The organism is uncultured Algibacter sp. (assembly GCF_947495925.1).
Lineage (GTDB): Bacteria > Bacteroidota > Bacteroidia > Flavobacteriales > Flavobacteriaceae > Algibacter_E.
In genome coordinates this window covers 1-57671 of record NZ_CANMAU010000004.1, presented here as the reverse complement: position 1 = coordinate 57671, position 57671 = coordinate 1, and the positions used below count along the sequence as shown (strand labels likewise).

The following is a 57671-nucleotide window of genomic DNA, read 5'->3' as shown; positions in this document are numbered from 1 at the left end:
GTATTGTTCGATAGAAGTTGGTATAATCGTGCTGGAGTTGAGAAGGTCATGGGTTTCTGTACTGATGACGAATATAGAGAATTCCTGAGATCCTGTCCCGAATTTGAACGTATGCTCGTGCGCTCCGGTATTATTGTTCTAAAATATTGGTTTTCTGTTAGTGATGAGGAACAAGAACGTCGTTTTAAAAACCGCATTTCCAACCCATTAAAGCGATGGAAATTTAGCCCTATGGATTTAGAATCAAGATCTAGGTGGTTAGAATATTCAAAAGCGAAAGACAATATGTTTGCACATACCGATACCAAGCAAGTCCCATGGTACGTTGTTAACTCAGATAATAAAAAAAAGGCTCGACTAAATTGCATTAGTCATGTATTAAGTCAAATTCCTTATGAAAGAATGAACATTAAACCGATTAAACTTCCTGAACTACCAGACTACGAGGGTTATGTGCGCCCACCTATGAATTACCAAACGTTTGTCCCCGAAAAGTATTAAATCAATTGAAAACAATAGGATTTTAACAAAACTCAGCTTCAAAAAGTTTTGAAAAATGATTTAAAAGTTTTGATTTAACCTCGGCTTCGTCAACAGTTTGTTTACCTAGCTCAACATTCAAAGAGGTTACTGCTTTACCTCGAATACCACAAGGTATCATTAAATCGAAATACCCCAAATTAGCATTCACGTTTAGTGCAAAACCATGCATTGTTACCCAACGACTTGCCCGTACACCCATGGCACAAATTTTTCGAGCGAATGGTGTACCAACATCTAGCCAAACACCAGTTTCTCCCGGGCTACGCTCAGCTTTTAAACCATACTCAGCTAGCGTTAAGATTATCATCTCTTCCAGAAAACGAAGGTATTTATGAATGTCGGTAAAAAAATTATCCAAATCTAGAATAGGGTAACCTACTATTTGACCGGGGCCATGATAAGTAATATCCCCTCCTCTATTTACTTTATAAAATCTTGCGTTTTTAGCTTTTAATTCATCCTCATCAACCAGTAAATTAGCCAAATCTCCACTCTTACCTAAAGTATATACGTGCGGGTGCTCAACAAACAAAAAATAATTACTAGTTACTATATCGGTATCTTCTCGCCTATTCTTTATTTTAGTATCTACAATGCCTTTAAACAATTCTTCTTGATAATCCCAAGTTTGTTTATAGTCTTTGCTTCCTAAGTCTTCTATTTTAATGGTTTTATTCAAAGCTAATCCTCTAATACAATTTCCAAGTTCATAATTTCGGGGTCTGCCATATAGTCCATTAAGCCATATTCTAGTATCACCGTTTTTCCGTCGGCACTAAACATTGCTTTGTCGTTTGAAACCGACTTTACTTTTCGAGGAAAATGATAATTTAATTTATATTTTGAATTTGCAAACATCATAGCGCCCTGACCAAGACTGTCCATAATTTGTTTCTGCACTTCTTTATCAAGTACTTCAACCGAGCGTTTAAAAACGCCATTTTCAAAAGAATAATTAAGTTCAGAATTACCTCCTGCCATCATCGATGAAAATGGATTTGAAGGATCGCTAGTTTTTGCAACGTCTTTTCCCTGTAAATTACTTACTGTATTTAATGCTGTAAACATATCTTGCAATTCTGAAGCATTCTTAAAATCAGTAAACAAATCAAAATTCATTTTCTTTTCTTTTTCACTCATCACCATATGTACAGAAAAAGGTTCTAACGCTTTTAATTTTACCTGTTCCTCCTCTGGTAATTGTGAAATACTATCTCGCTTTTGGTCAAAAATCTCTTTAAAAGTAAAGGTAGAATCTATGTCTTTTTCACCACTACTCTCACTAAACTGCTCTCCAGCCATTTGCATAAGCTCGGAGGCATCAAAACTAAACTCCATCTTTCCAGAACCATCTTCATTTAAATAAATATTTTCAGAAAATTGACAGCTTGTTAAAAACATAGCCGCTAAAAGTGTAGTAAGAAAAGTAAGTTTGTTCATTTGTATGAATTTATAGTTTCTATCTGCCAAAGCAGTAACAAAATTTACACAAATATAGATTAATTCTTAGGATTATTAAGTATAACCAAAGCGGCAATTACGCCTGGCACCCAGCCACAAAGCCACAGTAAAAAAACAATAATAATTGAGCCACAACCTTTGTCTATAACAGCTAAAGGTGGACAAATAATAGATAATAAAACTCTCCAAAAACTCATGTGATGATTTAATTTTAATACTGAAACAAATTCAGCATATACTGATTGATAACTTATTTGACGTTTCGATGACGAGATTGTTACAGTTATTTACAATTGAAACTTAGCCCTTTTTTAAAATATTTTATAGTAGATTCGTAGTATGCGATTTATCTTGTCAGCCATAGTTTTATTTTCAATATCTTTTTCTGCGGAAGCGCAGTATCAGTTTACAGGCCATGTAAATAAAGACCAATGGAATAGCAGCGTTTACCTTTCTATTATTGATGATTACAGAAAGATATCTGGTATTCATTCAGAACAGATAATAACAAAGGTTGAAGCCGATAGCACTGGCAAGTTTATTATTACGGGTGATCAACTTGAAATGCATAACAAAATTTACAGGATACATGTTGATAATTGCTTTGAACATGAACAAAACCTCAAGCACTTTAGCGGAGAATGCAACAATAGTAAAACCATTGTTTTTATAGCCAAAAATAATGATAGCATTGATTTTCCTTTTTCTTTTGATAATGAAATGTTTTGCGATGTTAAATCAAACAATTCAAAAACCAATGCCATTATAAAAATTGATTCTCTAAAAGTTGAAATGATCTATGATTATGCAGCTTTTAGAAGCGAAGCCAATAGAAAATTAAATAACAGAAAATGGTTCCGCAACTTTCAATACTTCGGTAAAAGCCTTAATGAGCCCCTAGCAGAATTATACATTTATTCTTTTTTAACAAATAAAAACTCAGACCTTTATCAATTCTATATTGAAGATCTTAAAACCAATAATTATTACGACGATTTGCTTTTCCGTTTAAAAAATGCATATCCAAATTCAAACTACGCAAGACAATTTGAAATTGAATTAGCAGCCGATAAATATGCTTTACAGATTAAAAGTAAACAACCTTGGCATAATAAAACCCTTGTTTTAATAGCACTTTTAATATGCTCATTATTTCTTAATATGTGGCTTCTAATTCGATTTAAAAGAAATAAAAAGAATAAAACTATTCGTGAATCGCTTACCAAACAAGAACAAAATGTATTGGATTTATTGCTTACCGGGAAATCCAATAAAGAAATAGCGCAGGACTTATTTATTAGCCCAAGCACAGTAAAAACTCATTTAAACAATATTTTTAAAAAACTTAATATTCAATCTCGGGAAGAAGCTAAAGACTTATTTCATAAGTGATTTAGAAAAATCAACCTAAGGACTAGTCCTTATTTAAACCCTATGTTTCGTTATAAACCTCTATAATATTTTGATGTTTGCTACTATAAATCATTAAAAATATTATCATTATGAAACATGCATTTAAGTATTTTACAACAATTAAATTTGCCCTTGTCGCATTAGCTTTTGTCTTTTCGTTTAGCTCAAGTTTTGGGCAATCTTCAACTAATACGTCAGCCACCGGAGTTTTAACTTTTGATTCTGAAACCATAGACTATGGTAAAATTTATGAGAACGCAAATGGAGAACGCACCTTTTCTTTTACCAATACTGGAAAAGCCCCTATCGTTATTAATAAAGTAAAAACTTCTTGTGGTTGTACCGTACCAACTTACCCCAAAACAGCTATTTTACCAGGTGAGTCAGGTGAGATAAAAATCAAGTATGCTACTAATAGAATTGGTGTATTCTCAAAAACCATTACAGTTATATCTAACGCAGAAAACTCAAATCATGTTCTAAAAATTAAAGGCGATGTTTTGAAAAACACCATTTAGATAAATTCAGTTTAAAAAGTTGCATGCTAAGTTTTACAAAAAACGTAATTTTGCGTTTCAAAATTTATTAGCATGCAGCTTTCAGAACAAGAAATAGTACGTAGAGAAAAGTTAGTAAAACTACGCGAGTTTGGTATTAATCCTTACCCAGCTGATTTATACCCAGTAAATCATACTTCAAAAAAGGTAAAAGATCAATTTGAAGAGGGAAAACGGGTTACCATTGCTGGACGGTTAATGATGATTAAAGTTCAAGGAAAAGCTAGTTTTGCACAGCTTCAAGATGCCGAAGGGAAAATACAGATATATTTTAATAGAGATGAAATTTGCCAAGGTGAAGATAAAACCAAGTACAATGATATCTTTAAAAAGTTATTAGATTTTGGAGATTTTATTGGCGTTGAAGGCGAACTGTTCACAACAAAAGTTGGAGAAAAAACGGTAAAAGTAAAAGACTTCACCTTATTAAGTAAAGCCTTAAAACCTTTACCATTACCAAAAGAAAAAGATGGGGTTATATATGATGCCTTTACCGATCCTGAGCAACGATACAGACAACGTTATGCTGATTTAGTTGTAAACCCTCAGGTAAAAGAAGTATTTGTAAAACGCACTAAATTGTTTAATGCCATGCGTTCATTTTTTAATGACGCAGGGTACTTTGAAGTAGAAACACCTGTTTTACAACCTATCCCAGGAGGTGCAGCTGCGCGTCCGTTTATTACGCATCACAATGCATTAGACGTTCCATTATACATGAGAATAGCCAATGAATTGTATTTAAAACGACTAATTGTTGGTGGTTTTGATGGTGTTTACGAGTTTTCTAAAAACTTTAGAAACGAAGGGATGGACAGAACACACAATCCAGAGTTTACAGCCATGGAAATTTATGTAGCCTATAAAGACTACAATTGGATGATGGATTTCTGTGAACGCTTACTTGAACATTGTGCTATTGCCGTAAACGGAAATACAAAAGCTACTTTTGGTGAGCATGAAATAGACTTTAAAGCGCCATACGCTAGAGTAACCATGGCTGATTCTATAAAACACTTTACTGGTTTTGATATTACGGGTAAAACTGAAGACGAAATTAGACAGGCGGCGAAAGGTTTAGGTGTTGAAGTAGACAATACCATGGGGAAAGGCAAACTGATTGATGAAATTTTTGGTGAGAAATGTGAAGGAAACTATATTCAACCAACATATATAACAGATTACCCAAAGGAGATGAGCCCATTATGTAAAGAACACCGAGATAACCCTGAATTAACGGAACGTTTTGAGCTAATGGTTTGCGGTAAAGAAATAGCTAATGCCTATTCTGAGCTTAACGACCCCATAGATCAACGAGAGCGCTTTGAGCACCAGTTAAAATTAGCTGCAAAAGGTGACGATGAAGCTACGGAGTTTATTGATCATGATTTTTTACGCGCATTAGAGTACGGCATGCCTCCAACATCTGGAATGGGCATTGGCATGGATAGATTAATTATGTTTTTAACTAATAACCAATCTATTCAGGAAGTATTATTCTTCCCGCAAATGCGACCTGAGAAAAAAGCTATTGCCGTAAGTGAAGAGGCTAAAGCTGTTTTTGAATTACTTAAGAAGGCTGAAAAATTGACCTTGAACGACTTAAAAGTTCAGTCTGGATTATCAAATAAAAAATGGGATAAAACCATTAAAGAATTAACCAAAAACAACTTAGCTAAAGTTGAAAAGACCGAAGAAGGATTATTTGTTGGTATGATATAAAATCTACAAATAGTTTTAAATTAAAAAAGCCAGTAATTTTTATTACTGGCTTTTTAACTAACTAACAAACTAAACTTAATTTATAAACTCATAATTTTTTGAAGTTATTGCTAACTATTTAACTTCATAAACTAAATGTTTTAAACAATTATATTACAAATATCAGCTAATTTAACCACCGTTAAATGTAATTTAGATATGTTTAACAATCTTCAAGGCAACTTTAATCTTTCTTTAAGATTTTCATGTTTCGTTTGTTAATTTTTTAAGAGAAACTAGCAGTAGTAAAAAAAGCACCTACCCTAAACGCTTATTTTTTTTCTAATTCTAAATTGTAATTAAACTTAGTTCATTCCTTAAAGTCTAATTGTCATGTTTTTAACACCTCTAAATCAAATTAGTAGTTAATTTAACAAAAATAGCTTGCCATACTATGGTTAAAAAAATCATGCTTTGTGTTGCCGTCACCCTACTTTTACCTTCCACTATAATCAATAATTTCAGAGAACTCGTCATTAATAAGCTACTAAATTATTCTGATAATTATCCCGAAAAAATCTACTTACAAACCGACAAGCCCTATTACGCCATTGGCGAAGATATATGGTTTGCTACTCATTAAGTATACGGAATTACTCATATTAATAGTGAAAAACGTAATATTATTTATGTTGAATTAATTGATTACAACGATAATATTATTTCGAAAAAGCAAGCGTTGCTGGCGATTTTAAAACAGAAAAAACGGGAGACCAGGTAATTATCTTCTTCGAGTCTATACAAACAATATGTAAAATCATGATTCTGATTATTTCTTCCAATCTGAAATTTTTATCTGGGGTTTGAAAGAATCTAATAAAAAAACCAATCTTATTGTCGAAGAAAAACATAGATATAAAAAAGGACATCATACTAAATTCAAAGCCTGAAATAGATTTTTTCCTTGAAGGAGGGAACTTAATTTCTGGACTATTTTACAAGCTGGCTATTCAAGTAAAGGATATAAACAATAGAAATATATCTATTAAAGGTACACAACTAAAGACTCCAATCATAATGAAATATGCACATTTAAAACCTCGCTACTTTAATATAACGAGGTTTTGGGTTAAATAACCTATCATCAAAACATACTTTATATGTTTTTTTTGTCTTGACGACTCATTCTATTTAAACTAGATTTCTTCTCTTTCTCTTTCAATATATTGCACATCTCTTGTGTTTTTCTGAACCGCTATTGCCGCAAAAAGGCTTAGGAGAAAAGACATCCCATAAAACCCTTTTTCACTCAACAATAAATTTGCATTCCAGAGCCCTATGACTAATAGCGTAATTGACGCAACAGTTGTAAACCAGCTAATGCTGTAGTAAATATCGGTTACAGGTATACCTTCCATTTTATCCCTGACTGCCTTTTGTACTGAGATTACAGAAAAAAGTCCAAATAATAAAATGGTAAAATAGTATCCCTTTTCATTTAACATCATATCAGCATTCCATAACCCTATACAATAAGAGGTTATACCAATTAAAAGAGCAGACCACGATGCTCCAATAAATGCAGCTGTTGGTTTTTGATCAAAAACATTTTTAGGTTCATTTTTCTTTTTCGTTTCCTTTGATTTTTCATCAACTGAAACGGTCGTTTGATAATTCATAATTTTTGTTTTAATGATTACCCGACAAAACTGCAAATTAGAACGGTTTGGGCAAACACAAAAATTACATATTCATGACGATATATAATGAACTTTATTTATTATAACACATTATTTATAGTATCTTTATAATATTTTCATGACGACTTAATGAATGATTTAAGCACTATTATATCTACATTTTCTTCAGAAGAACAACAAGGATTCATTGCGTATTTAACAAAAAAAACAAGCGCAAAGACGCCAAAAACATACAATTATTTAATCACCTACTAAACAACCAACTAACGTCAAGAGAGATCTTTACTGAAATTTACAATAATCAGAACGAAAATGCCTACCATGCGCTCCGAAAGAGACTTTACCAATCAATAATCGATTTTATTGCAAATATTAGTCTGCATGAAGAAAACTCGGCAGACATGTATATTATCAAACACATTTTAGCTGCACGCAGATGCTTTCTTCACAAACAATATAAAATTGCTTTCAAAATTTTAAAAAAAGCAGAAAACCTTGCCTTGGAGAAGCATCTATTCCCGTTACTTAATGAAATATACCATACCCAGATTCAATACGCATATGCAAACCCTATTACACCTTTAAGCACCTCCATAGAAAAGTTTAGGCATAATCAAAAACATTACGACTTAGAAAATGAACTAAATATGGTCTATGCTAAAATCAGACTCACTTTGAACCAAATAAATTTTAAGGGGGCAATTACCGATTTTCAGCAAATACTAGATGAGATCTTAGAAGAACACAATATTAATCTAAGTGAGTCTATGTCCTTCAAATCTATGTATCAATTAATCTCCATCATTGGCATATCTAGTTTCACGACTAATAATTATATAAGAGTAGAACCCTTTCTAATAAACACCTATAATTCAGTAATAAAACATAAATCTAAGTCTCTTTATTACCATATTCAAATTCTATATATAATTGCTAACACGTTATTTAGAAATAAAAAATTTGACATATCTAAACAATACCTAAATTTAATGCTAACTGAAATGTCCGGTTCCAAGAGAAAGTACTATAACAGTTTTAAACCAAAATTTGATTTACTTTACGCACTTAACTTAAACTGCACAAGGCATCAAAATAAAGCCATAGAAATACTAAAAGAAGCGCTTCATACTAAACCAACGGATACCGAAACCTTATATGACATAAAACTAAGCTTAATTATGTGTTTATTTCAAAAAGGAAATTTCAAAGAATCACATTCTACCTTATCAAGGCTCAATCATACTGACAAATGGTATTTAGAGAAAATTGGAAAAGAATGGACTATTAAAAAAAATCTTATTGAAATACTTTTACTTATTGAACTCAAATACATAAACCTAATAGAATCAAGGTTATTAAGCTTTAAAAGAAGATATTACGAATACCTTAAAAACATCCATCAAGACCGGGTAATAACCTTTTTAGGCTTTGTTGAATCGTACTATAAACATCCTGAAATTGTAACTTCAGATTCATTTAAAAATAAAGTAGAAACATCATTCGTTTGGCTTAAAACCCACAAAGAAGATATTTTTGTTATGAGTTTTTATTGTTGGCTGAAAGGTAAAATGAATAAAACAGACCTATACGAAACAACTTTACAACTAGTAAGTCAAACTTAGGAAGAATTAATATATAGGTAGTCCCTTTTTATGGACAAGAAACTTAATTTTTAATAATGCTAAAATCTACTTTAATTCTGTTTTGCTGCCTCTTTAATTTTCTTGCATTTACGCAAAATAAAAGCAACGATAGTCTTAAAATAAAAAATGGCATTGAAAACCCTAGTCTTTTAGCAACTCATAGTTTTGGAATTTTTAGTTCTCGAATAAACACCAACTTTAAGAAAACATCACCAAATAAAAACACTTTTACATTTACAGCTTCCAGTGGCAACGCCTTTCAACCTTTGGTAAAAGCATATATCCCAAAAAACCCTGCCATCAGAGCGGAATTTAGACGAACTCCTTGGAACAAAAGAAAGTTCAACTTTATTGACCAACAGACTACACCAGCAGAAACTATGACTATAGTTATTGATGCCGTCATCAAAGAGTTTAGAATTGGCTATAGCTTACCCCTCTCTAAAAAACAAGAGTTAATTGTAAATCTGCGGTCCTATTTAGTCACAAAAGGTAAATATCCATTTACTATTTTTACTAATGATGAAGCCATTGAGTGGTTTCATAGCAACATTAATGGAGGTGAAGACCCATTTGGAAGGCGGTTCTATGGTCTAAATCAAGTTCATTTCAGGTATACTGATAGGAACGGAAATACACTAGAACTTCATAATAATGATTTTTTTATTGGGGGCGTTGAATTTAGCCATTATTACTACCCCGAACTTTCCATTAATAAAGCACACAACATATTTATAAACTTAGGCAGTCACTTAGGCATTAATACTTCTAAACATAATGCTTCGCTTGATTTTGGAATATCCATAAATGCTTTAAAACAGGTTCACCTAAAAAACAACTATGAACTCAATTTTGCTTTGGGCGGGAATGTATTACGCAAAAACCTCATGAATTTTAAGGAGGTCCTTGACTTAGGCAACAATCCTTACTTAGGTACAGCTGAAGGGCATATTGAAATTACCAAATACACTAAAAAGGGACATTTTAACGCCCTAGGGCTTAACTACCAAATTCAATCTAGCTACAACAAGCAGGATGAAGCAAACTATTATAGGTTAACAGGGAAATGGAAAGAAATAAATGGGCATTGGGAAAGTGGTATCGCAACCTTATACCGCCCTTTATCTAGTTGGAGCCTTATATATACTTATGGCACTTCAAAACTTCAGTTCTCTTTATATTTTAAAGAAGATCATCCAGTAAATAATGCTCCTGACTTTCAAGTAGGAAGTCAAATTAAGTTCCCCTTATTTAATTAATTAGTGCAAACTTGACAATTTTCTTTTAATAAAATTTGTTAATACCAAGTTAAAACTAAGCACCCCTTTAAACCTTTGGGATTGAACAAAGTCCTACTGGTAATTAATTTAAATAAGACACAATGAAAAAAATACTTTTAATTGCTTTGGCCTTTATAGGATTACAAGGTGTGGCACAAGAACAAAAAAAAGAAAACAGAAAGAATCAACACAAAATAATGATGAATCTTTCTGCTGAAGAAATGGCTACTCTAAAAACGAAAAAGATGACTCTCTTTCTTGATTTGAACGAATCTCAACAAGCTAAGGTAAAAAGCATTAATCTGGAAAATGCTACAAAACGTAAAGCTATGATGGCGGAGCGTAAAGCAGAACAGGAAAACGGTACGGCTAAAAAACTAACACATGAAGAGCGTTATGCTATGGCAAATGCGAAACTGGATCATAAAATAGAAATGAAAGTCAAAATGAAAGACATCCTAAATAAAGAACAGTATGCGAAATGGGAGAAAGCTCAGATGCACATGGCAATGAAAGGTAAACACAAAAAACGAGGTTCCAAAAAAGGAAAAGACCAAAGAATATAATTAAGTTTAGTATTGATTATAGTTTGATGATGATGAACGCATTTCTGAAATTCAGAAATGCGTTTTATTTTTATAAATTCTTTGATACGTTGTCAACAGCATTAATTGTAAAATCTAAATCTTCATAGGATAACGCATCGGTAATAAACCAAGTTTCAAAAGCACTTGGCGCTATATAAACACCTTCATTTAAAAGGCCGTGAAAGAACTTTTTAAACACATCATTATTTCCTTTCGCCGCTGTATCAAAATCAGTAACCGAACCCGCATCAAAATGGACAGAAATCATAGACCCCAATCTATTTATAGTATGAACTACATTATTAGCTTTTAAAACGCTTTCAATTCCCTTGTGTAAATATTCAGTCTTTTCAGAAAGTCGTAAAAACACGTCTTTACTAGTGTTTAAATCAGTCAACATGGCTAATCCTGCAGCCATTGCCAAAGGATTACCACTTAAAGTTCCTGCCTGATAAACAGGCCCCAAAGGTGCCAAATGACTCATAATTTCATTTCTCGCAGCAAATGCTCCAACTGGTAAACCGCCGCCAATAACTTTCCCAAAACAAACAATATCTGCTGTAATATTAAAAAGTTCTTGAGCACCCCCTTTAGCTAATCGAAAACCAGTCATCACTTCATCAAAAATCAGAAGAATATCATGAGCATCACATAAACGTCTTAGTCCTTCTAAGAATCCATCTTTTGGAGGGATACACCCCATATTTCCAGCTACAGGCTCTATAATAATGCAGGCAATTTCATTTAAATTAGCTTCAATAAGTCCTTTTACTCTATCAAGATCGTTGTATTTTGCTAATAAAGTATCTTTTGCAGTTCCTTCTGTAACGCCAGGACTATTTGGTGTTCCAAAAGTACTCGCGCCACTTCCTGCCTGTATCAAAAAAGAATCAGAATGCCCATGATAACAGCCTGCAAATTTGATAATTTTAGCCTTTCCAGAAAAACCTCTTGCCAAACGTACAGCACTCATGCAGGCTTCTGTCCCAGAATTAACAAAACGAATTTTATCAATGTTGGGCACCATAGAAACCGCTAACTCTGCAATTTGAGTTTCTATTTCTGTTGGCATACCAAAGGATGTACCTTTTTTAGCCTTCTCCACCACGGCATCTACTACAGGCTGGTAGGCATGACCTAATATCATTGGTCCCCAAGAATTAATAAAGTCAATTAACCGATTACCATCTTCATCGTACAAATATGCTCCTCTTGCTTCTTTAATAAAAACAGGAGTACCTCCAACACCTTTAAATGCTCTAACTGGTGAATTAACTCCCCCAGGAATAACCTTTTCCGCTTCAGCGAACAAAGCACTGCTTCTTTTATAAATCATGTAATTAAATTAGTTTTTATACTATGGTTTAACCACCAAAATTTGGCCAATACTAATACTTGTATTTTTTAAACCATTCATATTTTGAAGTTCCTTTACTGTAAGGTTGTATTTTTTAGAAATTGAATACTGTGTATCTCCCTTAACGACTTTATGAACTATTTTCCCACTTGAACTAACCGGTTTACTTGGGCTACTTGTTTTTTTAACCTCTTGGGGGTCATTTCCCGAAGAAGAAACAATCAAAACTTGCCCTACATTAAGGTTGGTACTACCTAATCCGTTAAGATCTTGAAGCTCCTTTACCGAAATATTATGCTTTTTAGATATTGAATATTGAGTATCTCCTTTTAATACAGTGTAAACTTTTCCTGTATTTGCTGCACCACTTATATTTTTCTTTTCTTCAGTTATATAATCCTTCTTTTTAGGAACGTAAACCTGAGTACCCTCCTCAACATCATTCTCGACTATTTTATTACTTGAGGTATTTATGGCTTTTGTTGTATTGCTTACTTCTTTTACAGGAGCAACACTATCTGAAGTAGGAATGACAACTAAAACTTGACCAACCCTAAGGCCAGTACCACTTAAACCATTCAACTTTTGAAGCTCTCTAACTGTCATATTATGCTTCTGCGAAATAGAAAATTGTGTATCTCCTTTTAAAACAGTATAACTTCCTGTTCTATTTAAGACAGCTACTTCCTCTTGCAAAACTTGACCATCATTTGATATTGAAGAATTTCCTTTTACTGGTTTTTCGGATAATACTTCTTCATCTAATTTATATAACCTATAACGCTCAATAATATATATAAGTTTTTGAGGATATAATTTATCGGTTGCATAACCTGCCTTTCTAAGACCTTTAGCCCAACCCGTATAATCCTTCGGATTTAGCCTAAAAAGTTTAGCATAACGGTCTCTCTCTGTTAAAAACAAAGAATGATCCCTAAAAGAATACTTAGCATCAATATACTTTCTAAAACATTCTTGCCTTTTATCATCATCATGATAAATCTTTGCACCTGTCCATTCATGGCATTTAATTCCGAAATGATTATCTGCTTCCAAAGCCAGTCTACCTTGACCAGATCCCGATTCTAAAATACCTTGAGCCAATGTGATACTAGCCGGAATACCATACAATCGCATTTCCGTTTTAGCCGTGCTTTTATGGGTGTCTATATACCGCTCTGTAATATCGGCATAATCCTTTGCCTCCTTATTATCATTGTTTCTCGTAGTTCCTTGTTGCTGCGAACTCGTATTAGGTTCTTTGTCAACCACAGTCTTTTGTGATTTACAGCTAAAAACCATAAAACCAACACAAAATAAAATTAATAGTTTGTTCATTGCTTTAAATAATAATTGGTAAATTCCTTTTTACTAATTTGGCGTTCATACCTTTAATCCCCTGTAAACCCCCTGTATGAATTGCTAGTATTTTAGACCCCTCTGGAAAATAATTCTTTTGAATCAAATCAAATATTCCAAACATCATTTTACCTGTATAAACCGGATCTAGAGGAATTCCATGCTCTTTCTTAAATTGATTAATAAACTTTATTAAACCTTCGTTTACCTTAGCATATCCCCTAAAATGATAGTCTGTTATTAATTCCCAATTGGTCTGTTCTACAAAGTTACTAATATCTTGTTGTAAAAAGCCACCTTTTAGAGCAGGAAAACCTAAAACTTGTTGACGAAGTTTTGAACAATTAATAAGTCCAGAAATAGTACCGCCTGTTCCTACAGCGCAACATACATAGTCATAACGACCATTAATATCAACTAAAATCTCTTCGCAACCCCTTACAGCTAATGCATTCGTGCCTCCTTCAGGGATAAGATAAAAATCGCCAAACTCATTTTTTAACTCATTTATAAATGATTCAGAAGTCTTATTTCTATAAACTTCTCTTGACACAAATTTGAACTGCATCCCATTTTGCTTTGCAAAACGTAACGTGTGATTATTTGAGATTTCACTTTCTAATTCCTCACCTCTAATAACTCCTATAGTCTTGAATTGAAAACCAAGTCCCGCTGAAGCCACAGCTGCAATATGATTTGAATATGCGCCGCCAAAAGTCAACAAAGTTTTAAAACCACGGGTTTTAGCCTCAAGTAAGTTGTATTTTAATTTTCTGTATTTATTGCCAGAAACAAATTCATGTATTTTATCTTCTCGTTTTATAAAGAGTTCAACATCTTTATTAGGAAGAGTAATTTGCTGAATTACACTATTCTCAGGCTTGAATATCATGATTACGAAGATACTTTAAAAAACTCCAAAATTTCCTGTTTTTGAGATATTCTATATTGGATTCATTAATATAGGCTTCTTGCTCAAAGGAAACATTTCTATAAGCTAAATTCCAATTTTTAAACTGAATTAATCTCACTATAAACTCTGATAGATAAACAACATAAAAAGGAATTACCAATAACTCTAATTGCTGTCTCAAATGAATCTTTTCGTGATTAACTAAAATAACATCCTTCTTCAATCGATTATACTTTAGAAAAACAAAAGGAAAAACAGTCATCCCCAAATAGCCTTTAGGTACCAAAAATTTTGAAATAAAAATCATACTTAATCGCTTTCAAAAATCAATCCAAATTACTTTATCTTTGTCAATAATGAAAAAGACAATCCCCATTGAAGAAGGTGACTACTACCTTACGCCAGAAGGCTACCGCTGTTTTACAGAAAAATACCATTTAAAAAGAGGTTATTGTTGCGAGAGTGGTTGCAGACATTGTCCTTATGGCTATAATAAGAAAACAAACTCCATAAAAAAGCCGTAATAAGGTTTGCAAGCTAAGTTTTTTTGGTATGATTTTTGAGACATGTTAATCTCTTAATCATCGTTAAAACATTAATTAATAAAGCTTTAAAAAACAAAAAGTACTAAATAACTTTTACTATGAAAAATTTAATTAAAGTAGCATTCCTTTTTGTCGTTCTCATTTCATTCAACTCTTGTAGCTCTGTAAGTGTTGCTGCAGATTACGACACCAATGTAGAGTTTAACGAGTATAAAACCTTTGCTTTTTTTAAAACTGGTATTGATCGGGCTGAAATTAGCGATCTTGATAAACGAAGAATATTACGAGCTATTGAAGCCGAACTTTTAAACAAAGGCATGACCAAATCTGAAAACCCTGATTTACTAATTAGCCTATTTACAGCTTCACAACAACGTGTTGATGTTTATAACAACTCCTGGGGTTATGGCGGCTGGGGCTGGGGTGGCTGGGGCCCTTATGGAGGTTATTATGGTCCTGGTTGGGGATGGGGTTGGAATCAACCAAGTGTTTCAACCAGTACCCAAGGTCAATTGTTTATAGACTTATTAGACGCTAAGAAAAAAGAATTGGTATGGCAAGGTGTTGGTACAGGTTATCTTAGCAGAAAAATGGAGAAAAAAGACGCTCTTATAAAAGAATTTGTTTCTAAAATTCTTGCAAAGTATCCTCCAGAACCCAAACAATAGAATAAAGAAATAACTCAAAAAAGTCCTTTTTTTACATCACAATATCATTTATCCAAACATAGGGTTCAGGAATATCAGTGTCGTCAATAAGTTGCCTGATATCAATCTCAATACTTCTACTTAAATCTGTTATTGGCACATCATTTGGACCACCTTCAAAAGGGTTTTCAGTATGTTCTCCAATCATTTCCATAGTATGATAAACCCATGAAAGCATAGCACTAAAAGGCACAGTGAACCAAACGAAATGTCGTGCCATAGACTCTTGTAATTCATGTATAGCTGAATCTTGAATGGGGTGTTTATCTAAAAGCATAAAAATCTCTGCCCCAAAAACGTCAAATTCAGACATAATTCCGTAGGGAAGTAACAAAATAAAAATCCAAACAAACCAATAGTTTAATGTTGCAAACTGCCTTGGGTAGGGAAAGTTCTTAATACGTTCGCATTGCCCTTGGAGGGTATAAAATTCCGCGATCATATTAGCCATTTTCATATGCCTAAAATCTTCAATCAGACCTTGTTCCATGAGCTCTTTTAAACGCCTTGACTGAATACCCAAGATCTGAGACGCTCTGTTACCTTTAGAAATGATAGCATTATAATCAGTTTCAGATAAGTATTTCTTTAGTTTTTCTTCTAATGAGATTTCTTCTTCTCTTATCCTATAATGGGCAGCTTTAAAACCTAAATTAGTTCTTCCCCTTTTCAAATGCATCTCCCAAGCTCTATCTTCCCTCAATTGATATCTTAAGGCTGTTAACCAGGCAATATGACGGTGCACCATCTCTCGCTTTACACTTTGTAGTTCATTGGCCGATAAGTCCGTTATGCTATAGTCATTCGTTATAAAATCTTTCACCATAACAGTCCAAGAACGTGATGCATTTACAATTCCTCCCCAAATTTTCCGAGCTTCCCATAACCTATCATAAGAAGCGTTATTTTTAAAACCAATTATAAAGGCTACAGCAGTACCTAGAACTCCCAATGGTAACCAAGGTGCATGGAGCCATTTGAGCTCTAAAACATCAAAAAGAAAAACTGGAATAACTGGTAAAAAAAGAAAAAGCAAAATATGAGGAAGAGTCCATTTAACAACTACTCTAACTGGAAAAATACGTTTCGTGTACATATATAATAACCAAATTTGAGTTATAAATATATTGAATTATTTAATTAATATTCAACTAGACTATTGTTTAATGTTATTATATTAAACAATCCTCAATGAAATATATAAATCGGTCGATATTTCGTATTTTTACTAAGCATAACTCTGAAACTTATTTTTAACATGAGTACTATAGAATCAAATGCTGTTTTGAATCGACTTCCAGAACATTTAAAACAATTTATAAAACCCCAAAACTATAAAGATTATTCGTCTATAGACCAAGCAGTATGGCGCTATGTTATGCGAAAAAACGTGAACTTTTTAAGTCAAGTTGCGCATAATTCATATCTCAAAGGATTAAAGCAAACGGGAATCTCAATTGATAATATTCCAAATATGTACGGCATGAACCGTATTTTAAAAGATATTGGTTGGGCAGCAGTTGCCGTAGACGGGTTTATTCCTCCAAACGCCTTCATGGAGTTTCAAGCATATAATGTTTTAGTTATAGCGAGTGATATTAGACAATTAGAGCATATTGAATACACCCCTGCTCCTGATATTATTCATGAAGGAGCGGGGCACGCGCCCATTATAGCAAACCCTGAATACGCCGAATATTTGAGAAGATTTGGAGAAATAGGTTGTAAAGCCATTTCATCAGCAAAAGATTATGAACTGTATGAGGCTGTTAGATACTTATCAATCATTAAAGAAGCTCCAAATTCAAATGAAACAGATATAATTTCAGCAGAACAAAAAGTTGAAACCTTACAACAAAATATGGGAGAGCCAAGTGAAATGGCACTTATAAGGAATCTACATTGGTGGACGGTTGAATATGGATTAATTGGCACGGTAACAAACCCTAAAATTTATGGCGCTGGATTATTATCTTCAATAGGCGAAAGTGTATGGTGTATGACTACAGAGGTTAAAAAACTACCTTATACCATTAATGCGACCTATAAAAATTTTGATATTACAAAACCACAACCCCAGCTTTACGTAACTCCTGATTTTGCCCATTTAAGCTTAATTCTAGAAGAGTTTGCGAATACTATGAGTTTGCGAAAAGGCGGTCTTTCTGGAGTCAATAAACTTATAGAATCGAAGGCTTTAGGATCTATTGAACTTAGTACTGGACTTCAAATCTCTGGTATTTTTTCAAAGGTTATAGAGTATGATGGGAAACCAGTATATATTCAAACTTTAAATAATACAGCCTTGGCTTACCGTGAAAAAGAACTTGTTGGTCACGGAACTAAAACACACAACAAAAGGTTTGGCTCTCCTATTGGGAAACTAAAAGGCATTAATTTGGCTATTGAAGACATGAGTCCTAGGGATTTGGCTGCATATAACATTTATGAGGAAAAAACTGTGACTCTTGAGTTTGAAGGTGGCGTATCTGTTTCTGGAGAAATTATAACTGGAAAACGAAACTTACAAGGTAAAATAATTCTAATTAGTTTTAAAAACTGCACAGTAACCTACAACAACCAAATTTTATTTAAGCCTCATTGGGGCAATTATGACATGGCTGTGGGTAAAGACATTGTTTCAGCTTTTTCCGGACCGGCAGATTTGAGCAGTTTTAGCTTGATTACTCATAAGCCATCCTCTGAGACCGTACATGTGAAAAAATCTGATGCACGGATTGAACTTGAAAGCTTATACCAACAAATAAGAGATTATAGAAATAATAAAAATAGAACTATTTCAAGAACCAAAGTACTAGAACAACTTATTGAAAAACATACAAATGATTGGTTACTTTCCGTCGAACTTTATGAATTGGCACATATGGGAAACGAGTCTAAACTATGTGAAAAAGTATTGAATCATTTAGAAAACCTAAAACAGAATAGACCTGAACTGGGCAAACTTATAGATGACGGATTAAAAATTGTTGATGAAAAAGTTGAAATATAATTATAAACCACTAACATTATTTAAAAGATTCTGACTAGCACTTTTACCTAAATCGTTTCAAAGTCTTCTTAGTAAATTCACTTAACACTAATTTACCGCTTATTTTTGCTCGGTCTTCCAGTAGGCTGTCCCAATGCCTTGTATTCTCCCAAAAAACAGTTTTCATCTCTTTTAAAGCGTCTGGATTATAACCAGCCAATTTTTCTGCCAAAGCTTTAACAGCTTCATCTAATTCTTCAGTAGTTTCAAAAACATCGGCATACAAGCCTTTTTCTTTAGCATAATCAGCAGAAAAGAAGGTTTCAGCATCAATTGTCATTTGAGACATCGCAGTAAGTCCAATTTTTCGAGATACAGCCGGTTCAATTACAAAAGGACCAATACCAATGCTCAATTCGCTAAGCCTAATGGATGCATACTTAGTAGCCATACAATAATCGGTAGAAGCAGCCAAACCAACTCCCCCACCAACAGTTTTACCTTGAATACGCCCTATGATTAACTTAGGACATTGACGCATTGCATTAATAACATTTGCAAATCCCGAAAAAAAAGTTTTTCCAGAATCCTCATCCTCAATAGCAATCACTTCATTAAAACTAGCCCCAGCACAAAACGTTCTATCACCTCCACTTTTTAAAACAACAACCTCTATATTTTCATCATTACCTGCTTCTTTAATTGTTTGCGTTAACAATGCTAAAATGCTACTTGGCATTGAGTTTCTATTAGGATGAAAAAACTCAACATAACCAACTTTATTCTCTATATTTAAGGTAACATATGGCTCCATATTCTAGTAAAATTAATTAAAGTGAATATACAAAAATTTACAAACCGAAAACTAAAGTAACGCATGTTATATGCTAAACTTAATAGATTGTTGTTATTTGTAAAAAAAGATAAACAATGGGATTTTTTAGTTTATTATTTGGCAATAAAACAGATAAAATAAAATCATTTCTAAAAGCAGGTGCTATCGTTATTGATGTGCGTACCGATGAAGAGTATAAGCTAGGTGCAATAAAAGGGTCTGAAAATATACCTCTTCATAATTTAAAATCTAAGATTAAAGACATTCAGGACCTCAAAAAACCTGTAATTACATGTTGCGCAAGCGGCATACGTTCGGCAAAGGCTGCTTCAATCTTAAAGACTCAAGGCATAAAAGCTATTAATGGTGGCGGATGGACGAGTTTAAAAAGCAAGTTCTAGTTTTAAACGACTCATATCTTCAATAGTATTAATTGAAGATTCGTTATGTTTTAAAGTCCAACCTAGCGAACTTGTAAGAATGTAAAATTTTGACAACTCGCTGATTAACCTATTCTGAGCATTGCTTTTTAAATCTGAATTTTCAATTTTTCTTTTCAACGAGGTCCTTACCGTTTTCTTAATCGCATTATAATCTTTTGCCTCAAAGGGGTTTAAAAAATCAGCTTGAATATCATAATATTCAAAATCTGGACTTATTTTAATTTCTTCTTCAGGAATGTTTAAAATCGTTAACGTTTTGGTGACTTCATCTACATCAAACTCAATTTTACTTAAGTCATAGGCAATGGTAACATCTGCATTAACTATAACAAGTGCTTTTTTATCCGATGTAAAATAATCCCCGAATATATCTTTTGAATTTTTATAATTAAAAACCTCGCTAAAATGCCCTTCAGTAACAATTAGTTTTCCAACGTTCTTTATTTGTTTTTGAATGAGAGCAGAGTTCTCAATGAGTTCTATATTATTTTCTTTTTTTTCTTCACAATATTTAAAAGAAAATAGAATAATTAAAGTGATAACAACACCAAAAAGGATTTTTCGCATGCAGCAATTTAGAAATAATTTTACAGCTTTAGTTTACTTTTTGCTTTAAAACAAAAAAACATCAGTTTCTCCGACATAAGGAGCCTAACCAATGTAATTTAAACTAACGCCACAAAATATAAAATAGAAATTAATTTCAAGCATTAAAACAAGGTTAAACAACCTTTAAATTCATATTATTTCCTAACTGCTTATTTGAGTTAATACGTTTTCACATTGTATTACAAAATAGACAAAAAAAAAGCACCTTTGTAAATCATTTTCTTGATTAATACAATAGATGCTTTTTTATATGAACTGATTAATAGCATTTTAAAACTACAATTATTCACAAATAAACTATCAATTTATCGATAAAGTGTTATTATAAAAGATTAAAAGTTAACACCTTAAATATAGCCTTTATAAAAACGGAGTCATTATACTAAATCACACATTTTCAAAACTAATATGAGTGAATTTGAGTTGAAGCCGTTTTATTTTAACTTCTAAATTTAGAAGAAATTTTTTATGTGTCTCAGAATTAGGATCGAATGGTTTGTGCAATAGTGCCCTCTGAATACTGTCAACTTCTCTAATAGTCTCATAAGCTGTTTCCGAAATCCATGAAGATTTAAATTTTTCCCAAATATAAGTTACTGCCAAATCATTGGGATGAATCATATCCTCTTTATAAAAGCGATAGTCCCGAAGTTCGTCCATCATCAATTCATACGATGGGAAATATGTGTTTTTTTGATTACCAACCGGCGTATTCTGACTTAACACTTGGCGAATAGCCGAAATTAAATGCGCCTTACTTTGGGTGTTCTCAACAAAACCATCTTTTAAATGTCTAACTGGTGACACGGTAAAAACAAGGGATGCATTTGAATTTACACGCCTTATTAATTCAATCATTTTCTCCAAAGACTGGCAAATAGTATCAATTGATAATAATTCTTTTTGAAACTCTTTTTGAGGAATCTTATGGCAATTAGCAACAAGCTGTGATGTTCCTGTAAATCGATACACCCAAGCTGTTCCTAAAGTTATGACAATATGAGTAGATTCCTTTAATTGCTGCTGTGTTAACCGAACCTGCTTATTCAAAGCCCTCAACAGATCCTCCCTCGAAGCACTACTTAGCTGAGAATGAACATCAAAACAATGCCATCGCTCAATATGAAAAAAAACATCTGCCTCTGAATACGTTTTTCCTAAAACAGCATGTTTTATTAAGGTTTCAATGGCCTTAGGATGGAATAATATTCCAAAAGGGTTTTGAAAATTTTTAAACCTAAAATACTCTAGTTTTTTTCCAATATTATCAGAAAAACACGAGCCAATTAAAAGTACACTAGAGTCGTAATCTATTTGATTTTCAGACTGCCTTCCTAATGGTATTTTAGTTTGAAGCTCCACTTATTACAAAAGGTAGTCCTTAGCCTTTTTCAGTGCTTCTTCAATTCCAGCAGGATTTTTGCCCCCTGCAGTGGCAAAGAATGGTTGTCCGCCACCACCACCTTGGATATATTTACCTAATTCTCTTACTACCTGACCTGCATTTAGACCTTTTTCTGAAACAAGTCCTTTTGAAATATAGCAAGAAAGTAAAGCTTTACCTTTTTGTTCTGTTCCAAAAAGTAAAAACAAATTATCAAATTGACTTCCTAATTCAAAAGCAACATCCTTAAGACCTCCAGCATCCAAATCGAGCTTTTTGGCCAAGAAATTAATACCGCTTACATCTTCTATTTCATTTCTTAGTTCTGCTTTAATATGCTTTGCTTTATCTTTTAATAACATTTCAATCTGCTTTTTAAGAGATGTATTCTCCTCCTGTAAGCTTTGAAGCGCTTTAACTGGTTCTTTAACATTGTTAAGTAAATCTTTCATTTCAAAATAGGCACGATTATTTTCAAAATAAAAATCCTTCACAGCATCGTTAGAAATCGCTTCAATACGCCTTATCCCTGCAGCAACAGCACCTTCTGAAACAATTTTAAAATGCCAAATATCTGACGTATTCTTTACATGTGTTCCTCCACAAAGCTCAATAGATTGCCCAAAACGAATGGCGCGAACCGTATCACCATACTTTTCTCCAAATAAACTCATAGCGCCTTCAGCCATAGCTTCTTCTTTAGGCATATTTCGCTTTTCAATTAGAGGTAATTTCCCCTCAATTCTTCGATTTACAAATTGCTCCACATCTCTAAGTTCTTCAGTAGTTAACTTTGAAAAATGTGAAAAATCAAAGCGCAAATACTTTGAATGTACCGCACTTCCTTTTTGTTCAACATGAGTTCCTAAAACCTCTCTTAATGCTTGATGCAATAAATGAGTAGCTGTATGATTACATTCTGTCCTGTGGCGTTGTTTTGCGTCAACAACAGCTTTAAATGTTTCCTCTAAATGCTTTGGTAAATTTTTAGCAAAATGAATAATAACATTGTTCTCTTTTTTAGTATCTAAGATATAAACTACATCACCATGTGTATCTTCTAAATACCCCTTATCACCAACTTGACCACCTCCTTCTGGGTAAAATGGGGTTAAATTAAACACCAATTGATACATATCACCATCCTTTTTTGAGGTTACTTTTCTGTATCTCGTTAGTTTTACATTAGCTTCAAGCGTATCGTATCCAACAAATTCTTCCTGATTATCTTCAGATAGAATAGTCCAATCATCAGTAGACATTTCACTTGCAGCTCGCGAACGACTTTTTTGCTTCTGAAGTTCCTTTTGAAATCCTTCCTCATCCAACTTTAAAGATTTTTCAGAAAGAATTAAAGCTGTTAAATCTATGGGAAAACCATAAGTATCATAAAGCTCAAAAGCCTTTTCGCCAGAAACAACATCTCCTTTAGTTTCCTGAACAATTTTATTTAATAATACCAAACCTTGGTCTAGAGTTCTTAAAAAGGACTGTTCTTCTTCTTTAATAACATTTTCAATCAAATGTTTTTGAGTTTTTAATTCTGGGAACGCTTCTCCCATTTTTTTACTCAACACATCTGCTAATCTATATATGAAAGGCTCTTTCTTATCTAAAAATGTAAAACCATAACGTACAGCACGACGCAAAATTCGTCGTATAACATATCCCGCTCCAGTATTACTTGGCAGCTGGCCATCGGCAATTGAAAACGCAACGGCCCTAACATGATCTGAAATTACACGAATAGCAATATCTACTTTTTCGTCTTTCCCATAAGGCTTATTAGATATGGTTTCTATTTCTCTAATAAGTGGTATAAAAACATCGGTATCATAATTAGATTGAACCCCTTGTAATACCATACATAAGCGCTCAAACCCCATACCAGTATCAATATGTTTATTTGGCAAAGCCTCAAGTGCCCCATTTGCTTTTCGGTTATACTGCATAAAAACCAAATTCCAAATCTCAACAACATGCGGATGATCCATATTCACGAGATCCTTCCCTGGTATTTTTGCCTTTTCCTCGGCTGAACGAATATCAACATGTATTTCACTGCAAGGTCCGCATGGTCCTTGATCACCCATTTCCCAAAAATTATCTTTCTTATTGCCTTTTAAAATGCGGTCTTCAGAAATTAATGTTTTCCAATAATCATAAGCCTCAGTATCCAATCCTAAACCGTCTTCATCACTACCTTCAAAAACCGTTACATATAGGATATCTTTATCTATACCGTAAACCTCCGTAAGTAATTCCCAAGCCCAGTTTATCGCTTCTTTTTTAAAGTAATCGCCAAAACTCCAATTCCCAAGCATCTCGAATAACGTATGATGATATGTATCATACCCAACTTCTTCCAAATCGTTGTGCTTCCCTGAAACGCGTAAGCATTTTTGACTATCTGCTATCCTATTCGTTTTAGGTTCTGCATTTCCCAAAAAATACTCTTTAAAAGGTGCCATTCCAGAGTTTACAAACATAAGTGTTGGATCATCTTTTAAAACCATAGGTGCAGAAGGCACAATACCGTGTTTCTTTTTTTCAAAAAAACTTAAAAACTTAGAGCGAATTTCTTGTGATTTCATGTATTACTTTTAAAAATGTTGTTTCCCATAGTTATGCTTTAATGCGAAACAATTTTTATATTTACGCTGCAAATTTATTTTAAATTTCGGACAGCATTTAACTATAACCTCAATATTATCAAAAATTGAATAATAATTTTTTTGTAGGTTTGTTCGTTTACTTACTAAATTAAAGCCATTCATAAGCTTTAATTTTCAGCAAAAATAGTATAATTTAAGTAATGAGTAAGGTAAAATATTATTACGATTCTGATACGCTATCGTATAGAAAAATAGAACGCAAAAAGCGTACTACTTTCAAGTATGCCTTAATCTTTCTATCTGCAGCAGCTTTTTTTGCATTTATCTTTGTTTTTGTTGGTAGTCAATATATTGAATCGCCCAAAGAACGTGCCTTGAAAAGAGAATTACAAAACACGCAATTACAATTTGAATTGCTTAATAAGAAAATGGAGCATGCTGAGGCTGTACTTGAAAATATTGCAGATAGAGACAATAACATATATCGGGTATATTTTGAAGCCAATCCAATTCCTGGAGAACAGCGAAAAGCTGGTTTTGGTGGTATTAACAGATATAAAAACTTGGAAGGCTTTGACAATTCCAAGTTAATTATTGAAAGCAATAAACGTTTAGACATTTTACAAAAACAGATTGTAGTACAATCGAAATCACTTGACGAGATTGCTAAACTTGCGGAAGAAAAAGAAAAATTATTAGCCGCAATTCCTGCTATTCAACCCGTAAACAATGCTGATTTAACCAGAATGGCATCTGGTTATGGTATGCGCTCAGATCCATTTACAAAAGTACGAAAAATGCATAAGGGCATGGATTTTAGCGCACCTAGAGGTACACCAATTTACGCTAGTGGCGATGGTGTTGTTACAAGAGCAGACAGTAATTCCTCTGGCTATGGCAAGCATATAAGAATAGATCATGGATATGGTTATGTGAGTCTATATGCGCATCTGTATAAATATAATGTGCGACGAAATCAAAAAGTAAAGCGTGGTGATTTAATTGGTTTTGTGGGAAGCACAGGACGCTCTCAAGCCCCTCATTTACACTACGAAATTCATAAAGACAAAAGCGCTATTAACCCCATTAACTTCTACTATGGGAGTTTAACGGCCGAAGAATTCAATAAATTATTGGAGCATGCCACTTTAGAAAATCAATCACTAGATTAATGCATATAGATTTACCCGAAAAAAGATATTATGGAATTGGTGAAGTTGCCAAAGCATTTAATGTAAACACTTCTTTAATACGCTTTTGGGAAAAAGAATTTGATGTTTTAAAACCAAAGAAAAACGCAAAAGGCAATCGCAAGTTTACACCAGAAGACATAAAAAATCTTAAATTGATTTTTCATTTAGTTAAAGAAAGAGGCTTTACTCTTGAAGGTGCCAAAATTCACTTAAAAGAAGGTAAAAAGGAAACACTTAATAATTTTGAAATTGTTAGTAAACTTGAAGATGTAAAAAGTCAACTCATTAAAATAAAAGAACATTTAAAATAAGTGAGATACACAATAATTCTGTTTGTTAATGTAACTTTTTTTAAGTAATTGTGTCTCATACGTAATAAATAAAACTAACTAAACAAATAAATTATGAAAAAAGGAGTAATCGCGGGATTAGGTTGTGGAGCAATTGCCATAATAGGTCTTATAGTTATTGTTCTTATTGGTGGTAGTTATGCCTATACCTTCAACAATACTGCCGTTGAGTATGAAGCCGATGCAAAAACGGCTTGGTCGAATGTTGAAAGTGCTTACCAACGACGCGCAGATTTAATTCCAAACTTAGTTTCTACAGTTAAAGGATATGCAGCTCATGAAAAGGAAACCTTAGAAGGTGTTATTAAAGCGCGATCTGAGGCTACTAAAACCACCATAGATGTTAATGATTTAACGCCAGAGAAAATGGCACAATTTCAACAAGCTCAACAAGGGTTAAGTGGCGCTTTATCGCGACTTCTTGTAACCGTGGAACGCTATCCTGAATTGAAAGCTGACAAAGGCTTTTTAGAGCTGCAATCACAATTGGAAGGCACAGAAAACAGAATAAATGTTGAAAGAAACAGGTTTAATGACGCTGTTAATGTTTATGATAAACACACTACAAAATTTCCTGGAAAATTATTAGCTAATTTATTCGGCTTTGAGGAAATGGCAAGATTTAAAAGTGCTCCAGGGAGTGAAAATGCGCCAAAAGTAGAGTTTTAGAATGTCGAAAATTGAAGATTTTCTAACTACGAAGGAAGAGCAAGATATTGTTGAAGCCATTCGTTTGGCAGAACTAAATACTTCTGGAGAAATTCGTGTTCACTTAGAAAAGACTTGTAAGGGCAACGCAGCTAATCGTGCTCTAGAGTTATTCCACATTCTAAAAATGGATAACACTAAACTTCAGAATGCCGTTTTAATTTATGTAGCTGTTGAAGATAAAACCTTTGTTATTTATGGTGATAGAGGTATCAATGAAGTCGTTGAAAATGATTTTTGGGATTGCACCAAAGATCTCATGCAGTTACATTTCAAAAAAGGAGAATTTAAAGACGGGTTAGTTCAAGGTATATTAAGGTCTGGAGATCGTTTAAAAGAGTATTTCCCATTTATGGATGATGATACCAACGAACTCACTAACGAAATTTCTAAAGGGTAATATTTAACATGGAATATACCAATGCAAAAACTTTTAGAGTGTTTAAAAAGAACAAGCTCACCCTTTCTTTCTTTCTAATTGTTTGTGCACTACATTTTTCTTTTGCTCAGTTTAAAATTCCTGAAGTACCAGAATTTCAAACCAGTGTTTATGATTATGCCAACTTACTTTCAGTACATGAAAAGCGTAATTTAGAGCAGAAGCTTGTTAAGTATTCTGACACGACCTCAACGCAAATTGTAGTTGCCATTATAAACTCTACCAATGGAGAAAACATTAATTACCTTGGATCGCAATGGGGGCATGAATGGGGTATTGGACAAGCAAAAGAGGATAATGGTATTTTAATTCTGCTGGCCAAAGATGATAGAAGAATTGCAATTAATACGGGTTATGGCATAGAGCACTTACTAACCGATGCTTTATCCAAGCGTATTATTGAGCGTGACATCATACCCTATTTCAAACGAAATGACTACCCTGGCGGATTAAACAGAGGTGCGGATGCCATATTTGAAGTTCTAAATGGCGAGTATAAAGGTTCTCGAAAATCACAAGAAAATGGACTGCCCGTTGGATTTATATTTTTTCTGATTATTATATTCATAATTATTATGATATCCATTTCCAAAAATAAACGCGGAGGTGGAGGAAACAGAGGTAATCGTTCTGGAGGTATGGACATATGGGATGCCATTATATTAAGTAATATGGGACGTGGTAATTATAATGGAGGTTCTAGTAGCTGGGGCGGCAGCTCTGGTGGTGGCTTTGGAGGCGGAGGCGGCTTTGGTGGTGGCTTCGGCGGAGGTGGCTTTGGAGGCGGAGGTGCATCTGGAGGTTGGTAAAACGCCTTTCTTGTTAAGGAAGTGCCTTTTCAATAACATCTAAATTAACCCCTAATACTCGTACTGCTATAGGATTCAAGTCTTCTTTTGAACCTTCAAAATAGTATGTTTCATGACTATGACTTAAGCTCTCTCCCATTTTAAGTGCTACAGCAGGTGAAGACGTTTCCAATTCATAGAAAGGACCGAAAGGGCCAATATCTCCCAATTTGCCATCGTTAAAAACATTAATTACATCTCCCCTATACTGATCTTTAACACTTACAGGATGAGCATTTACATAGTCCATCGTATTCGCATTAAAACTATACCTAACAATAGTTAGTAAGTTTAATTCTGGGCTATAACTACCAAAGTACTCCAAAGAGTTTTCAGGAAGTGTTCCTATTTTATTAAGATAATTAGCATCTGCTCTATAATAAAGTATATTCTCTTTAATATCAATTCTTGTGCTATCTAAAGGCGTAAAATAAACAGTGGCTTCGTCTACCTTTCCTTTTAAAGGAATAACAACTGTAGTTTTTTCAGAAGGGTGCATACAGCCCAATTCCCATAAACATATTAGACCTTTCTCTTTAGACCAATTTTCTTCACCAATGTTTTGCATAGATGTTTCAGCCTTAAACGCAACATAAGATAAATTATCATTTAGCGTTATCCCCAATTTTTTCTCAATTAAAGACCTCTTCAATAATTTAATATCTCGCTTAACATCAATATAAAACTCTGTATTCTTTAAATTTTTTAAATGTAACTTTTCACCAAGGGAAACTAAACTTTCATTTCGCTTTAAAACTTTAAACTCTAGTTCATTTAAATCCTTAGGAGCTCCATGTTCTTTTTTTCCTGTTTTTGGATTAATCTTAAAAAACAAGGTATTCGGTCCTTGGTCTGGGCCGAACCAAAGCCGTCCTGCTCCTCCTAAACCACTTTTATTCTGATTAACACTGTCGCTTAAAATCAATGCTTTTCTAAACCAACCGTAACTTGAACCACTTTTCCCTTTACTTGTTGCGGTTAAAATCCGCCCTTGATATTCAGGAGATATTATAATTTGACGTACTCCATCTTCTAGTACAATAGGATTTGTTTTTTGCTTTAAAAACTTCAAATCGTTACCAAAAGTTCCTTCTGGATATTCCTGACAAGACACTTGAAATCCCAAGAATAAAGCAATTAAAAATAAACTGTATTTTTTCATTTGTACTAGTATAATTAATTATCTATTAAAACACAATGAATATACAAATTTCAAAAAAAAGTTACTTCTTGCGCATGTATACACTTATCGGTACGCCGTTAAAACCAAAATTATCTCTAAGCTTATTCTCTAAGAAGCGCTTATAAGGGTCTTTTATATATTGCGGTAGATTGCAGAAAAACGCAAATTGTGGTTGTGGCGTTGGTAACTGCATAATATATTTTATTTTCACAAACTTGCCTTTATATGCTGGTGGCGGATAACTTTCAATAATGGGTTGTAAAACATCATTTAGCTCACTTGTTTTTATTTTTTTACTGCGGTTTTTATAAACCTCAACCGCTGTTTCAATGGCTTTAAAAATGCGTTGCTTAGTAAGAGCCGAAATAAAAACTACAGGAACATCTGTAAAAGGTTCCATTTGTTTTTTTATCGCTTTTTCATATTCCTTCATGGATTTATGATCTTTCTCAACCAAATCCCATTTATTAACCAAAACCACAATTCCTTTTCGATTGCGCTCTGCTAGCCAAAAAATATTTTGTACTTGCCCATCAAAACCTCTATTAGCGTCGAGCACAAGTAAACAAACATCGGCATGCTCAATTGCACGAACACTGCGCATAACAGAATAGAACTCTAAATCTTCTTTAACCTTTGATTTTCTTCTTATTCCTGCAGTATCAACTAAATTAAATTCAAAACCAAAGCGATTATACTTTGTATCAATAGAGTCTCTAGTTGTTCCTGCTATATCGGTAACAATGTATCTATCTTCTCCAATTAAAGCGTTAATAAATGAAGATTTCCCTGCATTAGGACGTCCAACCACAGCAAAACGTGGTAATTCTTCCTCAACAACTTCTTCTTTTTCAGGCAATGCTTCGATTAAAGCATCCAATAACTCCCCTGTTCCACTCCCATTTATACTCGCTATGGTATAATATTCTCCCAGTCCTAACGAGTAAAACTCAACAGCATCTTCAGCACGTTTACCATTATCAACTTTATTAACCACAAGAAAAACAGGTTTATTAACGCGCCTAAGTAGTTTAGCAACGTCTTCATCCATTCCAGTAACTCCAGATTCTACATCTACCATAAAAATTATAGCATCAGCTTCTTCAATAGCTAGTTCTACTTGCTTGTCTATTTCAGCTTCAAATACATCATCACTTCCTAAAACGTATCCTCCAGTATCAATTAAAGAAAATTCTTTTCCGTTCCAATCACTTTTTCCGTAGTGACGATCTCTAGTAACCCCACTTACGGCATCAACAATGGCTTCTCGTCTTTGAATTAAACGATTAAAAAATGTTGACTTTCCAACATTTGGTCTCCCTACAATGGCTACTATATTACTCATATTATATTTTTAATTGTAACAGGCTAAAAACGTTTCATTTAACGCTACCTGAAAACTTTTGCAAAAATAGAAAATATACTGAATGCCTCATCTTTTTATAGAATAAAGAATAAAATTTATCCCTATTAAAAAAAATAGTATTTTAATAACCTAAACCAAACCTCATGGCATTATCTAATGATATTGTTTTACGTCCGCGTTTTAAAATTAAAATAGAACGTTATAATCAAGCTGTTTTAAGTGATTTTAAAAATGCAAAAACTACTCAATCAGAGTTTATTATAACTCAGGTTGACGACCATGTATTCATCAAATTTCCTAGAGAAAAACAAACATTTTGGTCTCCTCAGTTACATCTTGAAGTTAATAAGGTAGATGACAACAATAGTATAGTTCATGGTCTATTCGGGCCAAATCCCACAGTATGGACGATGTTTATATTTTTTCATTTTTTAGTAGGTACTGCCTTTGTTGTTTTAGGAGTATGGGGATATAGTGAATGGACACTAGATAAAAATGTAGCACTGCAGGTAAGTTTGATGGTGCTTATGATTGTAATCTGGTTAGCATTATACTTTGCAGGAAGTATTGGAAAAGCATCAAGCAAACAAGAAATGCATGCACTTAATGGTTTTATGAACAAAATATTATATGAAAAAAACCTGCCCTAATTCTTAGCACACCTTAATTATTATAACCAAAACGTTTTAGTTGGTTTTGATTACTGCGCCAGTTTTTATTAACTTTAACATACAATTCTATATGAATTTGTTTTCCAAAAAAAGTTTCTAAATCTTTTCTAGCTTCAACACCAACGCGTTTTAAAGCACTGCCTTTATGCCCAATAATGATTCCTTTTTGGGTTTCACGTTCTACCATTATTACTGATCGTACTCTAATAATATTATCTTCTTCAAGAAATTCCTCTGTATCAACTTCTACAGCATACGGGATTTCTTTTTTATAATGCATTAAAATTTTTTCCCTTATCGTTTCATTAATAAAAAAGCGTTCGGGTTTATCTGTTAACTGGTCTTTAGGGTAAAATGGTGGTGAATCGGGAAGCAATTCTATAATACGGTTAAAAACTTCTTTAACATTAAAGCCTTCAAGCGCTGATACTGGGAAAATCTCTGCATTAGAAACTTTTGACGCCCAAAACTGTACTTGAGTTTCTAATTGTCCTTGATCAGAATTATCTATTTTATTTAATAGTAATAGAACAGGGATTTTAGAACTTGTAATCTTTTTAAAGAAGGCCTCATCTTTCAATGCTTGTTCTCCAATTTCTACCATATAAATAAGCACATCTGCATCTTCAAAGGCCGATTTTACAAACCCCATCATAGACTCTTGAAGTTCGTATGCTGGTTTTATAATTCCTGGTGTATCACTTAAAACAACTTGAAAATCGTCTCCATTAACTATACCCAAAATCCTGTGCCGAGTAGTTTGCGCTTTTGAAGTTATTATAGATAATTTTTCACCTATAAAAGCATTCATTAAGGTGGATTTTCCAACATTTGGATTTCCAATTATATTTACAAAACCTGCTTTATGACTCATTTACTTTTCTATTAATTCTGAATTGCAAAGTTACAATTTGATTGTTTATTCTATCTCAAAATAATGGAAACAAAAAAAGCAGGAAGAAAACTTCCTGCTTAGTATATTTCTAATGCTATATGCCATTAATTTATCTCTATTAACTCTACATCAAAGATTAAAGCAGCATAAGGTTGAATCGCTCCTCCTGGTCTTGGGTTAGCTCCGTAAGCCAATTCTTGAGGAATGAAAAATTTATATTTAGCCCCTGGAGACATTAATTGCAATCCTTCAGTCCATCCTTTTATAACTTGAGTTACTCCAAATTCAGCTGGCTCACCTCTATCAACAGAACTATCAAAAACAGTTCCGTCAAGTAACGTTCCGTGATAGTGTACTTTTACTCTAGAATCAGTTGATGGTTTATCTCCAGATCCTTCTTTTAAAACAATGTATTGTAAACCACTTTCTGTAGTTTGAACACCATCTTTAGTTTTATTTTCTTCTAAAAATGCAATTCCTTCTGCTTTATTCTTTTCACCTTGTGCTTGACGCTCAGCAGCAGCTTCTTTTTGCTTATTTTGAAAATAAGCTTGAACCACTTTTTGTGCATCAGCTTGTTCTAAAAGAATATCAGAAGAGTCAGAAACGTTTGTAAAACCTTGAATAAATAAATCATGATCAAATTCATCAAAACTAGTTTTCACATTTCTGGCAACATCCATTCCTATAGCATAACTTACAGAATCTAATTCCGTTTTCAATTCTTTTTTTGCTACACCATTTTTATTACACGATACCACTAGTAAAACCATTGTTACTAGACTTAAAAATTTCATTATTCTCATTATTACATATTTTTTATACGTCGCCAAAAGTAACAAATTTATAGTGAGTAAAAAAAGAAAAAAATAATAGGACTCCAAACAATTGAAAAACAGCTTATTTATAACATCATTATTGAAATATAAAACAAAAAAAAGAGTCACATAAATGCAACTCTTAATTGTATAAAAAAATTTGTTTAACTATTTTCTAACTGCTTTAACAATAGCTAGAGCCGCTTTTACATCTGCCTCTAACTTTGCATAATCTTTATTGGCAATAATCTCTTTCGAAATTAATTTAGATCCCATACCAACACAAGTTACACCAGCATCAAACCATCCTTTTAGATTCTCTTCAGTAGGAGAAACTCCTCCTGTAGGCATAATACTTGTCCAAGGTTGTGGCCCTTTAATTCCTTTTACAAACTGGGGCCCGTAAATATCTCCAGGGAATAATTTTACTATTTCGCACCCGAGTTCTTCAGCTCTAGTGATTTCAGTTAAGGTTCCACATCCAGGAGACCATAATACTTTTTTACGGTTACAAGCTATTGCAATATCTTCTCTAAGCACGGGAGTAACAACAAAATTTGCTCCTAAAGCCATATATAATGAAGCTGCAGCACCATCAGTTACAGAGCCTACCCCCATAATCATTCCTGGTAATTCAGCAATAGCATATTTAGTTAGTTCTCCAAAAACTTCGTGAGCAAAATCACCACGGGCTGTAAACTCCATTAAGCGTGCTCCACCATCGTAGCAAGCTTTCAATACTTTTTTACTTAATTCTATATCATTGTTAAAAAACAAAGGAATCATTCCTGTGTCTTTCATAGCTTGTGCTACTTCTAATCTTGAAAATTGTGCCATTTTATTAAAAATGTTTAATTGTTGATTTGTGTAAGTTGTTGAACTGTTAAATCATCAGCGATTCAACAGATCAACAATTAAACACTTATATTATCTAGCAACACGTCCAGACGCGTCACCTCCCATTAGTTTTTCTACCTCAGAAACTGTTACTAAGTTCGCATCACCTTTAATTGTGTGCTTTAAACAAGATGCAGCCACTGCAAAATCAAGTGCATTTTGATCATCTTCAGGGTATTTTAATAATCCGTAGATTAATCCTCCCATGAAAGAATCACCACCACCTACTCTATCAACGATATCTGTAATTTGGTATTGACGTGTTTCATACATTTTCTTCCCGTCATATAATACACCAGCCCAAGTATTGTGAGATGCAGAGATAGAACCTCTTAACGTCGTAATTACTTTTTTAGCTCTTGGGAATTTTTCCATCATTTGTTGACAAACAGATAAGAATGCTTCAGCTTTAACATCGTGTCCTTGAGTTTGAACCGAAATCCCTTCTGGCTTAATACCAAAGTGCATTTCAGCATCTTCTTCATTTCCTAAAACAACATCGCAATAAGATGTTAATTCGGTCATGATTGCTTCTCTATGAGCCGCATCACAGAAATTCCATAGCTTAGCACGGTAATTTAAATCTGTAGAAATTGTTATACCCTTTTCGCTAGCCGCTTTTACAGCTTCTAAACATACATCGGCAGCACCTTGAGAAATAGCAGGAGTAATACCTGTCCAGTGAAACCACTCACATCCGTCAAAAACAGCATCCCAATCTATCATTCCAGATTCAATTTCAGACATTGCTGAATGTGCTCTATCATAAACAACTTTTGAGCCTCTAGAAACGGCTCCAGTCTCTAAAAAGTAGATCCCTAAACGGTCTCCACCGTAAACAATTTTATCAACACCAACGCCTCTTTTACGCATCTCCATCATCGCACATGCTCCAATATCATTTTTTGGCAAACGTGTTACAAAATCAACATCCACACCATAGTTTGCTAATGAAACCGCTACATTTGATTCTCCTCCACCATAAATAGCATCAAAACTATTTGCTTGCGAAAACCTTAAAAATCCTTGAGGAGCTAATCTTAACATGATTTCTCCAAACGTTACTACTTTACCCATTTTTTTAATTCTTATTTTAGTTAATTTTAAGAGTTGATTAAACGTTTAAGCAGTTAAGCTAAAAAAAACAAAACCTAAGATTATACTTTTGATTTTGTTTATAAAAAACTAACGTGCTATATTTGCTTAAACGTTCAAGCAAAGATATAAAAAATTCGAATATCAAAAAGAAAACTACAATAAAAGATATTGCCAACGTCTTAAACATCTCTGCTGCCGCAGTTTCTAAAGCATTACATGATGACTCTAGAATAAGTGCTAAGACGAAAAAAGCGGTTAGGCAGGTTGCCAAAAATCTAAACTACCAGCCAAATCATCTAGCTAGTGCTTTAAGAAGTGGAAAAAGTAACTTAGTTGGAGTTATTGTACCGAGAACAAATAGTAACTTTTTTTCTTCTGTCATTGAAAATATGGAAGAAGTTCTGAACAAAGAAGGTTACAACATAATAATAACTCAATCAAACGAATCTTACAAAAAGGAATGCGATAGTATTGACACCTTATTATTTACTCAAGTTGATGGCATTATAGCTTCTATGGCCAATGAGACTATTGATTTAAAATATTACGAAAAAGTTAAATCTAAAGGAATTCCTTTAATTCTTTTTGACCGTGGAGAAAATGATTTAAATGTTGATTATATAGGTATTAATGACTATGAAAGCAGCCATATGATTGTTGAACACCTTATAAAGCAAGGGTGCAAACGTATTGCTCATATTGGAGGATATAAGCGCACGCGTATTTTTAACAACAGAATTCGGGGATACGTTGATGCTATAAAAAAACACAGCTTACCTTTAGATGATGAACTTCTAGTAGAAAGTAACCTTACCATTAAAGATGGTAGAGCCAAAATGCAGCAATTACTAAAGTTAAATCACAGACCAGATGCCGTATATGTTGCAGGAGATTATGCTGCTCTAGGCGCGCTTCAAATATTAAATGAACAAAATATTAATGTTCCGGATGACATTGCATTGGTTGGTTTTGGAGACGAACCTTTTACTTCTATGGTTACACCTTCTATTTCTAGTATAAATCAACATAGTGCGGAAATTGGTAAGCTGGCTGCTAAAACATTTTTAGATCACGCCAAACAATCTTCTGTTAAGCAATTATTAAACAAGATTATTTTGGATGCAGAATTGGTAGTTCGGGCTTCTTCAAAAAAAGTATCAAAGTGAGTCAAGTCTTTTCTTAATGATTTATAACTAACTTGCAGGATAAAAAAAAAGTAAATACTAACTTTGATTTATTAATACACTTTAAAATGAACAAAATAACTATTTCCTTTATCACTTTACTCTTATTCGTAACATCTTTATCCGCACAAGATATTTCCAAAATTTATGAAAAAGTAAGTCCCGCTGTGGTTGCCATATTCACAGAAGAAAACACAGTAATTACAGAAAGTTCTAGTAATTCTCAAACAGTAACTAGTGGAGGTTTAGGCTCTGGTTTCATGGTTACTAACCGATTAATAGTAACGGCCGCCCACGTGGTTAAAGCTCCTAAGAGTTTAATGGTTCAATTTGCTGATGGCGAAGTGATTCCTGCAAAAGTTATTTCATCATACCAAACACCAGACATAGCCTTAATTGGTTTAACAAGAGAAAAAAACAACGCCACTTTAGTTAGTTTAGGAGATTCTAATAAAATGAAAATTGGACAGCAAGTATTTGTTGTTGGTGTTCCTCTAGGTGTTGGCTTTTCCATGTCATCTGGTTATGTTAGTGGATTTAGACGGCAAACACTGGGGAAAAACCCATTTACAAATACCGATTTTATTCAAACCGATGCCGCTATTAATCAAGGAAATTCTGGGGGACCCATGTTTAATCTTAATGGTGAAGTAGTTGGTATTGTAAGTCATATAACTAGCAAGTCTGGAGGGTCCGATGGTATTGGGTTTGCTTCCAGCTCAAATTTAGCAGCCAAATTATTACTTGATAATAAAATGCCTTGGTTTGGGGCCGATTTATACTCATTAAGCGGTAAAGAAGCTAAAATATTTAATTTACCTCAGCCAAACGGACTTTTAGTTCAGCGCGTTGTTGTTTCATCTATTTTAGGCAATATGGGTGTTAGAGAAGGAGATACCGAAGTCTCTATAGGAAAGCAAAAACTTATTTTAGGCGGAGACATCATCCTCGCTTTTAACGGCATAGAATATAACACGGTTGATGAAACTTTAGTCAAATTAGCTAAATTCGCCAATAGTATTGATAAAGACACTAAGTTTGAAATCACTATCTTGAGAGAAGGAAAAGTGATAACACTACAATCTAAATAACAAGAACACATGAAGAATTCTCCATTAAAAACCTGCCTCTTAATAGGGTTTTTATTGATTTCACTGAGCATGCAGTCGCAGGTACTTTTGTCCCTTATTTTTGGTGACAAATTAAATTCTGAAGGCCTAGAATTTGGCTTAGAAGGCGGTATGAATTTATCTAGTATATCAAATATCGAGGGCAATAAACCTTTATCTAAATTTAACTTAGGCTTCTATTTTGATATTCGTTTAAAGAATCAATGGAATCTATATACCGGCGTATTAGTAAAATCTAAACTAGGAGACAACAATCTATCTGAGAACGACCTAAATTTTTTAGAAATAACTCCTGAGCCAGAAGATGGAAGATATAGCCAGAATGCTGAATATTTTTTGATTCCGGCATTGATTAAATACAGTTTTAAGAATAGAATTTACGCTGAAGCGGGACCCCAAATAGGTTATATGCGCAAAGCTTGGGTAGAATTTAATTCTGATGTTTCTGGTGTAGAAATACGAAAGAAAGTTTCAAATACCGATAAGTTAAATAGAATTGACGCCGGCGTAGCATTTGGAGCTGGCTACAAGCTTCTTCCTAAAAATGGAATGACCGTGGGTATTAGATATTATTTAGGATTAGCCAATGTTTACAAAGGACATAATGATTTTAAGCACAATAGTTTATTTTTGAAGGTAAATATTCCTATTGGAGCTGAAAAAACTAAAGAAAAAAAACAAACGCCGTCAAAAAATTAAAAAAAAATGATAGCAAAAAGAAAAATAACACTTGATAAACTTCTACTTACATGCCTATTTATTACGTTTAGCATAATAACTGTTAGCGCGCAATACGCAACAACAAAAGTAAGAAGTAAGCATGAAGCCTATACCGATAGCCTTAAACAAGTAAAATATGATAACGTTTTCCCAATATGGGGTCAAAAAGCCTATAAAAGTGGTTTTGATATTCCTTACCCAACAGGTTTGATGGCTAACTATTTATGGGTAAAACAGGGGCTTATAATTGACAACATGCAACTAGGTATTAAAACAGATAATTTGGATATACCGCTTACCGAAGTTGACTTTATTAAGTTTGGAAACAACTATTCAACAGCTACCACATTTATGGTTAGGCCGGATGTATGGGTATTACCCTTTTTAAATGTTTACGGTTTATTTGGCCGAGGAAGCTCTACCACTGAAGTTAATCTTAATTTTCCAGTCGAGTTAAAATCTGTTGTTGATCAAAATTTAACCACTAGTGGGTTTGGTGTTACGGCTGCAGGAGGCGTCGGACCTTTATGGGTAGCTGTTGATGGAAACATTTCATGGAGCAAACCAGAGTTATTAGAAAAATCGGTTCAAGTAAACACCTTTGGACTTCGTGTTGGTCACAACTTTGTTCACAAAACAAAACCCTATCGAAATTTTGGTGTCTGGGCAGGCACTATGGGTGTCACTCTAGGTAATGAGACAGTAGGTGAGTTAAAGCTTAAGGATGCACTTCCTCCAGAAACTTGGGAACGCGCCGACGAAATTGTTGAACAATATAATGACTGGTATGATAATGTTGCTACTCCACCCCAAAAAATTATTGCAGACAAAACAATAGGACCTATTGTAGATGCCATTGATAGAGCGGATGGAGAAAGCATTATAAGATATGGATTAGATAAAAAAGTAAAAGAAAAATGGAATGGTATTATTGGCGCGCAATACCAACACAATAAAAATTGGATGTTTAGAACTGAAGCTGGTGTTATAGGAGACAGAAAGTCTTTTATGTTGTCGGTAAACTGGAGGTTCTTACTATAATTACAGAAATCTCATTTTATATTACATCAAATTGATTAATTTTAGTAATTAATCTAAAAACACCCTCGTTATGAATTCAATAAAACAATTTTCATCTCTTTGTACCATTTTCTTGTTTACAATAACACTAACAGCTCAAGTAGGTGGTTGGAAACCAGAATTAAAAACTGACGCGGATACGGCCTTATCCAAAATGCTGGAAAGAAGTCCAAAATTACATACTTTTAAAAATGAAGCATACGCATACGCTGTATTTCCTAAAATAACGAAAGCTGGTGTTGGTATTGGAGGAGCTGCTGGTAAAGGAATTGTTTACAAAAATAATACTGCTGTTGGGTCGTCAAAATTAAAACAAGCTTCAATAGGTCTGCAGTTAGGAGGTCAGCAATATAGTGAAGTTATATTCTTTGAAGACCAAGAAGCCTTTGAGCACTTTACAAACGGGAACTTAAAATTTGACGGACAAGCATCTGCTGTAGCCATAACTAAGGGAGCATCTGTTGATGTAGCTTATAAAAATGGCGTTGCCGTATTTACACATACTAAAGGAGGATTAATGTATGAGGCCTCACTTGGAGGACAACATTTTACATATGAGGCTGGAGAATAAGGCACTTTAATAAATTAAAATATCACGTTATAACCCTTAAAAAAATTTTCAAAATATTACCAGTTCTCATTCCCTTTTTTGGATTTTCGCAAAAAGGGAAACAAGCTATAGACTCTATTATAGTTAGGCAACAGGATAGTACTAAAATCAAAAAGGTATCTTTTAATGGCTACCCTTACATATTTTATACACCCGAAACTGAAGCTGCTTTTGGAGCAGGTGGTATAGCTCTGTTCTACACCAAAAAATCAGAAACTTTAAGGCCTTCGAAAATTGGGTTTGGTGCCTATTATACTTCCAACGACCAATATAAATTCTCTATTAAACCAAGTATTTATTTCAATTCTAATAACCTAGTTATTAATATGCCTGTTTCATACGGCTATAGAGTTGACAAGTTTTGGGGTATTGGAAATAATACTATAGATAGTGGGACAGAACAATATTTAAGACAAGATTTTGAGTTTGAATTAGAAGTTCAAGTACCTCCTATTTTATTGTTTTCAGATCGTGCGGGACTTATTATTGAATATAAGAACACCGATATTGTTGATGGAAAAAACAATGAATTTATTAACAATGAATTAGTCAATGGTTCTAAGGGAGGAAATATTTTTGGTATAGGACTAAATTTACTTTGGGACAGACGAGATAATTTGTTTTATCCCACTTCTGGCCATTTTCAATCTATTAAATTCATCGTACATCCCGAACCTAGTGATTTTATATATACCACGTTTGAATTGGACGCTCGATACTATAAGGAATTCAAGAAAGATCAAGTTTTTGCAACTAATCTATATGTTAAGAGCGTAGGCAAAAATGCACCTTTTTACGAATTACCTGCATTAGGCGGTCAAAACAGGATGCGTGGTTACTTTTTAGGAAGATATAGAGATCAAACTTACGCCATGCTTCAAGGCGAATACAGACAATACTTTTGGAAAAGATTTGGTTTTGTTGCATTTGCTGGTATTGGAGATGTTGGTGAAGAAATCATAAATTTGAATATTGGTGAACTCAAGTATAGTTATGGAGGAGGACTTCGTTATTTATTCAATAAAAAAGAAAAGGTAAATTTTAGAATGGATGTTGGCATTGGTAAAGATGGAAATACTGGTATTTATTTTGGCATTGAAGAGTCTTTCTAAATATGGGTTTTATATATTTACAGAAATATAAAGTAAGAATTAACAAACAATAAAAAATGAAAAAAACTACCATAGTTGCAACCTTATTATTAATCGTATTATTTATTCAAGGCTGTGGAGGCGTAAAAGTTATAAACGCTTGGAAAGCAGAAGAATCTGTAGTAGATCTCTTTAAAGAGAAAAAAATACTTGTTATTGCCAGAACTTCTGACAATCAAGCTCGTGTGGCTTTTGAACTTGAATTAGCTGATGACTTAAGGCAACATGGGCTTAATGCCGTTGAAAGCTATACCAAAGCTCCAAAAATTCACCCCGAAAGAGAAATGACGGAAGAACGTATGAATTTCATAAAAAGTATTTTAAAAAGCGAAGGTTTTAATGCTATTATACTTACCGTTATTAAAGACAAGAAGCTTACTCAAACTACAACGCAAAATGGCGTATATATGGGCATGGGGTATGGTTACCCTGGTTACTATGGTGGATTTAACAGTTACTATAGATATCCATATGCATACGGGCCTTATTACAGTTCTTTTGGTGGTTATATTCCTACAGGAACTACAACGAGCACAAGTACAGAGTACGTTCTTGAAACTGTTGCTTACAACTTAGATGAACCTGAGGAAAAACAATTGGTAGCGGTGGTTACTACCACATTAAAAAACCCAAAAGATGCTTATAAAACAGCAGAAACATATGTATCCAAAATACTGGAGAGCTTACAAAAAGTTGAGACTAACTAAACACCTAATACTATGAATAATACAAAGGACAATTCAATTACCAATGTGATTAAGATACTAACATTATTATTATTATTAGTATGGTGTTTTTCTATCATTAAACCTTTTGTCATCATCGTGGTTTGGGCAATAGTATTGGCAGTAGCCTTTTTTCCTTTGTTTAATGGGTTGGTTAAAAAAATGGGCGATTCTAAAAAGAAACTTGTCGCAATTGTATTCACAGTAGTTGTCGTTTCTCTTCTGATCGTTCCAACCTATTTTTTAACGAAATCTTTAGGGCAAACTTCTATAGAAACAATTCAAGGTATCAGGAACCACACCCTTGAAATTCCGGTACCCGACTCAAGTGTAAAAGACTGGCCCTTAATTGGAAAAAAATTGTATGATAATTGGGTTAGTGCTTCAACTAATATTGAAGCCTATATTATGAATCATAAAGAGAAAATACTAGAATATTCTTCTGGATTATTATCGGGTGTAAAAGGGTTTATTGGTGCATTTTTAACCATATTTGCTTCTTTCCTAATTGCAGTAGTTTTCATGTATAACTCGAATACCGCTGGCAACCGCGCTAAACGTTTTATTGATAAAATTACGGGCAATGAAGGTGAAGAAATCATGACCATGTCTAGAGATGTTATTAGAAGTGTCGTTAAAGGGGTTCTTTTGGTGGCAATTATTCAAGCTGGTCTAGCATTTATAGGCTTTAAAGCCATTGGATTGCCGGCAGCTGGGGTATTTACTTTTTTGGTGCTTATTGCTGCAATTGTTCAGATACCAGCGCTTATTGTTATGATACCTGCCATTATTTTGGTTTTCTCGACTTCTGATTCAACTCCGGCTATTATTTTTACCATTTATAGTGTTATTGTTGCACTTTCAGATAACGTTTTAAAACCTATGCTATTAGGAAAAGGGCTAAAAACGCCTATGATAGTTATTTTACTCGGAGCTATTGGCGGCATGTTATTACACGGTATCATTGGGCTTTTTATTGGACCAGTAGTTTTAGCTATAATGTATCGAATGTATGAGTTTTGGTTAACTCCAGCAAACAATGAATAAAACAAACGCACCATTACAAAACCTCTATTTGCTAATCATTTGCTTGATTAGTTTTCTGACTACACAAAACGGGTTTTCCCAAGACCTTGAACCAAGAAGATGGAATATTTTACCATTAGGAACTCAAGTACTTGGTGCGGGGTTTGCTTACACTGGTGGTGATATTTTATTAGACCCCGCTATTAATCTAGAAGATGCAACCGTAAGTGCAAGCACCGTCATATTACAATATGTACGCCCTTTTAAGTTGGGAAACAAATTTGCCCGAGTAGATGTGCGCGTACCTGTAAGTTTTGCCCATTGGGAAGGTATTTTAGATGGCGAATTTGCATCAACAGACCGAAACGGATTTACAGATTCAAGAATCAGACTATCAGTTAACCTAATTGGTCCTGAAGCGTCAGGACCAAAAGAATTATTTAAATACTTCAAAGAAAACCCTACCAACACAACAGTTGGAGCTTCAATTGCAGTTACCATCCCAACCGGATTATATCACCCCGACAAATTATTAAATATTGGTCAAAACCGTTTCGTTATAAGACCTCAAATTGGCGTTTTACATAATCGTGATAAATGGTCTTATGAATTAACAAGCTCAGTTATATTCTTTACAAATAACGACGATTTTTTTGGAGGAAATACAAGATCCCAAAAACCCATGTTCGCCATCCAAGGACATATTATTAAGCGATTCGATTCCAAACTATGGGCATCAATTAGTGCCGGAACTGGTACTGGAAGTAAATCTACTATTAACCATGTTTCTAAAGATGACAGACGAAATGATGTACTTGTATCGCTTTCTGCTGGCTATACCATTTCAAAAAGACAATCTTTAAAACTGGCTTACATATATTCCAGAACAACACGACTCATAGGAAGCAATACAGACTCCATTGCTCTAGGTTGGGCTTTATTGCTTTAGTTCTACAAAGCATTCTCATTCGTTTTTTTTTAAAAATTTTATATAACCTTGAATAAAATCTGCTAATGATATTCGTATCTTTAACTTAATTAATCTATTCACTAAAAATTACTTTATGAAGTTAAAAGTATTATTTCTATGCTGTGTAATCTTTACTGGGCTAAGTTTTGCTCAAAACAAAAAACCCAATATCCTAGTGATATGGGGAGATGATATTGGATGGGGAAACATCAGTAAATACAACCATGGTATGATGGGCTACCAAACACCAAACATTGACCGTATTGGAAATGAAGGTGCTATGTTTACAGATTGGTACTCGCAACAGTCTTGTACCGCTGGTAGAGCAGCATTTATTTTAGGGCAACATCCTTTTAGAACAGGATTACTTACCATTGGTATGCCAGGTTCTAAACAGGGAATTCAAGACAGTCAACCCACTATTGCAGAATTGCTTAAACCGCAAGGCTATACCTCTGGGCAATTTGGTAAAAACCATTTAGGAGACCGTGATGAACACCTGCCAACAAATCATGGATTTGATGAGTTTTATGGTAATTTATATCATTTAAATGCCGAGGAAGAGCCTGAATCTTATTACTATCCAAAGGACCCGGAGTTTCATAAAAAATTCGGACCAAGAGGCGTAATACACTCTTATTCAGATGGCAAAATAGAAGACACTGGTCCTTTGACTAGAAAACGTATGGAAACTGCAGACGACGAGTTTACAGATGCTGCCATTAGCTTTATTGAAAAGGCACATGAGGCAGGCAAACCTTTCTTTGTATGGTTAAGTGCTACCCGTATGCACGTATGGACCCATTTAAAAGAGGAAAGTGAAGGTGTAACCGGTATTGGTCTTTATCCTGACGGCATGGTTGAACACGACAAAGCTATTGGAAAAGTTCTCGCTAAATTAGAAGAACTAAAAATAATTGACAACACCATTATCATGTATTCTACTGATAATGGTGCAGAAAAATTCACATGGCCTGATGGCGGAACAACACCTTTTGCCGGAGAAAAAGGAACCACTTGGGAGGGTGGTTTTAGAGCGCCTTCATTAATAAGATGGCCTGGAGTTATCAAACCAGGTACTATATTTAATGACATCCACTCACATGAAGACATGATGCCTACGTTACTCGCAGCTGCAGGAGTTCCAGACATCAAAGAAAAACTACTTAAAGGATATAATGCAAACGGCAAAACCTTTAAAGTTCATTTAGATGGTTATAATATGATGCCATTCTGGAAAGGTGATATTGAAGAAGCACCTAGAAAAGAAATCTTTTATTTTGATGCTGGTGGCAATCTGAATGCCTTAAGATACAATAACTGGAAAATTCATTTCACTATTATGGAAGGCGCTATTAATGAAGCCTACCGTAAAACACCATCATGGCCTATTGTAATTAATTTAAGAGCAGACCCATTTGAAGTGTCTTGGAAGTCTTCAATGTATACAAGATGGTATGCAGATAATATGTGGCTCTTTGTTCCTGCACAAGCCTATGTTGGGAAGTTTCTTGAAACATTTAAGGAATACCCTCCTGTTCAAGGAAGTTCGTTAGGGATAGACAAAGTCGTTCAATCACTTACCGTACGACCACAAAACTAATAGTTTAAAATAACCTCATTGCGCGTGTGATGGGGTTATTCTTTTTAAAATTAAATCAATAATGTATACCGTAAATAAGTCATTCGTTTTAGTACTCATTCTAATACTATCTTTTATTACAAGTTGTAATACAGAAAAAAACAAACCTATTAAGTCTGATGAAACTCAGAAAATAGCTGATCCGCTTCCCTCTTGGAACGACGTGACTTCAAAACAAAATATTATAGACTTTGTCTCTGATGTTACTAATGAAAATAGTGAAAATTTTATCCCTATAAAGGATCGTATTTCCACTTTTGATAACGATGGAAACCTTTGGAGCGAGCAACCTGCTTATTTTCAATTGTTTTTTGCCATAGACAGGGTAAAAGCTCTGGCAAGCGAGCACCCTGAATGGAAAGACAAACAGCCTTTTAAAGCTGTTATAGAAGATGATATGAAAACCTTAATACAACAAGGCGAACATGGTATTTTAACGCTTGTTATGGAAAGTCATGCAGGCATGTCGACAGAAGAGTTTGAAACCATTGTACAAGACTGGGTAAAAACAGCTAAGCACCCTACCAAAGGTGTTGGATTTGATAAATTAGTATATCAACCTATGCTAGAACTATTAGCCTATTTAAGAGCTAATGATTTTCAAACCTATATTGTTTCCGGGGGAGGTGTCGATTTTATGCGGGCTTTTGTAACGGAAGTCTATGGTATTCCTAAGGAAAAGATAATAGGTAGTAGGCTAAAGACTGAATACAAATATAATGATGGAGACCCGAAAATTATGCGTTTAGCAGAGTTTGATTTTATTGATGACAAAGAAGGAAAACCCATTAACATTAATACCATTATTGGTAAAAAACCGGTTTTTGCATCAGGAAATTCAGATGGAGATTTACCAATGCTACAATACGCTGCTTCTAATAACTACAAGAGTTTTATGCTTTATGTGCATCATACGGATGCAGAACGGGAATGGGCTTATGACAGAGAATCTCATATTGGTAAATTAGATAAAGGGCTAGACCAAGCTTTAAAAGATGGATGGACGGTAATAGACATTAAAAACGACTGGAAGATTATTTATCCGTTTGAAAAATAAATAGAAGTAAGAATCAAATTATTAAAGTTTTATGACACCATTTGAATCGATTACCACACTAAAAGAACAAATGTCTAAATCAATCATTGGACAGGAACAACTCATTGACAGAATTATTCTTGTTCTACTTGCAGACGGTAATATGTTATTAGAGGGTTTACCGGGTTTGGCAAAAACTAGAGCTATAAATGCTTTAGCTAAAAATTTAGATTGTGGTTTGAGTAGAATACAATTCACGCCTGATTTATTACCATCGGATATTACGGGTACTGAGATTTATTTACCAAGTGAAAAGGAAAAATTTGTATTCCAAAAAGGCCCCATTTTTAGTAATTTAATCCTTGCCGATGAGATTAACCGAGCACCGGCCAAAGTACAATCGGCATTGCTTGAAGCCATGGAAGAACGTCAAGTAACGGTTTCTGGAAAAACATACAAAATGGATGAATTATTCATGGTGATGGCTACCCAAAACCCCATTGAACAAGAGGGGACCTACCCCCTTCCTGAAGCCCAAATGGATCGTTTTTTAGTACACACCATAATTAGTTACCCTGATGACGAATCTGAATTAGAAATTATGCGCCTAAATAAACGCGAAGCTTCTAAAGAAAAAGGCCCTAAAACTGTCAATATTATTCCGCAGCAAGTCATTTTTGATGCTAGAAAAGAGATTAACCAAGTGAAAACTTCTGAAGATATTGAGAAATATATGGTGAGTTTAATTTCTGCAACACGCTACCCTGAAAAGTTTGATGAAGAACTTGCCAAATTAATTGATTTTGGCTCAAGTCCTCGAGGTACTATCGCCCTAGATAGATGCAGCAGAGTACATGCATGGATGCAAAACAGAGATTATGTTACACCTGAAGATATTCATCAGACCATCAAAGACGTATTACGTCATAGGTTGGCTTTAAGTTATAAAGCCAGAGCCGAAGGCGTTACCGCAGATCAGGTTATTGATAAATTAATTGAGGTCGTAGCAGTAGTCGCTTAATGCACATTCTATGAAATCTACAAAAGAAGACAACCCCCCAAATGTTTTTTTAACCCTTGAACATCTCTTGAAGTTTGAGTTGTTTGCTTCTGTGCTGAATTTAGGCACTGGTAAAAAAAAGTCAAACAGTATTTTATCCGGAAGGTATGCCTCGCGCTTACGCGGAAGAGGTTTGGATTTTGAAGAATCTAGGCCTTATGTTCTAGGTGATGATATTAGAAATATTGACTGGAGTGTCACCGCCAAAACAGGCAAAACACACACTAAAGTCTTCACTGAAGAAAAAGAAAAACCAGCATTTATTTTTGTGGATCAGTCGACATCTATGGGTTTTGGTTCTCAGGAAAAAACGAAAGCAGTTGTAGCTGGAGAATTGGCTTCTATTATTGCCCACAAAATAAAAAAAGGAGGCGATCGTATTGGAGGCATGGTGTATACTGGAGATCAATACGACCTAATAACTCCAAAACGAGACCCAAGAAATATCATTTATTTTCTACAAAAAATTATTGAGGCAAATCAAGATATTTACAATGTAAAAGATTTTAATTTTGAGGCCTCTTTAACCGATATTTTTGCCAAAATAAATAATATTGTTACCCATGACTTTCTAGTTTTTATTATCAGCGATTTTCATAGGTATAACGATTCAGTATTACAATACTTAAGTCAACTCGCATTGCATAATGACCTTGTTTTAATGCAAGTTTATGATGAATTAGAAGCCGATGTTCCCAATGAAAAAATGATCATCACAGACCATACGTATCAAGTCAATTTAAATGGAGACAATAAAAAACTCAAAGAAAAACTAAGTCAATCATTCAAAACAAACTGCAAAAATTTTAAGGCTGAATTAGAGAAATACAATATTAATTTGTTTCAAGTTAATACTTCAAGCCCTATTGAAGAGCAACTCATTGAAGTCTTTAGTAATTACCATAAATAATTTGACTACATGCAACAGGATCAAAATATTGAATTAAGTCCAATTATCACTCCAGACCCTATACCTTTTACGATGGACACTATCGGATGGAAAATTCTATTTATAGTATTGGCCTGCTTAATCCTTTTTATAGCATACATATACTATAAAAAATATAAACAAAATGCTTATCGCAGAACTGCTATTTCCAACATACAAAAACTAATGCATTCTAAAGAGAACACAATAAGCACCAATATTGTTCAAATTATGTTTTTGTTGAAACAAACGGCATTACAAACCTATAATAGAAAACAAGTCGCCTCACTAGAAGGTGAAAATTGGCTTAATTTTTTAGACAGCAAACTCAATCAAGCCGTATTTATTAAGTATAAAACCAGTATTGCTTCGGCGGTTTATAAAGGTGAATACACCAATTCAGATAGTTTTAAAATGGATGAATTTGCAAGTAACAGTATAAAATGGATTAAGCATCATGCCTGAAAATTTTCAATTTGCATATCCGTATGTCGCTTTTTTAGCGGTGCTTCCAATTCTAATTTATTGGATATTACCAGCTATAAAAAACCGAAGTACCGCTTTGATTTATCCCTATTTTGATGCCAGTTCTAAAACAGCTAATCAGAAACCTAAAAAAGCCTCACACATAAAAAATCGATCTTGGTTTTCATCATTTTGTATGTTTATTATTTGGCTGTTGCTTTTATCGGCTATGGCTTCTCCGGAATTGGTTGGTAAACCCGAAAGAAAAGTAAAAACATCTCGAAATTTTCTAATTCTTGCCGATTTATCCTTCAGCATGGCCAATAATGACTGGATGATTAACAACAAAAAAGTTACACGTTGGGAGGCCGTAAAGAATATCATGCAAGATTTTATTGTAAAACGAGAAAGCGATAAAATGGGGCTTATTTTTTTTGCAAGTAACGCCTACATACAGGCACCTTTTACCACAGATCTTAAAACCGTACAAACCATGCTTGATGAAGCAGATGTTGGTATGGCTGGGCAAATGACCAATATTGGAAAGGCGATTGTAAAAGGTATGGATATGTTTGAAAGAGATACCATACCCAATAAAGTTATTTTACTACTCACGGATGGGGTTGACAGCGGCATGGATATTCTTCCTTTAGATGCAGCGAATATGGCAAAAAAAGACTCTACAATAATATACACTGTAGGTATTGGCGACCCAGGGAATCTTGGATCAGATTTAGATGAACGCACCCTGACAGAGATTGCGGAACTTACAAAAGGACAATATTTTAGAGCAAAAGATACCGAAGCATTAGAAAACATATATGCTGAACTTGAAAAGCTTGAGCCTGTTGAATATGAAGAAGAAAGTTATACTCCTAAAACATTACTTTATTATTATCCTTTAGGAGCAGCCCTAATTTTTGGGTTTGTTTTAATCATGACAAACAATATTGTGATAATTTTTAAACGTTTTACAAACCGTTGATGACGCAAAACATTGAACATATCAATTGGGAAGACTTTCACTTTTTACGAATCGAGTATTTGTATTTAGGGATTGGAGCCGTTTTATTTTTAATCATTGGATTCCTATTCTATAGAGAATCTAATGCTTGGAAAAAACATATTGCACCTCATTTGCGACCTTATGTGATTAAAAAAGGAACGTCTTGGAAATCCTATATTATACGCACATCTGTCATTCTAATGTTTATCATTGGGATTATTAGCTTTTTAGGCCCTACTTGGAATCAAATTAAAGCGCCTGCTAAAAAGGTTGAATCCCAATTTGTGATTGCTCTAGACTTATCTAAAAGCATGTTAGCAGAAGATGTTTCTCCTAACCGACTAGAACGTGCTAAGTTTAAAATTCGTGATCTCTTAGAAGCTGGTCCCAGGGCAGCAACTAATTTACTAGTTTACGCCGGTTCCACGCATACTGCGATTCCTTTTACAACAGATTATAAAATTATTCTGGATCAACTCGATGGATTACAACCCAAAATGATGCCAGCACAAGGTACCGAATACAACGGCCTATTTAAAAAAATGGATACGCTCTTTAACGGGAACAAAGCCAAAGGAAAAATACTTTTAGTAACTGATGATTTAGAAGACCTATCACTAGAGCAGGTTAGTGTCTTTTTGCAGGACAATAACGTACAGCTTTTTATCTATCCGTTAGGTTCCCAAGGCGGTGCAAAAATACCAACAACCAAGGAAAACTCAGCTTTAAATATTTCTAAACTAAATGCTTTATCAGAAATGGAGGCCGTAGATATTTTGGAAATAACGTTGGATGATAGCGATGTTAAAGATTTGGCCAAAGCCATAAGTGACGATTTGGTTTTTGAAGACCAAACCAATCAAGAAGAGGAAGATTGGCAAGACAATGGTTACTGGCTAATTTTTCCGCTCGCCTTTATTTTTATGTTTAGCTTCAGAAAAGGTTGGTCTATCAACCTTATTATACTAGCCTTATTTCTTCAATCCTGCTCCAAGAATACAACAAAAGAAGTCACAAAATTTAAATTCAAAGATTTATGGTACACTAAAGCTTATCAAGCCCAACAAGACTATGACTCTGAAAACTACTTAAAAGCTGCCTCAGGTTTTGATGACCCCATGCATAAAGGTGTAGCGTACTATAAAGGTGGTGATTATTTAAGTGCAGAATCTGCATTTAAAAAAGACACGACTGTCAATGGCTTATATAACTTAGGCCTAACCTATGCTAAGTTGGGCAAGCTAGATGCCTCTCAAGCGGTCTTTGAAAAAGTACTTCAGAAAGATCCGTCAAATGAAAATGCAAGTTCTAATCTTAAACAAATTATTACAGCTAAGGATAAAATGGCCTCGCAACAAGAAGAAAGCAATATCAAAAATGACAAAAAAGCTGCAAAGAACAAACAAAACAAATCTCCAGAAGATTTAAGTGGCGGTGGACAAGAAGCCACTAAAAAAGATATGGAGAAACAACGATTAGAGGAAACTACCGAAACAGATAAAAGAAAAGGCAAAGAGTTAGATGAATTACCAGACGACTTTAAATCGGGGCAAGGGGAACTTCCAAAAAACATTTTAATGCGAAAAGTTGATGACGACCCTGCACTTTTTTTAACAAGAAAGTTTAAATATCAGGTAAAGAAAGGAATTGTTGAAGTTCAAAAAACTGATGCATCATGGTAAAAAACATTGGAATTGTCATAGCTTTTTTCTTGTTGCCTTTCATAGGCATGAGTCAAAACATTATTGCTTACGCCACTGTTAACACTAATGAAGCCTATATTGGACAGCCCGTGAAACTAACCGTTTCTGTATATACCTCAACATGGTTTACCGAAGGTGTTGATTTAGGCAATATTCAAATTGATAATGCACTTACCGTTTATTTTCGTTCGGTTAGTAACAGTAGAGCATTTAGTGGTAAAAATTACGCTGGTGTTAGTTTTTATTACAATGTATTTCCAACAGAAGAAGGTCAGATTACCATCCCCAGTTTATCCATAAATATTGCGTCACCTAAACCAGGAGATTATAAGGGTCTTAAGAAAACCGTGACAACCAAACCAAAAAGCTTTAATGTATTACCTGTGCCTTTGGGGTACAATCCAAACAATTGGTTAGTAGCAACTTATTTAAACGTAAATCAAAAATGGTCTACTGCTCTAGATAACATCAAGGTGGGAGACGTGGTACAGCGCACTATTGACAGATCTGCAGGCGGGACCATGGCCGAATTCATACCCGCATCTATTTGGGATAGCATTCCAGGAATAAGTGTTTATCCTAGGCGTGCAAAAGTAAATACTAAAAAGTCAAAAACAGCCATTTCTGCTTCACGTTCAGAAACCGTTAACTACCTTTTTGAAAAAGAGGGTGAAGTTATTTTTCCTGCAACAGAATACATGTATTGGAATTCAAATAATAAAAAATTCTACAGAAAACATATCGATTCTGTGATGATTCAAGTGAAACCTAATCCGGATTTAAGCATGCTCTCAAGCATAAAAAAATCGTTACAAAAGGACACTATTGAAGCCACCGAAACTCAAGAAAAACCCTTTTTAATTTTTGGCTTAACCCCAAAAACATTCGTTAAGTATTTAATTTTTGTTTTGGTTATTGGTTTCGTTGCTATTTATCTGATAAAACGCCTTAATACCTTTATAAAGCATAAAAGAGCGCTCTATTTACATTCAGAAACCTTTGCCTTTAATAAACTTAAAAAAGCCTTAAATCATCATGACTACTTTGCTTTTTCCGGAGCAAGCCATACCTGGGTGAAAAAATTAAACCCAGAATTTGAAACCTTAGAAGATTTAGTAGAACACAGTAATTCTAATGCATTACATCAAACACTCTCAGAATTAAGCCATTCTGTATTCAAAAAAGAAAAAACAAAAGTCACTTTATACAGTAATGTTTTAGAAGCGATCAAAACAACCCGAGATGAATATTTCAAAAATCAAAGCCACACAAAAAAACTTGCCACAAAAAACAATAAATGGCTAAATCCTACATCTATTAATTAGCCCGGAGTTCATCCAATATAGCTTGCCCTTTTCTAACCTGCCCGAGGTTTTTATAAACCAAAGCCAATAGATATTTAAACTCTTTATTTTCTGGATCTAGTTTTAGTGCTTTTTTAATGTAGTATTCTGCTTTGCTTGCATTTCTATTATTTTGATAATAATATGTAGCCAAGTTATACATAGATCTGGTATCTCTAGGTTCTTTTTGAATAGCTATTTCTAACTGATCTACAGCAGCATCATTTTTATTTAATTCAAAATACAATAAAGCTTTTAAATAGTACGGTCTTCCTTGTTCCGGTGCAAATTTAATCCATGTATTTAAGGTTTTCTCAGAATTTTCGTTATCGCCATTCAATGAATAAGCGGTGGCCAAATTTGAATACACAGGTATTAACAAACTATCTTTTTCAAGGGCCATTTTATAATGCTTAATAGCATTGCCTATATCATTTTTTTGCATATAATAATCCGCTAATTGCATCCTACCTGAAGAAAAATCAGCATTACTAAACAACATCGTTTCTAGTTCGCCCATTGTAGCTTCAACAATTGGACGATCTTTAGGCTCGAACTCATTTATATCAATATCCATAACAATTTGTGCTGCTCCAATTCTTACTAACCTTAAAGAGTCTCCCATGTATTTTAATGCAGTAGATTTTCGCATTTCTGGAGGCAGGCTTCTAAATTTCATAAGCGCATTAAACTTAACAGCTGCAGACGAATCTTGCAGCGCCTTAAACAAACTATTAAAACTTTCTTGAGTATCATAATTTAAGTTTTCAATAACCGTTGCTCGAGCAATATCCGGATATTGTAAATCATTAATAAAATGATCAAGCATGGCTCGTTCCGAATTACTGACATTCACCTTACTGCTTAATAGCAAAGCATCTGAAAAATGACTAGCTCTTTCCGTTCCATACCATTTAACAATGGCATCGGCAGCCCACTTATTACTTTTTCCTTGATGACAACCTGTACATGCATTTGGCGTGCCATATTTAGCAGATTGATCTGGCCTAGGAATTCTAAAACTATGATCGCGCCTAAAATCGTTACCCATATAATCTTTACCTGTCATATGGCAATTAATACATAAACTAGAATTCGTATTTGCCTCATGAAAATGATGCTTCTCTGTATCATAGTCTGCCGAAATATGACATTGTGTACACAATCTATTATCGTTAAACTTAAGCTTCAAGGAATGGGCATTATGGCAATCTGTACAAGTAACTCCTTCATCATACATCTTACTTTGCTTAAAAGAACCATACACATAATCTTCTTCATCTATTTGACCATCTCCATGATAAAAATTTGGTGTAATATTTTGAACCATGTATTGATTTTCAAAAGTCTCACCAGGCTTTAAATCAGGAGTTAATTTAACACGTCTGGCATGACATGGCGCACAAAGATTCATTTGCTGTGTTTGACCTTCTCCTGATATAATATAAGCGTCTTTTCCATCAGGGTTATCTTTTGCCCAATTTACATGTTTGCTTGCTGGTCCGTGGCAGCTTTCACAAGCGACATTTATTTCATCATAAGTCGTGTTAAATGAATCTGAATCAATATCGTAATTCTTTTTTAAATTAGTTGAGTGGCATTCGGCACACATGGTATTCCAGTTCTGCGCACTCCGGGTCCAATGCAACCAATCGTGTGGTTCAATTTTATCCCCCTTATATTGATGATACCACTTTTTCTCTACACCATCCCAAGTTACTCTTAATACTTGCTTTTTACCATCACCAAAGTCTACCAAATACTGTTGTAAAGGTGTTACCCCAAAGGCATAAGTAATTTTATATTCTGCCTCGGTTTTATCAATCTCTGTTATGGATACTAAAAAATCACCGTCCCTTTTAAAGAAATTATATCTAACCCCATCTATTTCTACTTTTACATTATTAAAATTGCCTAGCACTGTTGAATCATTGGCTATTTTCATGGCCAAATCATGATGTGACCCTTCCCATGTATTATAGGCCTCTTGATGACAACCAATACAATTATTAGACCCAATATAACTGGGTGCTTCGGCATGAAAACCTAGGGTATTAGAATTTTGATATTTATCTTTTGCACAAGCTGCAAGAAGCAGAATGAACATGCAAAAAATAAGGTTGTTTTTTATACTATTCATTAAATCAATTTCACTCAAACAAACATAAGAAAACCATTTAGAAGTATCTGTTTATTTACCATAAATTCATACAACTAAATGCCAGAGCTTAAATTTTATTATTAAATTGCAATAGTTAAAAAACATTCAACGAAATAGCTTTTACACTTCAAACTAATAAAAATTTAATTATGATTAAACACTACGCTTCTTTTAAAATTTCTGTCTTGAGCTTTATTTTTATGTCGGCATTATTCCTTACTGGATTAAACGGTAACGCTCAAACTATAGAAATTATACCGTCATATGGGTATCAATTTGGTGCTAAACTAAATTACGGTAACAATTACTTAAAATTAAAAGACAGTGATCAATGGGGAATTTCTGTAGGATTTGAAACCTTTGACGATACTATGATAGAAGTATCCTATACCAGACAAAGCTCTGAAATAAGAATAAGAGATATTATTGCAAGTCCAGTTGAAACAAGATTAACCGATGTAAATGGTGATTGGTTTCTAGTAGGGGGGACTAAGTACTTTCCTAATGGTAATATTCGACCTTTTGTTGGAGGTGCATTAGGCGTGGTTGTCGTGACTCCAAATAATGAAAACAGAGATTCTTTTCCTAACATACCATCTTACGGCAGTGATACAAATTTCGCCTTTACTTTTAAAGGTGGTGTAAACATTATGTTTTCTGAGCATGTAGGCATCAACATTCAAGGTAATTTAATGTTTCCCGTTAATTATGGAGGCTTTTATGTTGGCACTGGAGGTGGCGGCGTAAGTGTTGGAAGTACGTTAGTTATGGGCGGTGTAAGTGGCGGTCTAGTTTTCAGAATTTAATCTAAAAAAAACGATGTAAAATGATTTGTTTCAATTACAAATCATTTTACATTTTAGACTGATAAATATAATAATACAAATACTCCATTAGTATAAGAAAGACTTGACTATACTTCATTTCATAGCAGCATTCTTTTTAAAACAACATAAAGTTGCTTGTTTATTCTTTATAGTTTTTCCTCTAATAGGATTATCTCAAAACGACAGTATTCAACTTAAGGACCAAACTATTCTTGTTGGCGAGATAAAAAGTTTAGCTAGAGGCGTTTTAGTTATAAAAACAAGTTTTAGCGATTCTGATTTTCACGTTGAATTCAAAAAAGTAGAATCACTGAGTATAGAACGTAAATGCCTTGTACTGCTAACCCAAAACAGGCGTCGATATGGTTTTGTACAAACTACAAAACCAGGTTATTTTACGTTGACATTACCTGATGGTATAGAAGAACAATACAGGATTAATGAAATCACATCATTAGATGAAATATACGACAAGTTTTGGGATCGATTTAAAGGCTCATTCGATTTAGGCTTCAATTTTACCAAAGCGAATAGTTTTACTCAACTATCAATAGGTAGTGAATTAAGCTATATCGATCAAAAGTCTGTAATTACAGGAACACTAGACGCTTTAAGTACTGGTCAAGATGAAACTATAGACACCAGAAGAACAGACGCTAATATTGAATTCCTAAGACTACTAGGTAAATCCTGGTACCTTATGAGTAGCGTTGCATTTTTAAGTAATACAGAACAAGCGTTAGATGCCAGGATTAGCCCAAGTTTAGGTGCGGGTCGCTTTCTAATAAGCACGAATCAATTATACTACGGTGTGAGTTTAGGTTTTACATACAATATAGAAAATTATGTAGACAAAGCACTTAATAAAACATCAACGGAGGCCTTTATCTTCAACAACTTTAACATATTTGACATGAAAGACTTCGATTTAACGAGTAGCTTAAACATCTTTCCCAGTTTGTCAGAAAAAGGACGTTTAAGAACAGATTTTAATGTAACCAGTAAATACAAAATTATTAGTGACTTCTACATAAAAATAGGATTTACTTTAAACTATGATAACCAACCGGCTGTAGAAGGTAATGAAATAGATTATAATTTCACTAGTGGTTTAGGCTGGAAGTTTAATAAGTAAATATCAATAATGGCAACTTAGAAAAGCCATATGTGTTCAAATTAGTCATTGAAAATTTCTAAACTTTGTAGCGACGTAATTATCGTGTTGTTATATCTTCTTGCTTGAGAAAAAAAAACGCAATAAATAAAAAACTCCGAGACTTTCATCTCGGAGTTTTAATATCTTGATTTAGATTAATCAATATATTATTTTTTAATAATTCGTTTTATAAATTGACCTTTATCAGAATTAACCTGTATCATATAAAGTCCACTTGTAAACTCAGAGATATCAAAAGTCATATTTGACATCCTACTGTCAAAATTAAGTTCTTTTACAATTCTTCCTGAGACATCCGAAAACTTAACCGAATTAATATTTAAATTCTTTGCGTTACTAATGCTTATTAAATCGACTACAGGGTTAGGATAAACCATAAAAGAATTAATAATATCAGTATCATTAAGACTAAGAGTAGGCTCCACAACTATAGGTGCTCCTGTTACGTCAAGTGATGCACACAATCCATTGCTAGTCACTATCCCTAATACATCGCCTCCGGTTGTTGTTCCTGGTACAACTACACTTAAATCTAAATAATTCGGATCCGTAGAATCACTTAACTCCGCAACCAAGGTATGAATCGTATAATCACCTGCGCTTGTAACATCAAATGA

General features: G+C 33.9%; 57 protein-coding genes (1 of these 57 running past the window's edge). 36 read left to right on the top strand and 21 right to left on the bottom strand.

Annotation, left to right across the window (positions count from 1 at the left end; translation table 11 throughout):
- Positions 1-501 carry the 3' portion of a polyphosphate kinase 2 gene (gene ppk2 / locus Q0857_RS09360; protein ID WP_298534249.1) on the top strand. It extends 279 nt beyond the left edge of the window, so 501 of the gene's 780 nt are visible here — the last part of the coding sequence; its start codon lies beyond the left edge, outside the window; it ends in the stop codon at positions 499-501.
- A 22-nt stretch (positions 502-523) separates the two neighbouring features.
- On the opposite strand, the gene lipB is transcribed toward ppk2, so the two are convergent.
- From lipB to Q0857_RS09345, 3 genes are read right to left on the bottom strand one after another with little or no spacing between them, the layout of a single operon-like run.
- Positions 524-1222 (bottom strand): lipoyl(octanoyl) transferase LipB, encoded by a 699-nt coding sequence (gene lipB, locus Q0857_RS09355; RefSeq protein ID WP_298534247.1) that lies wholly within the window; start codon positions 1220-1222, stop codon positions 524-526.
- 2 nt (positions 1223-1224) lie between these two features.
- Positions 1225-1983 carry a hypothetical protein gene (locus tag Q0857_RS09350; RefSeq protein ID WP_298534245.1) on the bottom strand — a complete coding sequence of 253 codons (759 nt, stop codon included), beginning with the start codon at positions 1981-1983 and terminating at the stop codon, positions 1225-1227.
- A gap of 59 nt (positions 1984-2042) precedes the next feature.
- The gene (locus tag Q0857_RS09345; RefSeq protein WP_019388284.1) at positions 2043-2201 is read right to left on the bottom strand and encodes a YqaE/Pmp3 family membrane protein; all 159 of its coding nucleotides are present in this window, start codon (positions 2199-2201) and stop codon (positions 2043-2045) included.
- A 142-nt stretch (positions 2202-2343) separates the two neighbouring features.
- Between Q0857_RS09345 and Q0857_RS09340 the strand changes: the two genes are divergently transcribed.
- The 3 genes from Q0857_RS09340 to lysS all read left to right on the top strand — a co-directional run bounded on the left by Q0857_RS09340 (position 2344) and on the right by lysS (position 5696).
- Entirely contained in the window at positions 2344-3396 is a 1053-nt protein-coding gene (locus tag Q0857_RS09340; protein ID WP_298534242.1) for a response regulator transcription factor, read from the top strand.
- Positions 3397-3506: 110 nt separating this feature from the next.
- Positions 3507-3935, top strand: coding sequence for a DUF1573 domain-containing protein (locus Q0857_RS09335; protein WP_298534239.1), 429 nt, complete (start codon positions 3507-3509; stop codon positions 3933-3935).
- Positions 3936-4007: 72 nt separating this feature from the next.
- Complete coding sequence (gene lysS, locus Q0857_RS09330; protein ID WP_298534236.1) at positions 4008-5696, top strand: lysine--tRNA ligase; 1689 nt, start codon at positions 4008-4010, stop codon at positions 5694-5696.
- Positions 5697-6871: 1175 nt separating this feature from the next.
- Here lysS and yiaA read toward each other — a convergent pair.
- Complete coding sequence (gene yiaA, locus Q0857_RS09325) at positions 6872-7354, bottom strand: inner membrane protein YiaA (protein ID WP_298534233.1); 483 nt, start codon at positions 7352-7354, stop codon at positions 6872-6874.
- 422 nt (positions 7355-7776) lie between these two features.
- Here yiaA and Q0857_RS09320 point away from each other — a divergent pair, with 422 nt between their 5' ends.
- From Q0857_RS09320 to Q0857_RS09310, 3 genes are all read left to right on the top strand, one after another.
- Entirely contained in the window at positions 7777-8997 is a 1221-nt protein-coding gene (locus tag Q0857_RS09320) for a tetratricopeptide repeat protein (RefSeq protein WP_298534229.1), read from the top strand.
- 56 nt (positions 8998-9053) lie between these two features.
- Positions 9054-10277, top strand: coding sequence for a hypothetical protein (locus tag Q0857_RS09315; protein ID WP_298534227.1), 1224 nt, complete (start codon positions 9054-9056; stop codon positions 10275-10277).
- 122 nt (positions 10278-10399) lie between these two features.
- Positions 10400-10864, top strand: coding sequence for a hypothetical protein (locus Q0857_RS09310; RefSeq protein WP_298534224.1), 465 nt, complete (start codon positions 10400-10402; stop codon positions 10862-10864).
- Positions 10865-10934: 70 nt separating this feature from the next.
- On the opposite strand, the gene hemL is transcribed toward Q0857_RS09310, so the two are convergent.
- Genes hemL through Q0857_RS09285 form a run of 4 tightly spaced genes read right to left on the bottom strand, consistent with a single transcriptional unit; the run spans position 10935 to position 14821 of the window.
- Positions 10935-12221 carry a glutamate-1-semialdehyde 2,1-aminomutase gene (hemL, locus tag Q0857_RS09305; protein ID WP_298534222.1) on the bottom strand — a complete coding sequence of 429 codons (1287 nt, stop codon included), beginning with the start codon at positions 12219-12221 and terminating at the stop codon, positions 10935-10937.
- 21 nt (positions 12222-12242) lie between these two features.
- A complete protein-coding gene (locus Q0857_RS16935) occupies positions 12243-13580 on the bottom strand; it encodes a LysM peptidoglycan-binding domain-containing protein (protein WP_367278089.1) in 1338 nt (445 codons plus the stop codon).
- A 4-nt stretch (positions 13581-13584) separates the two neighbouring features.
- Positions 13585-14493 (bottom strand): 1-aminocyclopropane-1-carboxylate deaminase/D-cysteine desulfhydrase, encoded by a 909-nt coding sequence (locus Q0857_RS09290; RefSeq protein ID WP_298534220.1) that lies wholly within the window; start codon positions 14491-14493, stop codon positions 13585-13587.
- Complete coding sequence (locus tag Q0857_RS09285; protein ID WP_298534218.1) at positions 14477-14821, bottom strand: hypothetical protein; 345 nt, start codon at positions 14819-14821, stop codon at positions 14477-14479. The genes Q0857_RS09290 and Q0857_RS09285 overlap by 17 nt, the downstream gene beginning before the upstream one ends.
- Positions 14822-14870: 49 nt before the next feature.
- On the opposite strand from Q0857_RS09285, the gene Q0857_RS09280 reads away from it, so the two are divergent.
- Positions 14871-15038, top strand: coding sequence for a DUF5522 domain-containing protein (locus tag Q0857_RS09280; protein ID WP_298534216.1), 168 nt, complete (start codon positions 14871-14873; stop codon positions 15036-15038).
- Between the two features lie 119 nt (positions 15039-15157).
- Positions 15158-15727 carry a DUF4136 domain-containing protein gene (locus Q0857_RS09275; RefSeq protein ID WP_298534214.1) on the top strand — a complete coding sequence of 190 codons (570 nt, stop codon included), beginning with the start codon at positions 15158-15160 and terminating at the stop codon, positions 15725-15727.
- 31 nt (positions 15728-15758) lie between these two features.
- Here the strand turns inward: Q0857_RS09275 and Q0857_RS09270 are convergent, their stop codons facing one another.
- Entirely contained in the window at positions 15759-16862 is a 1104-nt protein-coding gene (locus Q0857_RS09270) for a bestrophin family protein (protein ID WP_298534210.1), read from the bottom strand.
- 162 nt (positions 16863-17024) lie between these two features.
- Here Q0857_RS09270 and Q0857_RS09265 point away from each other — a divergent pair, with 162 nt between their 5' ends.
- Positions 17025-18779, top strand: a complete 1755-nt coding sequence (locus tag Q0857_RS09265; protein ID WP_298534208.1) for an aromatic amino acid hydroxylase — start codon at positions 17025-17027, stop codon at positions 18777-18779.
- Between the two features lie 43 nt (positions 18780-18822).
- Here Q0857_RS09265 and Q0857_RS09260 read toward each other — a convergent pair whose 3' ends face one another.
- Complete coding sequence (locus Q0857_RS09260) at positions 18823-19572, bottom strand: enoyl-CoA hydratase/isomerase family protein (RefSeq protein WP_298534206.1); 750 nt, start codon at positions 19570-19572, stop codon at positions 18823-18825.
- A gap of 116 nt (positions 19573-19688) precedes the next feature.
- Here Q0857_RS09260 and Q0857_RS09255 point away from each other — a divergent pair, with 116 nt between their 5' ends.
- Entirely contained in the window at positions 19689-19994 is a 306-nt protein-coding gene (locus Q0857_RS09255) for a rhodanese-like domain-containing protein (protein WP_298534204.1), read from the top strand.
- Here Q0857_RS09255 and Q0857_RS09250 read toward each other — a convergent pair.
- The 3 genes from Q0857_RS09250 to alaS all read right to left on the bottom strand — a co-directional run bounded on the left by Q0857_RS09250 (position 19977) and on the right by alaS (position 24623).
- The gene (locus Q0857_RS09250; RefSeq protein WP_298534201.1) at positions 19977-20603 is read right to left on the bottom strand and encodes a DUF4230 domain-containing protein; all 627 of its coding nucleotides are present in this window, start codon (positions 20601-20603) and stop codon (positions 19977-19979) included. The genes Q0857_RS09255 and Q0857_RS09250 overlap by 18 nt on opposite strands.
- A gap of 429 nt (positions 20604-21032) precedes the next feature.
- Positions 21033-22007: a GSCFA domain-containing protein gene (locus tag Q0857_RS09245; protein WP_298534199.1), complete on the bottom strand. Its 975-nt coding sequence runs from the start codon at positions 22005-22007 to the stop codon at positions 21033-21035.
- Between the two features lie 3 nt (positions 22008-22010).
- Complete coding sequence (gene alaS, locus Q0857_RS09240) at positions 22011-24623, bottom strand: alanine--tRNA ligase (protein ID WP_298534197.1); 2613 nt, start codon at positions 24621-24623, stop codon at positions 22011-22013.
- 221 nt (positions 24624-24844) lie between these two features.
- Between alaS and Q0857_RS09235 the strand changes: the two genes are divergently transcribed.
- The 5 genes from Q0857_RS09235 to Q0857_RS09215 all read left to right on the top strand — a co-directional run bounded on the left by Q0857_RS09235 (position 24845) and on the right by Q0857_RS09215 (position 28143).
- Positions 24845-25816: a M23 family metallopeptidase gene (locus Q0857_RS09235; RefSeq protein ID WP_298534196.1), complete on the top strand. Its 972-nt coding sequence runs from the start codon at positions 24845-24847 to the stop codon at positions 25814-25816.
- Positions 25816-26148, top strand: coding sequence for a MerR family transcriptional regulator (locus Q0857_RS09230; protein ID WP_298534194.1), 333 nt, complete (start codon positions 25816-25818; stop codon positions 26146-26148). Before Q0857_RS09235 ends, Q0857_RS09230 begins: the two co-directional genes overlap by 1 nt.
- A 93-nt stretch (positions 26149-26241) precedes the next feature.
- Positions 26242-26856: a LemA family protein gene (locus Q0857_RS09225; protein WP_298534191.1), complete on the top strand. Its 615-nt coding sequence runs from the start codon at positions 26242-26244 to the stop codon at positions 26854-26856.
- A gap of 1 nt (position 26857) precedes the next feature.
- On the top strand, positions 26858-27295 hold the full coding sequence (locus Q0857_RS09220; protein ID WP_298534188.1) for a TPM domain-containing protein: 438 nt from the start codon (positions 26858-26860) through the stop codon (positions 27293-27295).
- Positions 27296-27303: 8 nt separating this feature from the next.
- Positions 27304-28143 (top strand): YgcG family protein, encoded by an 840-nt coding sequence (locus Q0857_RS09215; RefSeq protein ID WP_298534186.1) that lies wholly within the window; start codon positions 27304-27306, stop codon positions 28141-28143.
- Positions 28144-28156: 13 nt separating this feature from the next.
- Here Q0857_RS09215 and Q0857_RS09210 read toward each other — a convergent pair whose 3' ends face one another.
- Together Q0857_RS09210 and der are read right to left on the bottom strand one after the other, a co-directional pair.
- Positions 28157-29344: a DUF6786 family protein gene (locus Q0857_RS09210; RefSeq protein ID WP_298534183.1), complete on the bottom strand. Its 1188-nt coding sequence runs from the start codon at positions 29342-29344 to the stop codon at positions 28157-28159.
- A 61-nt stretch (positions 29345-29405) separates the two neighbouring features.
- Positions 29406-30710, bottom strand: a complete 1305-nt coding sequence (gene der, locus Q0857_RS09205) for a ribosome biogenesis GTPase Der (RefSeq protein ID WP_298534180.1) — start codon at positions 30708-30710, stop codon at positions 29406-29408.
- Positions 30711-30874: 164 nt separating this feature from the next.
- Between der and Q0857_RS09200 the strand changes: the two genes are divergently transcribed.
- Positions 30875-31381: a GTP-binding protein gene (locus Q0857_RS09200; protein ID WP_298534178.1), complete on the top strand. Its 507-nt coding sequence runs from the start codon at positions 30875-30877 to the stop codon at positions 31379-31381.
- A gap of 13 nt (positions 31382-31394) precedes the next feature.
- On the opposite strand, the gene era is transcribed toward Q0857_RS09200, so the two are convergent.
- The 4 genes from era to Q0857_RS09180 form a co-directional block, all read right to left on the bottom strand.
- On the bottom strand, positions 31395-32276 hold the full coding sequence (era, locus tag Q0857_RS09195; protein ID WP_298534175.1) for a GTPase Era: 882 nt from the start codon (positions 32274-32276) through the stop codon (positions 31395-31397).
- Between the two features lie 125 nt (positions 32277-32401).
- Positions 32402-33103: an FKBP-type peptidyl-prolyl cis-trans isomerase gene (locus Q0857_RS09190; RefSeq protein ID WP_298534174.1), complete on the bottom strand. Its 702-nt coding sequence runs from the start codon at positions 33101-33103 to the stop codon at positions 32402-32404.
- 180 nt (positions 33104-33283) lie between these two features.
- The gene (locus tag Q0857_RS09185) at positions 33284-33952 is read right to left on the bottom strand and encodes a bifunctional 4-hydroxy-2-oxoglutarate aldolase/2-dehydro-3-deoxy-phosphogluconate aldolase (RefSeq protein ID WP_298534172.1); all 669 of its coding nucleotides are present in this window, start codon (positions 33950-33952) and stop codon (positions 33284-33286) included.
- A 90-nt stretch (positions 33953-34042) separates the two neighbouring features.
- Complete coding sequence (locus tag Q0857_RS09180; protein ID WP_298534170.1) at positions 34043-35089, bottom strand: sugar kinase; 1047 nt, start codon at positions 35087-35089, stop codon at positions 34043-34045.
- Positions 35090-35211: 122 nt separating this feature from the next.
- Between Q0857_RS09180 and Q0857_RS09175 the strand changes: the two genes are divergently transcribed.
- The 17 genes from Q0857_RS09175 (at position 35212) to Q0857_RS09095 (ending at position 52871) form a co-directional block, all read left to right on the top strand.
- Positions 35212-36276 carry a LacI family DNA-binding transcriptional regulator gene (locus Q0857_RS09175; protein ID WP_298534168.1) on the top strand — a complete coding sequence of 355 codons (1065 nt, stop codon included), beginning with the start codon at positions 35212-35214 and terminating at the stop codon, positions 36274-36276.
- Positions 36277-36362: 86 nt separating this feature from the next.
- Entirely contained in the window at positions 36363-37385 is a 1023-nt protein-coding gene (locus Q0857_RS09170) for a trypsin-like peptidase domain-containing protein (RefSeq protein ID WP_298534166.1), read from the top strand.
- 9 nt (positions 37386-37394) lie between these two features.
- Complete coding sequence (locus Q0857_RS09165) at positions 37395-38123, top strand: porin family protein (RefSeq protein WP_298534163.1); 729 nt, start codon at positions 37395-37397, stop codon at positions 38121-38123.
- A 6-nt stretch (positions 38124-38129) separates the two neighbouring features.
- On the top strand, positions 38130-39185 hold the full coding sequence (locus Q0857_RS09160; protein ID WP_298534160.1) for a hypothetical protein: 1056 nt from the start codon (positions 38130-38132) through the stop codon (positions 39183-39185).
- A gap of 70 nt (positions 39186-39255) precedes the next feature.
- The gene (locus Q0857_RS09155) at positions 39256-39795 is read left to right on the top strand and encodes a YSC84-related protein (RefSeq protein ID WP_298534158.1); all 540 of its coding nucleotides are present in this window, start codon (positions 39256-39258) and stop codon (positions 39793-39795) included.
- Positions 39792-40946 (top strand): BamA/TamA family outer membrane protein, encoded by a 1155-nt coding sequence (locus Q0857_RS09150; RefSeq protein ID WP_367278091.1) that lies wholly within the window; start codon positions 39792-39794, stop codon positions 40944-40946. Before Q0857_RS09155 ends, Q0857_RS09150 begins: the two co-directional genes overlap by 4 nt.
- Positions 40947-41002: 56 nt before the next feature.
- On the top strand, positions 41003-41692 hold the full coding sequence (locus tag Q0857_RS09145) for a hypothetical protein (protein WP_298534155.1): 690 nt from the start codon (positions 41003-41005) through the stop codon (positions 41690-41692).
- Positions 41693-41704: 12 nt separating this feature from the next.
- On the top strand, positions 41705-42757 hold the full coding sequence (locus Q0857_RS09140; RefSeq protein WP_298534153.1) for an AI-2E family transporter: 1053 nt from the start codon (positions 41705-41707) through the stop codon (positions 42755-42757).
- On the top strand, positions 42750-43685 hold the full coding sequence (locus Q0857_RS09135) for a transporter (RefSeq protein WP_298534151.1): 936 nt from the start codon (positions 42750-42752) through the stop codon (positions 43683-43685). The genes Q0857_RS09140 and Q0857_RS09135 overlap by 8 nt, the downstream gene beginning before the upstream one ends.
- A gap of 115 nt (positions 43686-43800) precedes the next feature.
- Positions 43801-45309, top strand: a complete 1509-nt coding sequence (locus Q0857_RS09130) for an arylsulfatase (protein WP_298534148.1) — start codon at positions 43801-43803, stop codon at positions 45307-45309.
- A gap of 61 nt (positions 45310-45370) precedes the next feature.
- Complete coding sequence (locus Q0857_RS09125; protein WP_298534145.1) at positions 45371-46405, top strand: HAD family hydrolase; 1035 nt, start codon at positions 45371-45373, stop codon at positions 46403-46405.
- A gap of 31 nt (positions 46406-46436) precedes the next feature.
- Complete coding sequence (locus tag Q0857_RS09120) at positions 46437-47405, top strand: AAA family ATPase (RefSeq protein ID WP_189362506.1); 969 nt, start codon at positions 46437-46439, stop codon at positions 47403-47405.
- A gap of 10 nt (positions 47406-47415) precedes the next feature.
- Positions 47416-48354 (top strand): DUF58 domain-containing protein, encoded by a 939-nt coding sequence (locus Q0857_RS09115; protein ID WP_298534139.1) that lies wholly within the window; start codon positions 47416-47418, stop codon positions 48352-48354.
- A gap of 9 nt (positions 48355-48363) precedes the next feature.
- Positions 48364-48837 carry a DUF4381 domain-containing protein gene (locus tag Q0857_RS09110; protein WP_298534136.1) on the top strand — a complete coding sequence of 158 codons (474 nt, stop codon included), beginning with the start codon at positions 48364-48366 and terminating at the stop codon, positions 48835-48837.
- Positions 48830-49822 (top strand): VWA domain-containing protein, encoded by a 993-nt coding sequence (locus Q0857_RS09105; RefSeq protein WP_298534134.1) that lies wholly within the window; start codon positions 48830-48832, stop codon positions 49820-49822. The genes Q0857_RS09110 and Q0857_RS09105 overlap by 8 nt, the downstream gene beginning before the upstream one ends.
- Positions 49822-51525, top strand: a complete 1704-nt coding sequence (locus Q0857_RS09100) for a VWA domain-containing protein (protein WP_298534131.1) — start codon at positions 49822-49824, stop codon at positions 51523-51525. The genes Q0857_RS09105 and Q0857_RS09100 overlap by 1 nt, the downstream gene beginning before the upstream one ends.
- Positions 51519-52871, top strand: a complete 1353-nt coding sequence (locus tag Q0857_RS09095) for a BatD family protein (RefSeq protein ID WP_298534129.1) — start codon at positions 51519-51521, stop codon at positions 52869-52871. The genes Q0857_RS09100 and Q0857_RS09095 overlap by 7 nt, the downstream gene beginning before the upstream one ends.
- Here the strand turns inward: Q0857_RS09095 and Q0857_RS09090 are convergent.
- Positions 52864-55029, bottom strand: coding sequence for a tetratricopeptide repeat protein (locus tag Q0857_RS09090; RefSeq protein WP_298534126.1), 2166 nt, complete (start codon positions 55027-55029; stop codon positions 52864-52866). The two genes, Q0857_RS09095 and Q0857_RS09090, sit on opposite strands and share 8 nt — an antisense overlap.
- Before the next feature lie 170 nt (positions 55030-55199).
- Between Q0857_RS09090 and Q0857_RS09085 the strand changes: the two genes are divergently transcribed.
- Together Q0857_RS09085 and Q0857_RS09080 are read left to right on the top strand one after the other, a co-directional pair.
- The gene (locus Q0857_RS09085; RefSeq protein ID WP_298534123.1) at positions 55200-55856 is read left to right on the top strand and encodes a hypothetical protein; all 657 of its coding nucleotides are present in this window, start codon (positions 55200-55202) and stop codon (positions 55854-55856) included.
- Between the two features lie 103 nt (positions 55857-55959).
- Positions 55960-57012 (top strand): DUF481 domain-containing protein, encoded by a 1053-nt coding sequence (locus Q0857_RS09080; protein WP_298534120.1) that lies wholly within the window; start codon positions 55960-55962, stop codon positions 57010-57012.
- A 188-nt stretch (positions 57013-57200) separates the two neighbouring features.
- Here the strand turns inward: Q0857_RS09080 and Q0857_RS09075 are convergent.
- On the bottom strand, positions 57201-57671 hold a 471-nt coding region (locus tag Q0857_RS09075), incomplete at its 5' end, for a T9SS type A sorting domain-containing protein (protein WP_298534117.1).

Bases quoted from the DNA above. Each gene is read 5' to 3' on its own strand.
- Q0857_RS09350 (WP_298534245.1), bottom strand. From the start codon at position 1,983: ATGAACAAACTTACTTTTCTTACTACACTTTTAGCGGCTATGTTTTTA.
- Q0857_RS09345 (WP_019388284.1), bottom strand. From the start codon at position 2,201: ATGAGTTTTTGGAGAGTTTTATTATCTATTATTTGTCCACCTTTAGCT.
- Q0857_RS09340 (WP_298534242.1), top strand. From the start codon at position 2,344: ATGCGATTTATCTTGTCAGCCATAGTTTTATTTTCAATATCTTTTTCT.
- Q0857_RS09335 (WP_298534239.1), top strand. From the start codon at position 3,507: ATGAAACATGCATTTAAGTATTTTACAACAATTAAATTTGCCCTTGTC.
- lysS (WP_298534236.1), top strand. From the start codon at position 4,008: ATGCAGCTTTCAGAACAAGAAATAGTACGTAGAGAAAAGTTAGTAAAA.
- yiaA (WP_298534233.1), bottom strand. From the start codon at position 7,354: ATGAATTATCAAACGACCGTTTCAGTTGATGAAAAATCAAAGGAAACG.
- Q0857_RS09320 (WP_298534229.1), top strand. From the start codon at position 7,777: ATGTATATTATCAAACACATTTTAGCTGCACGCAGATGCTTTCTTCAC.
- Q0857_RS09315 (WP_298534227.1), top strand. From the start codon at position 9,054: ATGCTAAAATCTACTTTAATTCTGTTTTGCTGCCTCTTTAATTTTCTT.
- Q0857_RS09310 (WP_298534224.1), top strand. From the start codon at position 10,400: ATGAAAAAAATACTTTTAATTGCTTTGGCCTTTATAGGATTACAAGGT.
- hemL (WP_298534222.1), bottom strand. From the start codon at position 12,221: ATGATTTATAAAAGAAGCAGTGCTTTGTTCGCTGAAGCGGAAAAGGTT.
- Q0857_RS16935 (WP_367278089.1), bottom strand. From the start codon at position 13,580: ATGAACAAACTATTAATTTTATTTTGTGTTGGTTTTATGGTTTTTAGC.
- Q0857_RS09290 (WP_298534220.1), bottom strand. From the start codon at position 14,493: ATGATATTCAAGCCTGAGAATAGTGTAATTCAGCAAATTACTCTTCCT.
- Q0857_RS09285 (WP_298534218.1), bottom strand. From the start codon at position 14,821: ATGATTTTTATTTCAAAATTTTTGGTACCTAAAGGCTATTTGGGGATG.
- Q0857_RS09280 (WP_298534216.1), top strand. From the start codon at position 14,871: ATGAAAAAGACAATCCCCATTGAAGAAGGTGACTACTACCTTACGCCA.
- Q0857_RS09275 (WP_298534214.1), top strand. From the start codon at position 15,158: ATGAAAAATTTAATTAAAGTAGCATTCCTTTTTGTCGTTCTCATTTCA.
- Q0857_RS09270 (WP_298534210.1), bottom strand. From the start codon at position 16,862: ATGTACACGAAACGTATTTTTCCAGTTAGAGTAGTTGTTAAATGGACT.
- Q0857_RS09265 (WP_298534208.1), top strand. From the start codon at position 17,025: ATGAGTACTATAGAATCAAATGCTGTTTTGAATCGACTTCCAGAACAT.
- Q0857_RS09260 (WP_298534206.1), bottom strand. From the start codon at position 19,572: ATGGAGCCATATGTTACCTTAAATATAGAGAATAAAGTTGGTTATGTT.
- Q0857_RS09255 (WP_298534204.1), top strand. From the start codon at position 19,689: ATGGGATTTTTTAGTTTATTATTTGGCAATAAAACAGATAAAATAAAA.
- Q0857_RS09250 (WP_298534201.1), bottom strand. From the start codon at position 20,603: ATGCGAAAAATCCTTTTTGGTGTTGTTATCACTTTAATTATTCTATTT.
- alaS (WP_298534197.1), bottom strand. From the start codon at position 24,623: ATGAAATCACAAGAAATTCGCTCTAAGTTTTTAAGTTTTTTTGAAAAA.
- Q0857_RS09235 (WP_298534196.1), top strand. From the start codon at position 24,845: ATGAGTAAGGTAAAATATTATTACGATTCTGATACGCTATCGTATAGA.
- Q0857_RS09230 (WP_298534194.1), top strand. From the start codon at position 25,816: ATGCATATAGATTTACCCGAAAAAAGATATTATGGAATTGGTGAAGTT.
- Q0857_RS09225 (WP_298534191.1), top strand. From the start codon at position 26,242: ATGAAAAAAGGAGTAATCGCGGGATTAGGTTGTGGAGCAATTGCCATA.
- Q0857_RS09220 (WP_298534188.1), top strand. From the start codon at position 26,858: ATGTCGAAAATTGAAGATTTTCTAACTACGAAGGAAGAGCAAGATATT.
- Q0857_RS09215 (WP_298534186.1), top strand. From the start codon at position 27,304: ATGGAATATACCAATGCAAAAACTTTTAGAGTGTTTAAAAAGAACAAG.
- Q0857_RS09210 (WP_298534183.1), bottom strand. From the start codon at position 29,344: ATGAAAAAATACAGTTTATTTTTAATTGCTTTATTCTTGGGATTTCAA.
- der (WP_298534180.1), bottom strand. From the start codon at position 30,710: ATGAGTAATATAGTAGCCATTGTAGGGAGACCAAATGTTGGAAAGTCA.
- Q0857_RS09200 (WP_298534178.1), top strand. From the start codon at position 30,875: ATGGCATTATCTAATGATATTGTTTTACGTCCGCGTTTTAAAATTAAA.
- era (WP_298534175.1), bottom strand. From the start codon at position 32,276: ATGAGTCATAAAGCAGGTTTTGTAAATATAATTGGAAATCCAAATGTT.
- Q0857_RS09190 (WP_298534174.1), bottom strand. From the start codon at position 33,103: ATGAGAATAATGAAATTTTTAAGTCTAGTAACAATGGTTTTACTAGTG.
- Q0857_RS09185 (WP_298534172.1), bottom strand. From the start codon at position 33,952: ATGGCACAATTTTCAAGATTAGAAGTAGCACAAGCTATGAAAGACACA.
- Q0857_RS09180 (WP_298534170.1), bottom strand. From the start codon at position 35,089: ATGGGTAAAGTAGTAACGTTTGGAGAAATCATGTTAAGATTAGCTCCT.
- Q0857_RS09170 (WP_298534166.1), top strand. From the start codon at position 36,363: ATGAACAAAATAACTATTTCCTTTATCACTTTACTCTTATTCGTAACA.
- Q0857_RS09165 (WP_298534163.1), top strand. From the start codon at position 37,395: ATGAAGAATTCTCCATTAAAAACCTGCCTCTTAATAGGGTTTTTATTG.
- Q0857_RS09160 (WP_298534160.1), top strand. From the start codon at position 38,130: ATGATAGCAAAAAGAAAAATAACACTTGATAAACTTCTACTTACATGC.
- Q0857_RS09155 (WP_298534158.1), top strand. From the start codon at position 39,256: ATGAATTCAATAAAACAATTTTCATCTCTTTGTACCATTTTCTTGTTT.
- Q0857_RS09145 (WP_298534155.1), top strand. From the start codon at position 41,003: ATGAAAAAAACTACCATAGTTGCAACCTTATTATTAATCGTATTATTT.
- Q0857_RS09140 (WP_298534153.1), top strand. From the start codon at position 41,705: ATGAATAATACAAAGGACAATTCAATTACCAATGTGATTAAGATACTA.
- Q0857_RS09135 (WP_298534151.1), top strand. From the start codon at position 42,750: ATGAATAAAACAAACGCACCATTACAAAACCTCTATTTGCTAATCATT.
- Q0857_RS09130 (WP_298534148.1), top strand. From the start codon at position 43,801: ATGAAGTTAAAAGTATTATTTCTATGCTGTGTAATCTTTACTGGGCTA.
- Q0857_RS09125 (WP_298534145.1), top strand. From the start codon at position 45,371: ATGTATACCGTAAATAAGTCATTCGTTTTAGTACTCATTCTAATACTA.
- Q0857_RS09120 (WP_189362506.1), top strand. From the start codon at position 46,437: ATGACACCATTTGAATCGATTACCACACTAAAAGAACAAATGTCTAAA.
- Q0857_RS09115 (WP_298534139.1), top strand. From the start codon at position 47,416: ATGAAATCTACAAAAGAAGACAACCCCCCAAATGTTTTTTTAACCCTT.
- Q0857_RS09110 (WP_298534136.1), top strand. From the start codon at position 48,364: ATGCAACAGGATCAAAATATTGAATTAAGTCCAATTATCACTCCAGAC.
- Q0857_RS09105 (WP_298534134.1), top strand. From the start codon at position 48,830: ATGCCTGAAAATTTTCAATTTGCATATCCGTATGTCGCTTTTTTAGCG.
- Q0857_RS09100 (WP_298534131.1), top strand. From the start codon at position 49,822: ATGACGCAAAACATTGAACATATCAATTGGGAAGACTTTCACTTTTTA.
- Q0857_RS09095 (WP_298534129.1), top strand. From the start codon at position 51,519: ATGGTAAAAAACATTGGAATTGTCATAGCTTTTTTCTTGTTGCCTTTC.
- Q0857_RS09090 (WP_298534126.1), bottom strand. From the start codon at position 55,029: ATGAATAGTATAAAAAACAACCTTATTTTTTGCATGTTCATTCTGCTT.
- Q0857_RS09085 (WP_298534123.1), top strand. From the start codon at position 55,200: ATGATTAAACACTACGCTTCTTTTAAAATTTCTGTCTTGAGCTTTATT.